This window comes from Microcoleus sp. MON2_D5 (genome assembly GCF_036701905.1).
Classification (GTDB): Bacteria; Cyanobacteriota; Cyanobacteriia; order Cyanobacteriales; family Microcoleaceae; genus Microcoleus.
Window position 1 is genome coordinate 1 of sequence record NZ_JAUBRM010000023.1, and the last position, 50,232, is coordinate 50,232.

The 50,232-nt window shown below is 45.7% G+C and carries 32 protein-coding genes; 9 read left to right on the forward strand and 23 right to left on the reverse strand.

Annotated elements, in window-relative coordinates:
* A partial coding sequence (locus tag QUA47_RS10615) for a hypothetical protein (RefSeq protein WP_333430712.1) occupies positions 1-184 on the forward strand: 184 nt, incomplete at its 5' end.
* Between the two features lie 259 nt (positions 185-443).
* Here QUA47_RS10615 and QUA47_RS10620 read toward each other — a convergent pair.
* From QUA47_RS10620 to QUA47_RS10630, 3 genes are all read right to left on the reverse strand, one after another.
* Positions 444-1,649: a glycosyltransferase gene (locus QUA47_RS10620; protein WP_333430713.1), complete on the reverse strand. Its 1,206-nt coding sequence runs from the start codon at positions 1,647-1,649 to the stop codon at positions 444-446.
* 573 nt (positions 1,650-2,222) lie between these two features.
* The gene (locus tag QUA47_RS10625; protein ID WP_333430714.1) at positions 2,223-3,854 is read right to left on the reverse strand and encodes a polysaccharide biosynthesis protein; all 1,632 of its coding nucleotides are present in this window, start codon (positions 3,852-3,854) and stop codon (positions 2,223-2,225) included.
* 567 nt (positions 3,855-4,421) lie between these two features.
* On the reverse strand, positions 4,422-5,705 hold the full coding sequence (locus tag QUA47_RS10630) for a PilT/PilU family type 4a pilus ATPase (RefSeq protein WP_333430715.1): 1,284 nt from the start codon (positions 5,703-5,705) through the stop codon (positions 4,422-4,424).
* A gap of 280 nt (positions 5,706-5,985) precedes the next feature.
* Here QUA47_RS10630 and QUA47_RS10635 point away from each other — a divergent pair, with 280 nt between their 5' ends.
* On the forward strand, positions 5,986-7,155 hold the full coding sequence (locus QUA47_RS10635; RefSeq protein ID WP_333430716.1) for a DUF58 domain-containing protein: 1,170 nt from the start codon (positions 5,986-5,988) through the stop codon (positions 7,153-7,155).
* 218 nt (positions 7,156-7,373) lie between these two features.
* Positions 7,374-7,829 (forward strand): TerB family tellurite resistance protein, encoded by a 456-nt coding sequence (locus QUA47_RS10640; RefSeq protein WP_190657273.1) that lies wholly within the window; start codon positions 7,374-7,376, stop codon positions 7,827-7,829.
* Between the two features lie 27 nt (positions 7,830-7,856).
* Here the strand turns inward: QUA47_RS10640 and QUA47_RS10645 are convergent, their stop codons facing one another.
* From QUA47_RS10645 to minC, 6 genes are all read right to left on the reverse strand, one after another.
* Entirely contained in the window at positions 7,857-8,558 is a 702-nt protein-coding gene (locus QUA47_RS10645) for a matrixin family metalloprotease (protein ID WP_333430717.1), read from the reverse strand.
* Positions 8,559-8,612: 54 nt separating this feature from the next.
* Positions 8,613-9,215 (reverse strand): TerD family protein, encoded by a 603-nt coding sequence (locus QUA47_RS10650; RefSeq protein WP_333041586.1) that lies wholly within the window; start codon positions 9,213-9,215, stop codon positions 8,613-8,615.
* A 12-nt stretch (positions 9,216-9,227) separates the two neighbouring features.
* Positions 9,228-9,803, reverse strand: a complete 576-nt coding sequence (locus QUA47_RS10655; RefSeq protein ID WP_333083448.1) for a TerD family protein — start codon at positions 9,801-9,803, stop codon at positions 9,228-9,230.
* Positions 9,804-10,419: 616 nt separating this feature from the next.
* The gene (gene minE / locus QUA47_RS10660; RefSeq protein WP_333187378.1) at positions 10,420-10,791 is read right to left on the reverse strand and encodes a cell division topological specificity factor MinE; all 372 of its coding nucleotides are present in this window, start codon (positions 10,789-10,791) and stop codon (positions 10,420-10,422) included.
* Positions 10,792-11,007: 216 nt separating this feature from the next.
* A complete protein-coding gene (gene minD / locus QUA47_RS10665) occupies positions 11,008-11,814 on the reverse strand; it encodes a septum site-determining protein MinD (protein ID WP_006635273.1) in 807 nt (268 codons plus the stop codon).
* Positions 11,815-12,225: 411 nt separating this feature from the next.
* Positions 12,226-13,026, reverse strand: a complete 801-nt coding sequence (minC, locus tag QUA47_RS10670) for a septum site-determining protein MinC (protein WP_333430718.1) — start codon at positions 13,024-13,026, stop codon at positions 12,226-12,228.
* Between the two features lie 423 nt (positions 13,027-13,449).
* Between minC and QUA47_RS10675 the strand changes: the two genes are divergently transcribed.
* The 3 genes from QUA47_RS10675 (at position 13,450) to QUA47_RS10685 (ending at position 17,262) form a co-directional block, all read left to right on the forward strand.
* The gene (locus tag QUA47_RS10675) at positions 13,450-14,379 is read left to right on the forward strand and encodes an ADP-ribosylglycohydrolase family protein (protein ID WP_333430719.1); all 930 of its coding nucleotides are present in this window, start codon (positions 13,450-13,452) and stop codon (positions 14,377-14,379) included.
* Between the two features lie 102 nt (positions 14,380-14,481).
* A complete protein-coding gene (locus QUA47_RS10680) occupies positions 14,482-15,240 on the forward strand; it encodes a Uma2 family endonuclease (protein ID WP_333430720.1) in 759 nt (252 codons plus the stop codon).
* 291 nt (positions 15,241-15,531) lie between these two features.
* Positions 15,532-17,262: an NAD(P)H-quinone oxidoreductase subunit 4 gene (locus QUA47_RS10685; RefSeq protein WP_333430721.1), complete on the forward strand. Its 1,731-nt coding sequence runs from the start codon at positions 15,532-15,534 to the stop codon at positions 17,260-17,262.
* 67 nt (positions 17,263-17,329) lie between these two features.
* On the opposite strand, the gene QUA47_RS10690 is transcribed toward QUA47_RS10685, so the two are convergent.
* From QUA47_RS10690 to QUA47_RS10705, 4 genes are all read right to left on the reverse strand, one after another.
* Positions 17,330-18,973, reverse strand: a complete 1,644-nt coding sequence (locus QUA47_RS10690; RefSeq protein WP_333430722.1) for an NB-ARC domain-containing protein — start codon at positions 18,971-18,973, stop codon at positions 17,330-17,332.
* Positions 18,974-19,405: 432 nt separating this feature from the next.
* The gene (locus tag QUA47_RS10695) at positions 19,406-21,370 is read right to left on the reverse strand and encodes an ABC transporter ATP-binding protein/permease (protein ID WP_333430723.1); all 1,965 of its coding nucleotides are present in this window, start codon (positions 21,368-21,370) and stop codon (positions 19,406-19,408) included.
* Between the two features lie 209 nt (positions 21,371-21,579).
* Positions 21,580-22,437, reverse strand: coding sequence for a DUF1361 domain-containing protein (locus QUA47_RS10700; RefSeq protein WP_333430724.1), 858 nt, complete (start codon positions 22,435-22,437; stop codon positions 21,580-21,582).
* A 231-nt stretch (positions 22,438-22,668) separates the two neighbouring features.
* The gene (locus QUA47_RS10705; RefSeq protein WP_333430725.1) at positions 22,669-27,315 is read right to left on the reverse strand and encodes a PAS domain S-box protein; all 4,647 of its coding nucleotides are present in this window, start codon (positions 27,313-27,315) and stop codon (positions 22,669-22,671) included.
* 551 nt (positions 27,316-27,866) lie between these two features.
* Here QUA47_RS10705 and QUA47_RS10710 point away from each other — a divergent pair.
* Positions 27,867-29,234, forward strand: coding sequence for a TldD/PmbA family protein (locus QUA47_RS10710; protein ID WP_333106075.1), 1,368 nt, complete (start codon positions 27,867-27,869; stop codon positions 29,232-29,234).
* 256 nt (positions 29,235-29,490) lie between these two features.
* Here the strand turns inward: QUA47_RS10710 and QUA47_RS10715 are convergent, their stop codons facing one another.
* From QUA47_RS10715 to bioF, 7 genes are all read right to left on the reverse strand, one after another.
* A complete protein-coding gene (locus QUA47_RS10715; protein ID WP_333430726.1) occupies positions 29,491-30,882 on the reverse strand; it encodes an ATP-binding protein in 1,392 nt (463 codons plus the stop codon).
* 157 nt (positions 30,883-31,039) lie between these two features.
* The gene (locus QUA47_RS10720) at positions 31,040-32,374 is read right to left on the reverse strand and encodes an ATP-binding protein (protein WP_333430727.1); all 1,335 of its coding nucleotides are present in this window, start codon (positions 32,372-32,374) and stop codon (positions 31,040-31,042) included.
* 155 nt (positions 32,375-32,529) lie between these two features.
* On the reverse strand, positions 32,530-32,901 hold the full coding sequence (locus tag QUA47_RS10725) for a response regulator (protein ID WP_333430728.1): 372 nt from the start codon (positions 32,899-32,901) through the stop codon (positions 32,530-32,532).
* Positions 32,898-35,837: an ATP-binding protein gene (locus QUA47_RS10730; RefSeq protein ID WP_333430729.1), complete on the reverse strand. Its 2,940-nt coding sequence runs from the start codon at positions 35,835-35,837 to the stop codon at positions 32,898-32,900. Before QUA47_RS10730 ends, QUA47_RS10725 begins: the two co-directional genes overlap by 4 nt.
* A gap of 317 nt (positions 35,838-36,154) precedes the next feature.
* Entirely contained in the window at positions 36,155-39,088 is a 2,934-nt protein-coding gene (locus QUA47_RS10735) for an ATP-binding protein (protein WP_333430730.1), read from the reverse strand.
* 983 nt (positions 39,089-40,071) lie between these two features.
* Positions 40,072-40,221, reverse strand: a complete 150-nt coding sequence (gene pirA, locus QUA47_RS10740) for an arginine synthesis PII-interacting regulator PirA (protein WP_006635290.1) — start codon at positions 40,219-40,221, stop codon at positions 40,072-40,074.
* A gap of 311 nt (positions 40,222-40,532) precedes the next feature.
* A complete protein-coding gene (gene bioF, locus QUA47_RS10745) occupies positions 40,533-41,705 on the reverse strand; it encodes an 8-amino-7-oxononanoate synthase (protein WP_333430731.1) in 1,173 nt (390 codons plus the stop codon).
* 66 nt (positions 41,706-41,771) lie between these two features.
* Between bioF and QUA47_RS10750 the strand changes: the two genes are divergently transcribed.
* Entirely contained in the window at positions 41,772-42,707 is a 936-nt protein-coding gene (locus tag QUA47_RS10750; protein WP_190662554.1) for an exopolyphosphatase, read from the forward strand.
* 119 nt (positions 42,708-42,826) lie between these two features.
* On the opposite strand, the gene QUA47_RS10755 is transcribed toward QUA47_RS10750, so the two are convergent.
* The 3 genes from QUA47_RS10755 to QUA47_RS10765 all read right to left on the reverse strand — a co-directional run bounded on the left by QUA47_RS10755 (position 42,827) and on the right by QUA47_RS10765 (position 47,142).
* Complete coding sequence (locus QUA47_RS10755) at positions 42,827-43,060, reverse strand: hypothetical protein (protein WP_190662553.1); 234 nt, start codon at positions 43,058-43,060, stop codon at positions 42,827-42,829.
* Positions 43,061-43,071: 11 nt separating this feature from the next.
* Positions 43,072-44,193: a glycosyltransferase family 4 protein gene (locus QUA47_RS10760; protein WP_333430732.1), complete on the reverse strand. Its 1,122-nt coding sequence runs from the start codon at positions 44,191-44,193 to the stop codon at positions 43,072-43,074.
* 138 nt (positions 44,194-44,331) lie between these two features.
* Positions 44,332-47,142 carry a chloride channel protein gene (locus QUA47_RS10765; protein WP_333430733.1) on the reverse strand — a complete coding sequence of 937 codons (2,811 nt, stop codon included), beginning with the start codon at positions 47,140-47,142 and terminating at the stop codon, positions 44,332-44,334.
* A gap of 642 nt (positions 47,143-47,784) precedes the next feature.
* Between QUA47_RS10765 and QUA47_RS10770 the strand changes: the two genes are divergently transcribed.
* Positions 47,785-50,232 (forward strand): S8 family serine peptidase (locus QUA47_RS10770; protein ID WP_333430734.1); only part of this gene is annotated, 2,448 nt, incomplete at its 3' end.

Below are 50,232 nucleotides of genomic sequence, written 5' to 3' on the forward strand. Positions count from 1 at the left end.
CTCATCTTTTTTCACAGTTTTACTAGCTTTTTCATTTTGGCGCTTTTTTCATATATTTGCAAAAGTGAGATGCACCCTGACCGATTCTCACGGAACTCTGGAAAAAAACGCAGAACGGGAACTTGGAGGCGATCGCACCGTAGCCAAAAACTCAGGCTCTCCACTACCCCAACTGTTAAGCTAAACAGACTCGAACACTCAACAGTGGACAAAACTGCCACCACCTAAGAACGGCTATCTAACTATCTAGCTAAACCGCAGCCGCTACGTTGCACGGTTAACTCTTCTCGCTGCTTTTGCTGTCAGTTGCAGCGAACTGTTATTTAGCTACGCTGTGTAATTGTAGCATATCATGTCAATTACCGATTTATTCATCGTAGGGTGCGTCAGAAACGAGATTTTTGAGTTTGATCGAGAATCTGGCTGACGCACCCTACCGAATACTAAACATCGCGTTCTGTCCGTACCCATTTAGTTTGCCGCTTCAGGATAAAACCTAGATACAAAGGGATTTTCCAAAGGATGTAAAAAGGTACGGATAAAAGGGTTGAACCGGAAATGTCGGCCCGCCCGAATTTTGCCCAAGCGCTGACAATTGAAACTAAAATTAGCAGTCCTTGTACAGCTAACAATATCGCAGGAATCGGCGATGTTCCGATGGTTGCTGCTAGTAATGAGGCGGCAAAAGTGGCTAGCCAAATAGCGACTAAAAGCGATAGGGGAGGGACGGATAAGTCGAGGGCGATCGCCAATAAGTCAAAACGTTTTTGCTGGACTGAAGCTGCTGTCAGCCGGGGAGTTTGAGTTAACAAGGTCTGTATGTGACCGTGTTCCCATCTGGTTCTTTGACTTTTAGCTGCTTGCTGCTGCTGTGGCAAACACCCGGTGACGTTTGCTTCGGGGCAGAATACTGTTGGGTGTCCGGCGATCGCAAAATCCAAACTCATCTGCATATCTTCAACAATATTGCTGCTAGCTAAGGAAACCGATCGAATTATCGACCAGGGAAAAGCCATGCCAGTACCCGTTAGTAATGATGGGAATCCTAACTTTTTTAATCCGCTGGGACGAACTAAGTTTTTCACAAGAAATGCTAAAGCAGAAATGGAATCTTTAGGAGTAGGATTTGGTGGCTGTTCCATGAGATAAGTTGCTTGCACCGGTCTTTGTTCGGCAACTGCAACCCGGGCTAATTTTTCTATAGAGTCGGGCTGACAGATGCAGTCTGCGTCAACCATGATGACTACTTCGGGGGGGTCGGATTCGATCGACTGCAAGCCAAAATCCAGTGCGTATCCTTTGCCCTTGCGTTGTGTGTCTTGGCGCTCGATCGCACTTGCACCGCAGTTACGGGCGATTTCTGCCGTGGCGTCCGTGCAGTTGTCAGCAATCACTAACAGGCGGTCTTGAGGTGTTAGCTGCGGCAATATGGTGGAGATGGTGGCGGCAATTCCTGCTGCTTCGTTGTAAGCGGGAATTAAAACTACTACTTTGGGGCGGGGTGCTTTAGTTTCGGCTGTCTCGCCCTGGCCGGACAAGAAAGCTGCACTGCATTCTAGAAATAGAACTGCAACGGGAATTAGAAGGCTCAGGGCGATCGCCAATAGCACAACATCAATCAATAGGAACAGTAGCTGATTAATTTCCACAATTCTAGTACCTTAATTTTATTTTATTGGTTGCGTTCATTGAGTTTATTTAATCTAATTGCACCTTTGTTAACTCACAGCGCCACTCTATCTAAAGTATCATCATCCTATCATGCCTGCAAAAAATCACCGTTATCGCCTTTGTTGTGAGGACTTAAGTCCTCCTAAAACTACTAGGACTAGCGTCCTCACTACCAATTAATTTGATTGCGGTTGTGCGGTCGCAAATAATATCATATCATGTCTATTCTGAAAATGTTAAGTCACTCCCTTTAATTAAACCTCAAACAAGCCCAGACTGAAGAAACCCGGCTTCTAAAAGAAACCAGGTTTCTGAGTGTTCTATTTTTAATCAACTAAACACTTAGTCGATGTTTAACATCAAATCCGGTTGCCTCGGAATAATAAAATCGAGTCAACAGTTAACACTCAATCATTCAGTTTTTCGACCCGCCCGTCAACAGTCAACAGTCAACAATCATTTCGCTCGTGCAACCGGAATTGATATAACTCATTTATCCCCTGTGGGTGGGCACTCAGGAAGCAATCTTCCAACTAAAAACTATTTTTAAGCTACGCTGCATCGCGGACAGCAAAAGGTTCAGATTTTTGGGTGCTCAACTGTGCTGGGGGCGCAAATTCTCTGAGATATCGCGACACCGATCGCAAATATCCCACTTCTGCTTGAATAGAATCCAGCGTACAAAGACTCTCAACTAAGTCATCAAACTCATCTGCAGTAACTCCAGCACTGTGCAAGACTTCTTGGTTAAGCCGCCCGCAGATTCCTTGCAGGAGGAGTTCGATAATCTCGCTATAGTCAGCGATTTCCGTTCCGTAACCTTGCAATTTCTTGGGATTGATTCCCCACTGCAAAATCTTCAACAATTCTTCGGGGGTACTCCACGCAAAAGAGGAAGCAATCACTTCTTTTTCCGCTGCGACAAGAGCGTGCTTGATTTGCACTTCCGGGAAATCTGGATCAATGATTAAGCTTTCCAGCTTCGACACTTGTTTATCTAATACGGGCAAAGAAAAAGGAGCTAATTCTACACTCACCATGTCGCCTGTATCGTTAACACTTCTAAAAGGATCTTCCAAAACATTAATTAAGAGGTGAATATCTGTAGGCTTTTTCCAGTCAAATTGTCCAAGGAAAAAGGGTTCTTCATATCCCGGCAAAAGTCCTTGAAAATAAATCGGCAGATTTTTGCCTGATTCAAGAATTTTATAAAGAGCTACTTCCAAAGTTTCTGTCGGCCACCCGAGATTACTTACGGCAACAAATTTCAGTTTTCCGGGAACGGACACAACCAGAGAATTCAGCAATAAATGTACGGCTTCAAAAAGATTTTGAGCAGTTACGTAGCGGTGGGGAGCGTGAACGTTGACAGTTTTACCTTGCTCTACTTTTTTGGACATTTGCTCGCAGAACAAGCTATTTTCCAACATATGAGTAAAGCGAACCATCCCGTAAGTGACATCTCCTTCTTGAGCTGCTTTGGCAAATTGCCATTCGGCAAACTTCTTCGAGGCGGCGTAAACTTCGGTTGTAAAATATCGAGATGTTTTGCCTGTGGAAGAGAAGATGCAGTGTTCTACGCCGTATTCTTCGCAGAGTTGGATGACGTGTTTACATCCTAACAGGCTGGTTGTAACTGTTTCTCGGATTTTGATTTCAGCGAGTCCGGGTTGGCGCTGGGCTGCTAGGTGAAAAACAATTTCTGGTTTTTCTACCTCAAATATGTGTTTGAGCGCGTCGAGGTTGCGAATGTCGGCGGCATAGAAAGTTACTGCACCTTCTCTGTTAAAAAGCGGGAGATTTTCTTCGGGGTTTTGACATCGGGCATTGTCTGCGGAAATGATTTTAGTTGCGCCTAATTCGAGGAGTTTTTCGATTAAGAAACGACCGACACATCCTTCTCCACCGGTGATGAGGATGGTTTTTCCTTTGATTTGGCTGCTGACTGCGGATGCGTATAGGTGAATAGTGCGATCGCGCACGTCGCTAAAAGGTTCGCTTTCTAATTGTCCGTCGGCTTGATAGGCTGCGATTAGCTGTGCGGTGAGAGTTTTTAAGGTCGCGAGGATTTCAGGATCTTGCGGTTCCGGGGAACCCGGGGGAACTAGCTGCTGGATGCGCTCAATTATTTCCGCTTTGCTGGCACCTTCAAAAACTTCTCTTTGGTTAAATGCACTCTTCACTTTTTTGGCTCCTTTAATTTCTAGAAATACTGTTGCCGATAAGCGACTTGTTAAACAAATTTTCGAGGGACAGAATCTTTAAAAGTCTGCTTGGTTTTAGAAGTTTTTAGACTGAAAGCTACTTAATCGGAAAGAGACGCGAGCTGCTCTGCTTGTAGTTTTATTAAGCGCTTTTTTAACCTGCTTACTTCTGCCATCGGCAAATATCGGCAAAGTCCAAATGTTCTCTGTCCAAAATTTGTCACTACAACTATATACTTAAATTGCTGATTGTTGGCAATACTCGGAACATATCTTTACTATTTCTTTGCAATCACCTGCGAGTTTTCACGCAATTTTAAAGTTTATGTAAACTCGGGTCTACGTTTAAAAAACTTAACAATACACTCGATATTGATTATAGCATTTTACTCTTTAATTAGAATGTATTTTTTGTTACTAAACACAGTTGAGTTTTAAGTAAAAATACGCACACAAGCCTCGATCAAATATTTCCGTCTGCTAAAAATCTTGTTACTTGAGGGGTGGGGTAGTCCTGCTGTGCCTACCCCTGTATGTGTGCTGCTACTAGGCGCGAACAATGCGTTCTTTTTTGCTGCCTTCAAAGCCACGAGCGTCCCCAACATCGTAGCCTCCTGTTCGCAAGCGACGGTCTAAATCGCTGGCTTCGGGAGAAGTTTTGGCCGCTTCTTCGATCGTCACTCTGCCTTCAAGCACCAGTTTGTAAAGACCCTGGTTGATAATCTGCATTCCTTCGTAAGTATCATGTTCCATTAATCGGAAAGCTTCATCATCAGCACCTTTCATCAAGTAATCGTGCATGGCAGGTGTATTCACCAAAATATCGTGAACTGCTACCCGACGGTTGTCAACTGTTGGCAGCAAAAGTTGGGCAATTACCGCTACTAAAGAATCGCAAATTTGAATCCGCATCGCCTGTTGTTCCTCGGGCGGGTAGAGGTTCAACAATCGGTTAATAGCGTTAATGGCACTGCGAGTGTGGAGAGTTCCCAATACTAAGTGACCTGTTTGAGCTGCTTGCAACGCTGTATTGATCGTAACGCGATCGCGCATTTCCCCGATGAGAATTACATCGGGATCTTCACGCAATACGGCCCGCAAAGCCTGCTGAAACTCATGGGTATGCAAGCCGACTTCCCGCTGGCTGACCAAGCATTTTTTAGAGGGATGAATGAATTCGATCGGGTCTTCAATTGTAACTACGTGCTTTTGCTCCATCTGATTGAGGTGGTCGATCATCGCAGCTACGGTTGTCGATTTCCCCGAACCTGTAGGCCCCGTAACTAATATTAATCCCTGGGATCGCAAAATGATACTTTTGAATACTTCTGGCAACCTCAAGGAATCGATAGTAGGTATTTCCAAACTAATCAACCGCAATACCATCGCACCGCCGCTGAGGGAATCAAAACAGTTTAGCCGACACCGCACGAAGCCAGGGTAAAAAATTGCTGAATCTAATTCCTTGGTAGTTGCAAACTGTTTTCGCTGTTCGGGGGTGAGAATTTCGGCTAGGTACTGTTCAAAAATTTCTGGCGTTACTTTGGGGTGGGCGGTTGCTACTTGCATCGCGCCACGAATCCGAAATCGAGGTACTTGGCCGACTCGAATGTGAATGTCGGAAGCCGAGACGCTATGGGCATCTCTGACCATTTGTTCGATCGTACTGACGGGTGTCTCAACAGAAGACCGCTGCTGGGCCGGGGGGGGCCCACTCGGCGCTGGTGCAGGAGGCGGCGCGGGAGTTGCAGCCAAGGGCGGGGGCGGGGGCGGTGTGCGGCGGGCTTGAGCCTCTGGTCGAAGGGGTGTACGATTGTTTAATGGGTTCATTTTTTGTCTCCAGTCAGTCTATTTTAGATTTTAGATTTGAGATTTTAGATTTTCTCCACAGATTAATCTGGGAGCAGGAACTAGAGTCTAAAATTTGGGACTCGACCCTGACGGAGTGTCGGGGGCTTGTATCCATTTTTTGGGTGGGTCTATGTGATTTATTGCGAAAAAATGCCCGATTTCTAATCTTATCGCTCGCAGCTAATTCGGTGTTAAATGCTGAGAATATTTTACAATTAGGCTTGATAGGACGATCGAGTAATTAACAATTTAAACTCCTATGAACATCGGTCACAAAATCGCCGACTGGCTCGAAAATCGTGCTGTTACCCCTGCCTACGCGGGTTGGCTGCTGTCGGGGATGACGGTTTTCTTTTTTGGGTCGGCGACTAATACAATGTCTGGGTGGCTGTACGTGCTCAGCGGTGGGGGTTTGGCGCTGTTGGGAGTAGCGGCGGTTCTGCCTGGAAAATCGCTCCGTTCCTTGGAAGTCCGTCGTCGCCCGATCGAACCGGTGAGTGCGGGCGATCAAATCACCGTCGAACTAGAAATCGAAAATCGCGCCCGCCAACCTAAGACTCTGTTGCAAGTGGTAGACATCTTGCCGTTTGTATTAGGAGAACCCGTCGTCCGCCCGATCGAAGTCATAGAGCCTAACAGTATATACAAGGATACATACTATTTAGAAGTGCGGCAGCGCGGGGTCTATCGGTGGCAAGAGGTAAACTTGAGGACGGCGGCACCTTTAGGGTTGTTTTGGTGCCGACGCAGCCGCCCAGTCAAAGCGGTGGCGGTTGTGTATCCACAAGTTTTGCCGTTGAGCACTTGCCCTTTGATCGATCGCATCGGTCAAGAAGACAGCCCACAATTTTACAATCGCAGTCGATCGCAAACTGCTACCGAAGGCCTCACCCGCAACCTGAGACCTTACCGCCACGGAGACCCCACCCGCCTGATTCACTGGCGCACCAGCGCCCGCTACGGAGAACTGCGGGTGAGAGAGTTAGAAGTTGCAGCCGGCGGTCAAGAAATTATTATTGCTCTCGACAGCGCTGCGGCGTGGCAGCCAGAAGAATTTGAACGAGCCGTGACTGTAGCTGCGTCTCTTTACTTCTATGCTAGCAAGCGCCTGTTAAACGTCAAACTTTGGACGGCCGGGACTGGACTCGTTTCGGGGAACCGGGTAGTTTTGGAAACTTTAGCGGCGGTTAATGCTGGGGAAGATGCGGTTGAGAATCGGCCGAAACTGCCGATAATTTGGCTGACTCAAAACTCTGCAACTTTAAGCACTCTTTCCCTAGGCAGCCGCTGGGTACTCTGGCCGTTGGCAACTGCTGAAACAGGCGAAAAAATGTTAGTCAAACAGGAGTTACCTGGTTTAGAAATTCGCTCCGACCGACCCTTAGAACTTCAGTTACAAGATCCTCTGGAAAGAGCGATTAGTTATTAAGTAAGATAGGCCACGAAAAAACCTGTGAAAGAGCGATTAGTTATGAATATTGACTTGATTAATCTAAAACCTCAAGAACCATGATACACTACAGGAGTGTAATTGATAAAGTTAAGGATCTTACGGGGTCTGGCAATTGCTTGGCAAGTTAAGAGCAGCTTAGATTACTGTGGCTCCGGTCATAAACATCATATCTCATTCACCAAACAGGATAAAAAATGACTTTCTGGGAGAAATTAAAGCAGAACGTATCACAAATCAATGATTCTCTGCAAACCAATATTTCCAAGTTTAAAAATAATGATTTTGCTGATGCCTCAATGGCAATATGTGCATTGATTGCGGCTGCTGATGGCACTATCAATACCGAGGAAAGACAAAAAACGGCGGCTCTAATAATTTCCAATAAAACACTCCAAATTTTTCCGGCGTCGGAGTTGAAGCAAAAATTTGATTTTTATTGTGAGAAGCTATCACAAGACTTCGATTTTGGTAAAATTGAGGCTATCCAAGCGATAGGGAAACTTAATAAAAAACTAGACCAAGGTCGTGCCGTCATCCAAATTGGCATTATTATCGGTGGTGCCGATGGTAATTTTGACAAAGATGAAAAGAAGGTTGTCAAAGAAGCTTGCCATGCTGTGGGCATTAATCCTGGGGAATTCGATCTCTAAATTCAGCTATTTTATGGTTCTAGCCAATCAATTATTCAAGGCTTTATATCTGCGAATAGCATTGTTCATTGAGTTTATTTGCTCTGCATGAAATGAGGGAGGCATTAAACTATGAACAGTATGAACGAGTCCATTGTGCATGACATCGGTCGGAAGTGCAGAATGATCGAGTCCTAGTGTATGCCCTATTTCATGGGCAATGGTATTTGCAATTAAGTTAGATAGTTGATTGAGACTCAGGCTGGCATTGTAGGAAGCATAGAATACTTGGTCAATCCGAATAATCGCCCGATCTGTAACCATTCCCGACTTGAAGCTAGCCACGCCGAGATAGTCAACCGGCTGGCTGTCAGCGAATATACAAACACGAGTAAAGTCTTCCCCCCACTCTTTGGGATCGGGGGAATCAGAGGTCAAAAATACTTTGATGCTTCTAAATGCGCCGTAGAGTTTGGAGAAGGCGTCCATCAGTAGGGAAAAGATCGCTTCTTTATTTTCGGGTGCGACATCCATTCCTGATACATCTACCCAAATACAACGGCGAAAATCGCTATCATTATCAATTAGAACTTTTCCACAGGAAGGGCAAAACTCCCACTGAGGCTGGATACGGGAACGACAGCCGTGACAGCGGAGTTTGGGGGTTTTAGTCAGGTTTAGGCGTTGAGAGAGGGGGAGTTTTAGCTTGCGATTGTGTTTGGTTAAGTCGAGGCGATCGTACAGAGACATTGATTCTGTGTCTGATTCCAAGAAGTAAGGAGCATCTATGTACCGAAGGAGTTGTTAAGCATAGGTTTTCACAAGTTCCTGTAACCCATTAACCTTAACACCGTTACCGATCGCCGCCATTTTCCACTCATCATTATGCTTGTAGATTTCTGCCATGAGCATCCCCGTCATGCCTTTGTATTCAGAACCTGATAGGTTATATTTTGCGAGTTCTTGATTATTAGACGTATTAACCAAACGCACAAACGCATTTTGAACTTGTCCGAAGTCTTGCTTGCGTGCAATGCAATCATAAATGTTAACTGTAAAAACCAGTTTAACAATTTGCGAGGGAATTCGAGATAAATCGACGAGAATTTGCTCGTCATCTCCCTCTCCCGCTCCAGTCAGATTATCACCTAGATGCGTAATAGCTCCTGAACGGTGGGAGAGATTGCCAAAATAAACGATATTGGTCATATCATTCACTTTGTCATTTCGATCTAAACAAATCACTGAGGCATCCAAGTCATAATCTGGAGCACTGCTAAAAGCCCCAAACAAACCTCCACCGGAGCGTTTCGCCACATCCCAGCCTAATCCGCAGATCAGTTTTGTTAGCCCTGGCGCTTCTTTGGAAAGCGAGATGCGCTGTCCTTTTTGTAGGTTAATTCCCATGTGTTTTACCTTTTAGCTATAGCGATCGAGTAATGCTTGTAAACCACCTTGATAGCCGGCTCCCACTGCATTGAGACGCCACTCACCGTCTTTCCGGTAAAGTTCAGCCATGATCAGTGCTGTCTCTATGGAATAATCTTCTACAAGGTCATAGCGAACAGCTTCCTGTTGTGTTTGGGCATTAACGATCCGCACGAAGGCATTTTGCACCTGACCAAAATTTTGACGGCGTTGCTGTGCTTCATGGATGGTTACAGTTACAAGAATTTTTTGGACATCATTAGGCACTTTTTTGAGGTTGATTTTGATAACTTCATCATCCCCCTCGCCGGCCCCCGTGAGATTATCTCCCATGTGCTGCACGGATTTGTCTGGATCTGGACTTGTGAGATTGTTATAAAAAATGAAGTGATTGTCAGAAATTAATTTTTCATTAGCACCTAATAGGAACAATGATGAGTCTAGGTCAAAGTCAGAACCCGTGTCTGTAGCTTTAACGTCCCATCCCAGTCCTATGAATACTTCTGAGAGACCGGGTGAAACTTTCTCAAGCGATACCCGTTGTCCTTTGGTCAGAGATACGGCCATGATTCAATCTTCCTCTTTATTAGAAGTGGTTATGGAGGGAGGCGCGGACTGGAAAACTTTATTAAGTTTTTGCTGGAAATAGTTATAGAATTTTTAATCTTAAATAAAAGAATATTAGCTAACTGTGCCGATGTCAATAGGGATTACAACTCTTAATTATTTTGTGGGTGTGAGTACAAAGCAATCATGCCCTGCCTCCCACAGTTGTGTAATCTCAGCTTGGGTTATTGTGCTTGTGTATTTTGACAAACTCTCGGAACTTGACCGTGTTTTGTGATGCAAGTGACCCTTACCAGGGCGTTTCCACAAGGCCCTCCGCTTGGAAGTCTCCTGTGTTGCAATACCATCGACTTGTGGCGTCGATGGTGTTGCGACGGATTCCCAACACTTGAGCAACTTCGATTTTCTTCATGCCATTTAACTCGATCGCTGGGATGACCTGATGAAGGAGGTATAAATGTACAGTTTGGAGCCAAAAGTCGGCGCGATCGATCGGCAAAACTGGCGACTAATTGTAGTCTATTTTCTAACCGAGGAAAGCGGTTGCTATAGTTTAATTTAAATGGCGATCGGCTCGAATCGAACTCTTTCCCTGACAATAAAATCTCAATCCCTATCACTCTATAGTGTCGGGGAGAATTTCGACTACATACTCCGGTACATATTCGGGTCGATTTTCGGATCGATTCGGGGGCACATTCTGGGACACCTTCTCCGGTGGATGTTCGTGCCTGACTCGCCGGATCGGGAGATTTGCAATTAGTGCTGTGGCCCGCTGGTCGCTCTCCAGCGAGAACTCAGACCCGGTGGTATCGATTTCCACGTAGCGAGATACCACCTCTAGAATTTCTCGGCGCATCGACTCAACCATTTCTGGGCTGAGTTCTGAGCGGTCGTGGGCTAGAACCAGTTTGAGGCGCCGTTTTACCTCGTCGCGGCTGTTGTCAGGGGTGCGCGGGAAAAGTCGTTCGAGAAGTGTATATATCATGGGTCGGGCGGGTTTGTCAAGGGTTAGGCATAGAAAAGGTCATACCATTTTCGATTTTCGATTTTCGATTTTCGATAGGGGAATCACTGATTCCCGTCTGGTTTGGAGCTGGTCTACAGTTTCATTCTTTTTGGGAACTGCTGTCACTGGGGGAAAATTTGGGGTAGTTTTTGTGATGCGGTCGCTGCTGTTAAAGATCGATCGCCAATGAGCACATCACATAATTTTAGTATTTAAGAACTTGCGGAGGCGAGTAAAGAAGTTTTCCCGACGGGGATTGAGATCTAGAAAATCAACTTTTTCGCCTTCTAAGCGGCGGGCAATATTGTCGAAGGCAGTTCCAGCTAAAGAGGCCGTTTCCGACAATACTAATGGTTCGCCTCGGTTGGTGGAAACAATGACGCGCTCGTCGTCGGGAACGACGCCTAACAGCGGAATGGCGAGGATTTCCCGCACGTCTTGTACCGACATCATATCATTTGCCAGCACCATTGCGGGTCTGATCCGGTTGACGATCAGGTTGATTTTCTTGACGTTGTTGGCTTCCAGCAGGCCGATGACTCGATCGGCATCGCGGACAGCAGCGATTTCGGGAGTAGTGACAATTATCCCTTCTTGAGCCGGCGCGATCGCATTTTGAAAACCTTGTTCAATTCCAGCAGGAGAGTCGATCAAAATATAGTCGTATTTGGCTCCCAACATCCCCACAAGCTGCTTCATTTGCTCGGCGCTGATGGCATCTTTCATCCGAGTTTGGGCAGCCGGCAACAGCACCAAGCGCGGCTGCCGCTTGTCTTTCACCAAAGCTTGCTCTAACCGACACTCTCCAGCGAGAACTTCTAATGCCGTGTAAACAATCCGATTTTCTAAGCCCAGCAGCAAGTCTAAATTTCTGAGACCGAAATCGGCATCAATTACGGCAACGTTCCGCCCCCGTTTAGCTAAAGCCATGCCGAGATTGGCTGTGGAGGTAGTTTTTCCTACCCCGCCTTTCCCTGAAGTAACAACAATAATGCGAGCCATAAGCGATTTTTGATTTATTGGGAATTGGTGATTGGGAATTAGTAATTGGTAATTAGGAATTGGTAATGGGTAATTGGTAATGGGTAATTGATATTATTCTTGGTTGATAATTAGCAATTATTCTTTGGTAATTTGGCAGCAATCTGTAATTCACTGAATAACAGCAGATTCCACGTTTATGAAGGACACCCGCTTATCGCTCCCCCGCCGTAGTGGCACGGCGAAAGCCTTTGCCCCTACTTCATAAACTCACAACTCTCCTTGTTTTACTAATTCTCTATGAATTTGCACTTAAATTTTAAATCGTCTTTTAGTGACTGATTTAGCCTAGGCAAAAATTATCAAGTGCAGGCTGAAAGAGAAAGAGTATTACCAATTACTCATTACTAATTCCTAATTACCCATTATCGATTACTCATTACCCCCGACTAACTGCGATTTGTCAAAATCAGAGGCTCTACCGATCCGAATCCCTTGAGGCGTCACATAGGCGACTTCCGGGAAAAACTGAGCGGGTGAGGTTTCTGGGCCTCTGGCAACATACTTAGCAATCCTAATCACCATCGGTTCCATCTGCAAGGTCATAATCACGCTTTTGGTATTGCCACCGGCACCGGCGTGCACGACTCCCCGCAAACGGCCCCAAACTAGGATATCGCCTCCGGCGATGACTGATCCGCCTGGATTTACGTCTCCCAAAAGTACGACGGTACCCGGATGGCGAATTTCTACGCCCGATCGCACTGTCATCTGCAAATATAAAGGTTCCGCCAGCGATTGAGGTTTTTCAGCGGCGGCTTTATTCAGGGAAGAAACCGGAGGCTGCTGTTCTACACAATAGCCTGCCGTAGCAGCAGCAACGGCAGTTTGGCGGCGACTGGTGTGGACTCGTTTGAGTTGCAGTTCCACTTCGGAGAGGGCATCAGCGATTTCTTGCAGTTGGCGGATATCTAAAAGTCGATCGCTCCCCATCAATTGTACTTCTGCGTTTGGCTGCCAAAAGCGTTCTCCTGCATTCAGCCTGACTTTTAGCTGCTGCCAAAGTTCAGTCCAAGTCGAGGCGGAGGCTGTTGCGGGTTCGCTATTGGTTTCGGGGGGGAGTAGCAACAGTAGCTGTCCATCTTCGGTTTTGAGTCGGACTTGCAGCTCCAAGCTGACTTCGGGTGTTGATTGAGGGGCGGCAGCAGCGGCTGCGGAGGCATCGGGTGTCATGGGACAGTTTGATATCGGGTAGGGACAGGTTAACATCAATATTAGCCTGACTCGTCTTTTGCCTCAGCATTTGGGAGGAAAAGTCTTGTTTTTTTATTTTTAACGACAGCTAGGGCAATTCTCTTTCGTTTGTGAACAAGATTTTGTTTTAATGAACCGCAGAGGGCGCAGAGGGTGCAGAGAAAGAGAATTAAGAGTTCAGAAGAGAGAATGAGAGAAGTTCACAAATTTGGTATCGATTGTGAACGATATTTTGTTTTAATGAACCGCAGAGGGCGCTATTGACACAGAGAAAGAAAATTAAGAGAAGAGATAAAGAGAGTTGACAAGTTGGGCATCGATTGTTATACACGCAGATAAGATGCAGATAGAAATGATTTTGAACTCAATAGAGCTTACTAATTATTAATTTTCAATTACGTTATGCAACAAATAGAACGTTATCGCGGCAGTCTTCTCGGTTTAGCAGTTGGCGATGCTCTCGGAACAACTTTAGAGTTCTGTCGCCCTGGAACGTTTGCGCCTATTAACGATATGGTTGGCGGCGGCCCGTTTCGATTGCAACCGGGCGAGTGGACGGACGATACTTCGATGGCGCTTTGTTTGGCTGAAAGTTTGATTGAGAAACAAGGTTTCGATCCAGTCCATCAGTTAGAAACATACTTGCGGTGGAAGCGAGAGGGACATTTGAGCAGCACTGGTGAATGTTTTGATATTGGCAATACAGTTCAACAAGCACTTTGGAAGTTTGAAGATACAAGAAAACCTTACTGCGGTTCTACCGATGCTGGGACTGCTGGAAATGGTTCGATTATGCGCTTGGCTCCCGTGCCTTTGTTTTATGCTACAAATCCTTTGGAAGTCATAGAAAAATCTGGACAAAGTTCGAGAACTACTCACGCTGCTGCTACTTGTGTGGATGCTTGCCGTTATTTGGGTGCTTTAATTGCGGGGGCTGTGAATGGAGTTGCTAAAGATGTGTTGCTTTCGGAAAGATATTGTCCGATTTCGGGATATTGGGCAGAAAATCCCCTGGTAGCAGAGATTGATGAGATTGCGGCGGGTTCTTTTAAACGGCGACAACCGCCTGAAATCAAAGGTACTGGTTATGTTGTCAAGTCTTTGGAGGCGGCACTTTGGGCGTTTTACAACAGTTCTTCTTTTGCTGAAGGCTGTTTGTTGGCTGTGAATTTGGGCGACGACGCGGATACAACTGGTGCGGTTTACGGACAGTTGGCGGGGGCTTTTTACGGAGAATCTGGTATACCGGAAAAATGGATCTCGCAATTAGTCGATCGTACTTTAATTGCATCTTTTGGCGATCGGCTTTTGACTTTATCTAGATCGCTCTGAATACTTATATCAGTTTTCAACCTTCTTTGTTTTTACAATGACTCGCAACTTGAGTTAATATAGATAAATTTACACAAAAATTGCTGGTTGAGGGTTAATACAATGGTACTCGAAGCCCCGTCTATCAAAGCCAAACCAACCGTCACCTGGGAACCCCTACCAGCTAACTTCGTATTACCCGACGATCCGGTGGAAAATATTCAACAACCTTCTCTCGCGGCTGCTCTCACCGATGCACTGGGAGCTGCAGGACTTATTCAGTCAGAAATGCTGATTAGCTCTAATTTGGGGCTAGTCGCAACTATCAATAAAAACATTGTCGTCAAAGCTCCAGACTGGTTTTATGTGCCGCAAGTGCATCCTCTAGCAGAGGGGGTAATTCGCCGTAGTTATACTCCTCATACTGATGGTGCTAATGTGGCGATCGTGATGGAGTTTCTCTCAGAAGCAGAGGGAGGAGAACTATCGGTCAGAGCAACTCCGCCCTATGGAAAACTCCACTTTTACGAACAGATTCTTCAAGTACCTACTTATGTCACTTATGACCCCTACGAAGGTATTTTAGAAGTGCGCTATTTGCAAGATGGGCGGTATGTTTTACATTCAGCCAATGAGCAGGGGCGGGTGTGGATTCCCCAACTGGAACTATATCTCGGGATTTGGTCGGGGGAAAGGTTGGGACAAACCATGAACTGGCTGCGTTGGTGGGATGATCGAGGTAATTTGTTGCTGTGGAGTTCAGAACAAGCTGAGCAAGAAAGGCAAAGGGCTGAGCAAGAAAGTCAAAGGGCTGACCAGGAAAGGCAAAGGGCTGAACGATTGGCGGCTAAGTTGCGCGAATTGGGAGTTGATCCAGATTGAACGCTGATTGAAAGCTAATTTACGATCGCCCTTAATAGACAGGGCTTACGCAACCATCTACCAGAATACGCTCAATCCCAGCCAGATGGCACCTACAAAACGCTATATTTTGTTGTGCGTAAGTCCTGAATCGAAAATCAAAAATCGAAAATCAATTGACGTATGTAGCAATTCGTGATATTTTTCTCCGCATTTGTCTGGATATAAAAAATATTTATGAATAAATCTTAAGTTTTAATAAAATTTAGTATTATAATTTTGGTAACTTCCAACTAAGTATTTATTCTCACTATGGTAGCGGATCAATTTCCTTGGCTGACCGCAATTGTCATCCTACCCCTCCTAGCTTCCCTCGCCATCCCTTTTGTGCCCGATACAGACGGCAAAACCATTCGCTGGTATGCCCTAGGCGTAGGCATTGCAGATTTTGTATTAATGTGCTGGGTGTTTTGGACTCATTACGATCCAAGCATCTCTAGTTTCCAAATCGTAGAACAATATCCCTGGATACCTTCTTTAGGCCTCAACTGGTCTGTTTCCGTTGACGGACTGTCAGTTCCGTTGGTATTGTTGGCGGGATTGGTGACGACACTATCAATCTTTGCAGCCTGGGAAGTTGATCGCAAGCCACGACTCTTTTACTTCCTGATGCTGGTGATGTACTCCGCACAAATAGGAGTTTTCGTCGCCCAAGACATCATGCTGCTGTTCATTGTGTGGGAACTAGAACTAATTCCGGTGTACCTGCTAATCTCGATTTGGGGCGGACAAAACCGCCGCTACGCAGCTACCAAATTCTTGATTTACACCGCAGGCGCTTCCATCTTTATTTTGATAGCTGCCTTAGCAATGGCATTCTACGGCGGAGGCACCCCCACCTTCGACATGGTAGAACTAGGCTTGAAGGACTACCCACTGGGTTTAGAATTACTGCTTTATGCGGGATTGTTAATTGCCTTCGGCGTGAAACTGGCGATTTTCCCCTTCCACACTTGGCTACCTGATGCCCACGGTGAAGCATCTTCTCCCGTGTCGATGATTCTGGCCGGCGTATTGCTGAAAATGGGCGGATACGGACTGATTCGGCTGAATTTGGAACTTCTTCCCCAAGCACACGTTTACTTTGCACCGATTATGGCGGTGCTCGGCGTGGTCAATATTATCTACGGCGCGCTGAATTCCTTCGGCCAGTCGAACATGAAGCGCCGCTTAGCGAATTCGTCGATTTCTCACATGGGATTCGTGTTGTTGGGTATTGCTTCCTTCACGGATTTGGGAATCAACGGGGCGCTGTTGCAAATGATTTCCCACGGTTTAATCGCCTCAGTATTGTTTTTCCTGGCTGGCGTTACTTACGATCGCACCCATACAATGATCATGGACGAGATGGGCGAGATTGGGAAAGTCATGCCGAAAGTGTTTGCCTTGTTTACCGCAGGCGCCATGGCATCCTTGGCCCTCCCCGGAATGAGCGGTTTTGCTAGCGAATTGTCAGTTTTTGTGGGCGTCGCAACTAGCGATATGTACAGCAGTTCTTTCCGGGCGGTGACAGTGTTCCTGGCTGCTGTGGGACTGATTTTGACGCCGATTTATTTGCTCTCGATGCTGCGACAGTTATTTTACAACTGTGGAACACTAGCGGCTTGCGACCTTGAGGATCTAAATTTGCAGAATCAGAGAAACAATCTGGATGAAGCGGTTTGTTTTGGTAATAGTTGCGTTTTGCCTGGTGATGCACCGTTTATTGATGCTAAACCTCGGGAAGTGGCGATCGCATTTTGCTTTTTGATACCGATTGTCGGCATTGGTTTTTATCCCAACATGGCCATGCAAGTCTACGACGCGAAGACTGTGGCGGTGAACGCAGAAGTCCGCCAATCTTACATCCAAATCGCTCAAGACAATCCTGAGATTTATGCGAAGGGATTTTTGGTTCCCAAAATTGCCCAAGCTCCAAAAGTGCCGACTTTGGGCAAAATTACCGGGTCTGAATCTGCATCGGTTTTTGGCATTGTCAAATAATTTTATCGAATTCTGTTTTTGTTGAAAATTGGGCGATCGCTTTTGTCAAAGGGCGATCGCTTTTTTCTTATCGCTGAATTTCTGAAATAATTTGCGCCAGATTCTCCCTAGCATATCCCACCTCAAGAATCGATTTATCCTCCAGTTCAGAGGCAACTTTATTCAAGATATTTAGCGGTTCTTCAGAGCCTGTCGTCTTCAAAAACAACAGTTGCAACCGATTTTTTAATAATGCTAAAATAGAGCTACTTGGTTCGCCTTTATCCCCTTTCCGTTTAGGAATGTTGATGCTCAATTTGTGAGTTTTCAACAGCCGCATTCTTTCTATTCCTTGGGTCTTAACCGTCTCCAAAACCTCCGCTCGAATCCGATCGACTAATCTGTCGGTCACATATTGCACGATCAAAGGCTGAAGCATAAAAACAGTTTCCCCGCCCTCACTAATTTTTTCAATCAGCGATCGACGACCCAGAGAATCGAGATTTTTTAGCAAATCTGACAGCGATGAATTGGCCAACATCTGCTCTCGTAAACTTGCCAGGGAAATCTGGCTTTGAGCAATAGCAATCCAGTAGGCAATATCTTGTTCGGAACTCGACATTCGATCGAACTGCTGCGCCAGCAAATTGCTGATATGTTCTTCAATAAATAACGCCGTTGCTTCCAAAAGCTTTAAAACATTTCCCTCGAAAAACTCGTTAATTGTTGTCGCTACAATCTTTAATGCTAACAGATTGCCCCCGTACCGGGACAACAAGATTTCCAACTCTCGATGTTGAGCCGACAAACCTTTTTCTTGGAAAATTTTCCGCGCTATTTCTTCGGAAATAGCAGGTTTTAAAGACCGCACTTTTTCTCCCGCCAGCAAAGCCAGTTCCGTAGGTTCTTCCGAACTAACTAGCAGTAAACAGCTATTGTGATTGACCTCACACAGCCGGACAATTAAATCTCGATATCCTTCGTAGCCTTCCCGGTAGTGTCCCGCTAATTCTTCGGGTCTGAGAACCGCTTCAAAATCGTCTAAAATTACCAGACAGCGGTGTTTCCGCAGATACTCGACCAAGCGCGAAATTTTGCTGTTGAGGTCGATGGGTACATCGGGTTTTTGTTGGTTAGAAAAAAGTTGAATTAAGCTCCCTAGGAAGTCGGATGGTGCGGGTGCCGATCGCAGCGATCGCCAAATCACAAAATCAAACTCATTTTGTACCTGTTTTGCCAACTGCACCGACAGAGTTGTTTTGCCGCTACCAGCCAAACCCAGCAGCGCTACCAGGCGACAATTATCTGATACAATCCACTGCTTTAAAGTAGTTAATTCTTCAGTCCGTCCGTAAAAAACCGAAACATCCGGTGCTTGGCCCCAATCTTCCTGTCGGTGTCCGTTAGCGAAGCCCTCGGAGAGGCTCGCCATCTTCAATAGAGAGCCTTTACCTCGACTAAAATCGCTTGTTCCCTGATCGGTGTGGTATGAAAACAGCAACTGATGCCTCAATTCCGAAAGCTTTCCAGGGCCGTTCCCCCCGATCTGAAACTTTTTGTAAACTTCGCCGAGTCTTTTGCGAACGGCGATGTCGCTAATGCCAAGCTTTGTGGCGATCGTCGCCGTAGATTGACCGTCGAGAGCCATAAACACAGTTTCTAACTCGGCATCTGTGACGCCGCGCTGTTTGGCGATCGTTTGCACAAAGTTTTGAGGAATCGGAGTAGTCAAGGTAGGAATCTCGCCTATACTAAAAAAATCTATCTTCTATTATATTGTGTGAGTTCTCGCGGGCGAGCAATTGAATCGAATCTACCAACGTTCAGCTTGCTTTTTGTTGTTTGGGCAGTTTTAGATATTTATACCCAATTATCAATTGTGAGACCAGTTAAAAAAAATGCAACTGTAGGCAAGCTCCAAACCAATACACAATCAGTCATTCCCAATTCTTCTATTCTTTAATTCTTTAATCTAAGATGGTATGAGGAACGGGGAGTTGAGCGACATTAAGTGTTGCTATTTCCCTACCCGTAAAACCTATTGTAGAGTGGAGGCGCGGCGCTTAATTTATAGCACCCAACCATAAATCTCCAACCGCACCACAACCCACCGCCAACCAAAGACCGGGTGGGTAAATTTACAATTTTTGAAAGCAACGCTGTATCAGCCAAAAATTGTCGCACTAGCGCGGTATTCTTGGGCAGAAAGCAGCCGCCAACTCCCATCACCCACAAGTTCCAAAACCTGCTGGTGATATTTCACTAAACTCACTCGGTGGCCGACACTCACAAACGTAGTTTTAGTGGCTTGCAATTGCTCGTATAAATGTTGCTCGTTCTTCAAATCCAAAGCACTTGTCGCCTCATCCAAAATAGCGTATCTAGGTTCCGTCAATAACAACCTAGCAAAAGCTAAACGTTGCTGTTCTCCCAGCGACAAAATCTCACTCCAATCTAAATCCGCATCAAAACCGCCCAATCTGTCTGGCAAATCTGCTAAATTTACTGATGCCAAAACGCGGCGCAATTTTTCCTCATCAACCTCGCTGCTGGTATTGGGATACAAAAGTTGCGATCGCAAACTACCCAAAATCATATAAGGACGCTGTGGCAAAAACAGCATTTCCCCCAATTCCGGTCGTGCCAAACGGCCCGTTCCCGAGTCCCACAAACCCGCAATTGCCCGCAGCAAAGAACTCTTCCCAGCACCGCTTTGACCGACAATTAACAGTCCTTCCCCTGGCGACACCGCTACCGACAAATCCCTAATCAAAGTCTTTTGCTGCTTCGGAGTATCTAAAGTAACGTGTTCCAGTGTCAATTGCGAACTTATAACTGTATCGATTGTTCTGAAGTCTAGTTTTACAGCACTTTTTTCATCTCTTAGAGCCTCATCAAACGTGGCTAAACGATTAATGCCCGCTGCAAAAAAACTCAAGCTTTCAATCCTATATACCACCAAAGAAAATGCTTCGGAAACCTGACGAAAAGCAAATTCAGCTTGAGTAATATCGCCGTATCTTATCTCACCTGCAAAGTAGATAGAAGCCAGGAATAAAGACGGGATAATATAAGTTGCATATCTATAGCTAACTCTAAAATATCCCAGATTCCGCTGCCAACCAATTAAGAAATTAAAGTTCCGAACTGCTGCTAAAAATCGGTGTTTTACCTGAACCGATTCCTGTGCTTCTCCCCGGTAAAAAGCAATTGATTCTGCATTGTCCCGAATGTGAACCAATCCATAGCGAAAGTCAGCCTCTGTGGAGAGCTGATTGAAGTTCAAAAAGATTAACTTTTTGCCAAAAAATATCATAACTGTCGTGCCAAAGACAGCGTAAATAATTAGTCCGATCGAAAGACCTTTGGAAATCGACCACAGAATGCCTGTAAAAGAAATAATATCGATAACTGATCCCAATATCAGCAGCAAAAACTCTAAACTTGTGCTAGTGAAAGATTTGATATCTTCAGCAATCCGCTGGTCGGGATTGTCGATTTTCTTCTGAGAATTGATTTCGTAATAAGCGCGGTTTTGAAAATAACTACCCAGGAAACTATCAGTCATCCACTCTCGCCAGTATAATCCCAGTTTATCTTGCGTATACCCGTAAACAACAACTATCGGGGTAGCGATAATAAAAACTCCAGCATAAACCCACATAAACCGCCAAAAAGTAATCTGATCTTTTTCAGCCAGCGCTGTCGTGAAAAAATTACTAATATAGCTAATGATTACGTTAATTCCGCTAACAGACAGCGACAAAAATAGCAGCAGAGCTAACATGATCCACTGTTTCCAGCGCGGTATCAACTTGCTTCTAAAAAAGACAAAAGCAGCTAGCGGGAGGATTAGCATTAAAGCAACGATCGCAATTTTCGGTGAGTAGATAATTCCTTTGATTAAAGTAGCTAAACCAGCCGCAACTCCATTAAAAGCCTCTGGAAATAAGACTTGAGTACCCAAACATACAGCGCTGACGAACACAAACATCGCAGCGAAGAGAAATATCAACAACAGCGCTACTAATCCTAAAAAGATTCTGCCTCCCCCAGGCTCTAAAGGATAAAAGTAAGGTTGAGCGATCGCAATAAATCTCTGCCACAACTGACGGTCAAATCGATTCATCTTTGCTGTTTACAAAACTACTTTGACTGTTCTAACATATCAAGTCTTGTGACAAACTGCAGCACTAATTTATTTCGGAGTTTAGCGAAAAAATGTCTCTCACCCACCCACGGAAACTTGTTTTCCCAGTTAACTGGTGGAGAGAAAAAATTGGGAGCTTAGTTCAAGCTCTTAGATTCATCTGTGGAGTCAATCCTTTAATCTCAAATCTAAAATCTCAAATCGATTGGATCAGAAGCAGTGGCGCTTTCGCCGGACAACTCCGACTGCAATTTGCTGCTGTAAAATCGCTGGCTAATTCCTAAAATTACTTGTTTCATTACCCAATACAAAACAGTAATTACTACAAAAGTTACAACCATTACTAAAACCGGACGCTTGCCTATCAAATCGTTCATTACTGTGTTAACTAGCGCATCTGGGTTAGTAAGAATGTCCCAAGTGTTGAAGCGGATAAATCGCCCTAAATAAATGCCGATCGCCGAAAGTGCGTGTATAGTTATCTCCGTTGCCAGGATAAATTTACTCCAACCCTGTTGCTTCAAATAGTAACCCAAATTCATCACCGACAGCACGTAAGCCCCAAACCCAACCAGCATAAACGCCAGATACTGCGGGATCAAAGCTAGAGTCACAGTCCACACCGAGTTACCCTCTTTAATCTGCTCAATCAGGTGAATGATATCAGTTAAAACGTAGGGCGCATTAGGCAAAAATGCGATAAACCAGAAAAAACCGCCCCACCAGCGGAAAGAGCGAACTCCGCGCTGCCGCAGTACCCAGATGTCTAAAGCCATCAGTGCCAGCGTAATCGCGATCGCGCCCAAAACGTAAGTTTTGCCCACATCTTGCACAATGTGCTTCAGATAGTTCAAAACATGGCGCGTACTGGGCAAAAAAGTAAGGCCCAGGAGAAAGGCCGTACCCCACAGCAGCCAGCGCGATCGAGGTTTGCGAAACAGCCAAAAACTCAGGCCCAGCGGTACTAAAGCCAAAAACAAATTCCAAGACATCCAGCGGACATTGTGTCCCATTGCTTGCAACGCTTCCAGGATTAATCCCATCATGTCAATTTTTATACAATTAAAGGTTTGATGCAGCACCGCTTCATTCGCAGCTTCCGTCTATTTTAGTCTTTAAGTTGTAGGGTGAGTCAGCTTATCGCTGCGCGCCTGAAAATCAACAACTGCTGACGCATACTACCACTGTGGACTCACTCTCAAATCTCAAATCGACTGACGCATCCTACCACTGTGGAGTCAATCTCAAATCTCAAATCTCAAATCAACTGGTGCACCCTACTGTTTATACACTTTGTCGATCGGAATCTCAATCTTAAAAGTCGTTCCGCATCCTATGGAAGAAATGCACTCAATCTTACCCTTGTGCTTTTCCACCACAATCGAGTGCGCGATAGACATTCCCAACCCCGTACCTTTCCCCACAGCTTTGGTAGTAAAAAACGGGTTAAAAATTCGATCGACTATCCCCTCGGGAATGCCCGTACCGTTGTCCGAAATTTCTACCCTAACAGTGTTCTGGGGGGTTACACCCGTGGAAATAGCAATCCGTCCAGTCTTTGTCTCTGATTGTGGAACCGATAACTGGTGATATCGTTCTTCAATAGCATCAATTCCATTAGCAATAATATTCATAAACACCTGATTAAGTTGGCTCGCATAGCACTCCACCAGTGGCAGTTTTCCAAACTCCTTAATTACTTCAATTTCCGGGCGGCTGTCCCGACTCTTCAAGCGGTGCTGCAAAATTAACAAAGTGCTTTCAATTCCCACGTGAATATCGACCGGCTTCATTGCAGATTCATCCAGCCGGGAGAAATTTCTGAGGGACAACACAATTTGCCGGATGCGCTCTGTTCCTACCTGCATTGAACCCACAAGTTTTCTTAAATCCTCAGCCATGAAGTCCAAATCTATCTCTTGAATGCGATCGACAATTTTTGAATTTGGTTCGGGATACTCCTGTTCGTAAAGAGTCACCAGATCCAGCAACTCTTTTGTATACTGGTTGAGATAATCAATGTTAGCGTGAATGAAATTAACTGGATTATTAATTTCGTGAGCGATGCCTGCAACTAATTGCCCTAAAGAAGACATTTTTTCAGTTTGAATGAGCTGAGTTTGAGTAGAGCGCAATTCCAGGATCGCTGACTCTAAATCTCGAGCTTTTTCTCTTTCTCGCGCCTCGCTTTGTCGCAGTGCTTCCTCTGCTTGCTTGCGAGTCGTAATATCCTGGGAAACTCCAATTATTACCTTAGCCTGACCATCCGAATTCCTACTAAAAATAGTATCCCGACTTTGCAGCCACAAAAATTGACCGTCTGCTGCCCGTATCCGGTACTCAATTTCCCTAGTTTCGCCATCTTCAATTCCTCCAAAGCTCGCGAAATGTTTCATTATTTTATGCAAATCTTCGGGGTTTATTAACTGAGGAATGAGTGACGAATCCATCGCTGTAATTTCGTCGCTGGTATAGCCCAAAAGCGCGAACATAGAAGTATTAGTGTAGATATTACGCTGTTCTTCCAAGTCGTAGAGATACAAAATACCGGGAGTAGCCGATGCTACTTTTTGAATGAACTGCTGGCTTTCTTGCAAAGCTAACTCCGCTTGTTTGCGATCCGTAACATCAACGGCGATGCCGTCCCAAAGAATATCGCCATTTTCTTTAGCTTCAGGACGCGACATTATCTGCAACCACCGAATCTTGCCTGAAGGTAGCACTATCCGTCCTTGCCACTGCCAAGGTTGCAAAGTCTGGGCAGAAATAGCACCCGATTCCTCATAATTTTGGCGGTCTTCGGGATGAATCAAATCTGTTACCAAAGCCGCATTTTGCAGAACATCTTCTGGTTCTAACTCAAAAAGTTCTCGGCAAGCAGCACTTATGTAAGGAAAACAGAAAGAGCCATCTGGACACAACAAAAATTGATAAATGATTCCCGGCAAATTAGCAGACAGCTTTTGGTATCTTGCCTCGCTTTCCCGCAGTGCTTCCTCTGCTTGTTTGCGCTCCGTAATGTCAGTAATTGAACCAACCATGCGGACTGCTTTTCCAGATGCGTCCCACAAAGCTTGTCCCCGACTCAATATCCATTTGTAGGCGCTATTGTAGCACCAGCAGCGATATTCGATGATGTAATGCGGCGTTTTCTTGTTTAAATGGTCTTGGAGAGCTTGCATTACTAAGGCTAAATCGTCGGGATGCGTGCCCTTGTTCAATTCGTCAAAGTAATCGAGAATGGGGCTGTGTTCGTCGTATCCGGTGATTTCCTTAAATCTATCGGACAGGAATAGTTCCCCTGTTTGCAAGTTCCAGTCCCAAATGCCGTCGTTGTTGCCTTTGAGTGCTAACTGCCAGCGTTCTTCAGTTTGCATCAATTGAGCAGTTCTCTGTTTGACTCTATTTTCTAGTTCTTGATTGAGCTGTTTGAGACTTTCTTCTGCCTGGTTGCGTTCGATCGCAATTCCTGCTAAATTAATAATCGCTTCTATCAATTGCAGCTCAAAAAAATGGGGGCTGCGCGGTTGGGAATAATACATCCCGAAAGTTCCCAAAACTTGACCCTGAGATGAGAAAATAGGAGTAGACAAGCAAGCTCTCAGTCCAAAACTCAAGGCTAAATCTCGAAAATTTTCCCACAAAGGATCGCTGGCAATATCTGTAACTAGCACCTGTTGGCGACTAAAGGCAGCAGTGCCGCAGGAACCGACATCCGGGCCGATGGCTATGCCATGAATAGCAGCATTGTAACTGTCGGGCAAACTGGGCGCGGCTCCGTGCAGCAAATGTTTGCCGTCTGGAGCTAGAAGCAATATCGAACAGATGACATCTCTAGATTGCTGCTCGATAATTTTAACTAAAGTGTTTAAAGTATCGCCCAGAGAAGCACCCTTAGCAATCATTTCTAAAATTTGTTTTTGACCCGTTAACCAATTTTCAGCTTGCTTGCGCTCTGTAATGTTGCGGGCCACCCACAAAACCGTGTTTTCTTTCATGGGCGAGATGGTAGCGGCAAACCACGTTTTTAGGCTGCCAATTTCCAAGTTATATTCAAAAGTACAGATTTGATTTGTAGCGAGGGCGGTGCGAATTTGCTCCAGAAAAGATTCTGCCATTTCTGTAGAGAATAAGTTGCTAATTTTTTGACCGACAAGTTCTGGAGACGGTTTATATAAAAGTCCGGGATTGGTCGGGGCAATTTTCAGGTAGCGTCCTTCAATATCAATCACCAAAATTACGTCGTTCATTGCCGCAAACAAAGTCCGCAGTTCTGCTTCTGAAGCTTGCAGAGCGATTTCAGCTTGTTTGCGATCGCTAATGTCGCGCCCTACTCCTTGACACTCAATCAAGCTGCCCGTACTGTCAAAAATCCCCCGATTCGTCCACTGCTGCCAGCGAGTTTCCCCTGTTTCGAGAACGACGCGGTGTTCACAGGTAACGACGGGGTTTTCTAGGCTTAGAGAGCTGAAACTGCGGCTGATAATTTCTTGGTCTTCTGCCGGCATCAAGGGCATAAAAGTATGGCCCTCCAAATCCGATCGCGATTTATTGAAATAGCGGCAGTAGGCATCGTTGACAAAAGTCAAAACTCCGCTCGGCAAGAAACGGCAAATCAGTTCGGTTTGGTCTTCAATAATTGCCCGATAGCGAGATTCGCTCTCAAGCAGCGCGGCTTCTGCTAAGACGCGATCGCTAATATCCGTCCCGATACAAAGCAGCCCTGCCAAATTTCCCTCCGCATCTAGCAAAGGTTTATTTGTCCACGCTACCCACACCCTTTCTCCATTGCTGCGGATGTTTTCGTTTTCATTTTGGAAGTATTTTTCCGGCAGTGGCAAAGAGTCTCGAATCATTGCCGCCAGGTCACTTTCTGATAAATCTGTTTTCGGTATAATTGTCCCGATCGCACTTTTGCCGATGATTTCTGCTTCTGAATACCCGAAAAAAGTTTCAGCAAACTCATTAAAAAAAGTAATTTTGCCTTCACTGTCTAACTGCACAATAATGCTGTTAGCATTCTCAACCAATTGTCGGTACTTAGCTTCGCTTGCCTGCAGCTTCACAGGGCCATATACCCAGCTAAACGCCACTACCCCGCTGAAAACAGCCAGCAAGCCGCCTCCAAAGATCAGCCACCCCCGAAACGGCGAATGTGCAGGCCATCCTCCCGCCGGAATTGCTGCCAACTGCCAGGAACCGTGCGGCAAAGTCACTTCCAGCAGCACGGGATTGTGCTGAAAAATTGACCCGTCACCAAAAAACACAGGGCCGGATGCTCCCTTCCCGTCTTTGCCCCGCAGAGCGTATTGCAGCTTCGCTGAGGAGTCATTGAGTCCTGCTTCCTCAATCAGGGAATTTTTGTCGATGATCAAACCTGTCAAGCCCCAGTAAACTCCTGTTTCAGGCTCGGCGCCGGAGGGTGTGAGAAAAATCGGCGATCGGCTGATGAACGTCTCGTCCCCCTCCAATAATTTCACGGGCCCGGCGAGCAAAGTTTTTCTGGTGTTGATGACCTCTTTGACCATTTGCCGCTGTGCGGGTAGCGCCGTCAAGTCAACCCCGATCAGCGCTTCATTTCCCTCCCGTGGGTAAATGTAAGCGATCGTCGTGCCTTTAACTAAAGTTATGGCGCGGATGCCCGGTTGCTGTGCCACCAGAATTCTCGCCGTCGCTGTAAACTCGGCTTCAGTGATGTTTGGGTTGTTGGAAAGGTAAGCCCCCAAACCCCGCGTCAAAAACACGCGGGAATTCAAAGCGCCTTCCAGCTTAGAACGGACTGTGCTGAGGCGTTCGAGGGTGCTAGCGCGGTTGTAGTGAAAAAACCGCCGCTGTTCTGAGCGATCTAAAATGCCAACTCCGACCAAAATTGCTATTGATGCCGAAATTGCTGCTAAATACGGTGAAATTTGGAATTTTTTCACCTTAAAGTATTCCATCTGCCGGCGGTTAAGGTATATTTTTTAGATCTTTAGATAGATTTAGTTTAGTTTGATTTCTCTAGGCCAATGCCAGATTTTCGGCATACCGGGCTTTTCGCAAGCGGGCGGGAGTTTGTTGTGTTCTAGGACGCCCGCCCAACGTCGGCGATCGGCAAGCCTCTCATGATTAATTCTATGGAAAAAGTTTTAAATCTACAATCGACTGAGCGAAAGTAATGTGGTCATAAGCCCCTGTATTCATTCCTTCGCAGACTCAGGACGGAGACTTTAAAAAGCTTTGCATCCTTCCTAAAAAGCCCCCGGATTCATTCCTTCGCAGGCTCAGGACGATATCAATCTAAAATCTAAAATCTAAAATCTAAAATCTAAAATCTAAAATTGGTTGACTCGCCCTTGCTCGGGTAGGGCGCGCCACGATACCGTACCACACCCGGGGGGGGAGCGCGCACCCGAAAGACGCGAGTTATTAGCTAAAATAGGTTTAGGAATAATTTTTTTCAGCGCTACGGCCAATCATTCATAGGGGCAATTTGATGCAAGAACAGTTGATGGAAGCGATCGCACCTTACCGCGATCGCGTAGATTATCTAGAAGTTCGCCTCGAACAAAGCGAGTCAACTGCGATTAGTTTTCGCGGCCCTCAGTTAGATGCTGTCAACCGCAGTTTTAGTCTCGCCGGCGGCATCCGCGCCTGTCACAAAGGTGGCTGGAGTTTTGTAACTTTTAACGGTTTAGATGAGTTAAAAGACCGTATTGAAGAAGCTGTAGTGCAGTCTCGTTTGGTTGGCAGCGAAAAAACTCTACTCGCAGATGTCACCCCGATTCAAGATTATGTAGCGGTGGAATTGGGTCGCGACCCGCGCTCTATTACTCTAGCCGAAAAGCGGAAATTGCTCGAATCTTACAATCAGTTGCTGTTAGATTATGACCCGCGAATTCAGACGACAATGGCAGGTTACAGCGACAGATTTGGGATTACTTATTTTGTGAATTCTCAAGGTACTTGCATCGCTCAAGAGCGCTTGGATGTGACCGGGCGTTTCGGAGCGATCGCCCGCGGCGAGGGCGGTGTCGTCCGCCAAGGGTTTGAGTCGATTCACTCGCGATCGGATTACGATGTGTTGACAAATATTGAAGATCGTGTTAAAAGTGCGGCCGTTCGAGCTGTGGGTCAACTAGAGGCAAAATCGGTGAAAGGCGGCCAGTATCCGGTGATTTTAGACCCTTATTTGTCGGGGGTTTTTATTCACGAAGCTTTCGGGCATTTGTCGGAAGCAGACGGCATTTACGAAAACCCAAAAATGCAGGAATTGTTGACTTTGGGCAAGCCTGTGGCGATCGAACAATTGAATGTAATTGACGACGCAACTGTGCCGGGATTGCCGGGAACTTTGAAATACGACGACGAAGGCGTGCCGGCTCAGTGCAAGCATTTAATTAAAAATGGAGTTTTAGCGGCTCGGATGCACAATCGCGAGACTGCGGGCAAAATGGGCGAAAGTCCGACGGGAAATGCCCGGGCTCTGAGCGCTACTTTTATGCCTTTGGTGCGGATGACTAATACTGCGATCGAGTCTGGCGAACATTCTTTTGACGAAATGGTTGCCGACATTGACGAAGGAGTTTATGCAGTGCGGATGTTGGGAGGACAAACCAACGGCGAAATGTTTACGTTTGCGGCGGCTCAAGGGTTCATGATTCGCGACGGCAAATTGGCCGAACCGGTCAGCGATGTCACTTTAAGCGGCAATGTATTTCAGACGTTAAAGGATATTGAGTCTATAGGAAACGACTCGGTTTATGCCTACGGCGGTTGCGGTAAAGGCGGTCAGAGCGGTTTGCCCGTAAGCGTCGGCGGCCCCCATTTGCGGATTAAAAATGTTGTCGTCGGAGGAAGATAATCCTTAGTCATTAGTCATTAATTATTAGTTCAAAACTTACGCAACTGGCACATGGTGAAGGCGTGTTCGCGCCCTCACGCCTCACCTTAACCAGTCCGGGACACTGACAACTTGACCAACCACTCAAAATCTACTATTGAGGGCTTCAGCTAGGTCGTTCGGTGTTTGGGAGGCTTCATAAATTACATAGAAATTGGGGAAGTGCGATCGCGATTATAGACTTTACCAGACTTTGTGGATTTTTTTTTAATTCCCCTTAATTTGTCTTCATCTCTATCCGATTATTCTGCCTAATCGGAATCTCAATCACAAATTCTGCACCTCGATCTGGCTGCGAAAAACACTTCAAATCTCCGCCGTGCTTCTCCACCACAATCTGATAGCTGATCGATAATCCCAAGCCCGTGCCATCACCCAAAGGTTTAGTTGTAAAAAAAGGATTAAACAGCCGATTTATTACATCGCTTGTCATTCCCGGGCCATTATCTTTAAAACTGATTCTTACCCACTCGCGATTCAGCATAGAAGTAGCAATCGTAATCGTCCTAGGCTCGTTTTTAATTGGCTCAGGGCTGAGTTTTTTATCATAGTGATTCAAGGCATAAATGCCATTGCTTAACAAATTCATAAATACCTGATTCAACTGACAGGCATAACATTCTATTTGTGGCAAATCTCCGTATTCTTTAATAACTTCAATAGACGAAGAATTCGGCTTAGCCTTTAGCTGACTATGCAAAATTACTAGAGAGCTGTCGATTCCCTCGTGAATATTAACGGGTTTCATCTCAGCTTCGTCTAGGCGCGAGAAGTTCCGCAACGTCAGCACAATCTGACGGATACGTTCTGCCCCCAATTTCATCGAAGACAGCATTTTAGGCATATCCTCTTTGATAAATTCCAGCTCTATTTGCTCAATTAAAGCTTCGATTTCCGGGTAGTTATGGGGATCGTGCTGCTGGTAAAGCGTGATTAAACTCAATAGCTGATGAGTGTAATCCGTGACATAAGTTAAGTTGCCATAGATGAAGTTAACAGGATTATTAATTTCGTGGGCAATACCGGAAATTAGTTGTCCTAAGCTAGACATTTTCTCAGTCTGAATAAGCTGAGACTGGGTGCGCTGTAAATTTTGCAGGGCCAGTTCTAGTTGGATGGCTTTTTCTCGCTCTCGCGCTTCCGATTGCCGTAATTTCTCCTCTCTTTCTTGGCGGGCGCGCTCGTTTTCCTTTAGCTGCTGCACATGGCATAAAGTTTTGTTAATGGTAATTTCTAAATCCTGAAAATTTAAAGGCTTAATCAAAAAGTCAAATGCCCCGCCATTCATTGCCTTTCTGATATTTCCCAAATCGCCATAAGCAGATATAACTACTGTTTTGACCATAGTAACTAGCTCGTTAAGTTTCGCTAGCAAAGCCATACCATCCATGACTGGCATATTAATGTCTGTCAGGATAATATCTATATCCGGCTGCTCTCGCAACGTTGAAAGCGCTTCTACGCCATTGTGTGCAAAAAAAACTTGGTATTCTCCGGTGCGGATCTTTTGTCTAAATTTCTGGCAAATTAAAGATTCTAAATCAGGCTCGTCATCCACAAATAATATTTTAGCTGGCATATTGCGAGCCAGTGCGGTCGTAGGTGACATTTTTTGAACTCCTGGGATTCATTAACTTATCCGCCGAGTAATTTTTATCTACTTTACGTCCTATTATAGATTATTTCAGGAGTAATGAAAAGGCTGATTTCTACCATGGCCAACCAGATGGCTGGAATAGGCTCTGAGTTTGGTAAAAGTCGATGGATTAGCTAAGGTTGAGTGCCGCCCTAGTTTGTCTGATTGGAATTTCAATCCAGAACTCTGTTCCCTGCCCCACGTCTGAAAAACAGTTCAAGGCGCCCCCATGCTTCTCATGTACAATTTGGTAGCTTATATAGAGACCCAAACCAGTACCCTCACCTACAGGCTTAGTAGTAAAAAATGGTTCAAAAATACGGTCTTTCACCTCTGCCGTTATCCCCGGCCCATTGTCCCGAATTTGAATGACGACACGGGATTTTTCCTCTAGCAGAAAAGTGCGAATAGTAATGGCGAGGGGGCAAGCGGGGGGGTTATCTAGTGACCGTTGTTTGTTGTACTCATTCAAAGCATCAATCGCATTAGAAAGGATGTTGATAAACACCTGGTTGAGTTCTCCGGCATAGCATTCCACTAAAGGCAGATTGCTGTACTCCTCCATCACTTGAATCTCTGGACGCGCTGCCCTTGCTTGAAATCGATTATGCAAAATCAGCAGGCTGCTTTTTATCCCCTCGTGAATGTCAACCGACTTTATGTTAGCTTCATCCAGTCTTGAGAAGTTACGCAAAGACAAAATAATCTTCTGAATGCGGTCAACACCCCCTTTCATCGACACCATAATTTGAGGTAAATCTACTATCATAAATTCCAAATCTATGGCTTCGATTTCAGCTTGAATCTCAGAATTGGGAGGGGTGTACTGCTGATAGAGATGCAGCAGGTGCAGTAAGTCTTCAATATAATCACTGACGTGGCTGATATTGCCGTAGATAAAGTTGACGGGGTTGTTGATTTCATGGGCAATCCCCGCAACCACTTGACCCAAAGAAGACATTTTTGCGGTCTGAATCAGTTGAGCTTGGGTCTTTTTTAGGTCTTGCATACAGTTCTGTAAATGCTGAGCTTCTTCTCTAGCGCGAGCTTCTGACTCCCGCAAGCGCTGATTTTCTTTTACCTGTTGCACCTCGCGCAGCGTTTTGTTGAGGGTAATTTCTAAATCCTGAAAATCTATCGGCTTGGTTAGAAAGTCAAAAGCACCGAAGTTCATCGCATTTCTTATATTTTTTAGGTCGCCATAGGCTGATATAACTATTGTTTTGAAAGGGAGGTTTATCTGATTAAGTTTAGAGAGTAAAGTCAGACCATCCATTTCAGGCATATTAAGGTCGGTCACTACTATATCTACATCCGGGTATTCTTTCAATTTTTCCAGCGCTTGTACGCCATTGTGGGCAAAAAAAAGCTGCCATTTTTCGGCGCGGATTTTTTTCCTAAATCTCTGGGAAAGTAGAGATTCTAAATCGGGTTCATCATCCACAAACATTATTTTTGTTGACATATTCATTTTTCAGTAACTCTTAAAACTCATCATAAAGATTTAGCGTTCCAGAAGAACAGAAGGAAAATGCAATCGAGCAATTTTAACTCGACTGAAATACTGCTTTCAATTACCAATTACTCATTACCAATTACTAAATAGGTTTCCTTTTAAGTTTACTCCAAGTTGAGTATTTTATTTTTGAGTTTATCAAAATTAACAGGCTTAGTAATATAGTCATCAGCTCCATAAGCCATTGCGGTTTGGTAATTTCTCTCATCTCCATAAGCCGTAATCATAAAAACTTTTAAATCGGGAAACTTTTCTTTGAGAATCCTGAGCAGTTCGATCCCATTCATTCCTGGCATATTAATATCCGATAAAATCAAGACAATAGACGCTTCATCCTGGTTTTCTAAGTAGTTCAAAGCTGCCTCTGCGGACAGGGAAAAATGAAATTGAATTTGCCCTGCTTTGATTTCTTTCCTAAATTTCTGCTTGAACAGTGACTGAATATCTTCCTCGTCGTCTACCACCATTACTTTCATTTTTTTAACTCCTTAATTTCGGCTATTTTTTTGGGCAATGTGATTATAAACTCTGTGTATTTTCCTACTTCTGTTTCGACTTTTAGTTCTCCGCGATGTTGCTGAACGATAACATCCTGACTGATAGACAGACCTAGACCAGTACCTTCGGCTGGTGGTTTTGTAGTAAAAAAGGGATTGAAAATTTTATCGACTACCTCGGGTTTTATACCTGAGCCATTATCGCGAATGCGGATTTCAATCGCGTCACCAAGATTTCGAGTTCTCACGTCAAGCAGCGGTGAAAATTCGGCTCCCATTTCTTGTTTCTTTTTATAGGCTGCATAACAAGCATTGCTAATAATGTTAAGAAAAACCCTGCCGATGTCTTGTGGCACGACATTTACTTCACCAATATCATTGTCGTAGTCGGTTTCTATGGTAATGTTAAAAGCAGGTTCCTTGGCTCGCATCCCGTGATAGGCTAGATTGATATATTCAGCCAATAAACTATTTATATCTGTAGCTTCCCAGTGACCGCTTTGTCCGCGAGAATGCAAAAGCATATTACCAACGATTTTGTCGGCTCTTTGACCGTGTTGATTGATTTTTTTAAGATTGGCTTTGAGATCGGTTAATAGCTCGGCAATATCGTCACTGGTTTCGGGATCTAAACGTTGTGCTTGATTTTCAATTTTTTCAAACAGTTCTTCGGTTAATTCAGCAGAAAGTTCTGAGAAATTGTTGACAAAGTTTAAGGGGTTTCTGATTTCGTGGGCAATGCCTGCTGTTAAACTGCCCAGAGAAGCTAGTTTTTCTTGGACAACAATTTGATTTTGCATAGCTCTGAGATTTGTTTCTATCCGCTGGCGCTCTTCAATCTCATTCTGCAATTGCTGCACAGTATGGGTGAGTTCAGATGTACGATTCTCAACTTTGATTTCTAGTTCCTCATTGGCCTTTTGTAGGGATTCTTGGGCTTGCTTGCGATCGGTGATGTCGCGCAGAATCACCACATATTCTTGTAGCTCCTGATTGGAAAGCGAAGCCTCTTGGGAGAATCGGTTTGAGATGGCAACTTCCAGGATGCGCGAGTCTTCAGTGGGCAGGTTCAGGGTTTGTTCGCTCCGGCCCGGCCACAGTTCTGGCTGATTTGCCAATCCGGGGAGTAGTTTGTTCAAGTGACGCCCGATTAATTGACCACTGCTTAACTCAAATAGACGTTCAGATGCTGGGTTAGCCTGACGAATCATCCCCTTTTCATCCAGCACTACAATGGCGTCTATGGCAATTACAAACAGTTGTTCCGCCGCCTCTCGTGCCTCGTCCATTGAGACGACTTGGGGTAAGCTCGTCCAGCAGGCAACAGCCACCCCGATAAAAGTGACTGTCAAGATCAGCACTGCCAAAAGATTAGAGCCAACACTAGAGTTACCATCTAATTGGGATCTAAAAACCCAGCCAATACTGACGGCGCTACAGACTAGCAAAATCAGAACAATAACCTGAAACGCCACAAAATCTACGATCTGGCTCTTGCGCCCCGCCCTGTAATGCCGAAGCCACCACGCCCGATGGAATGGCGCAAAGGAAATGCGACGGATAACCGCATCCACTGCCAAAATAGCCACAGGCAACAGCAAGCCAATGATCACGTCTTGCCAACTCCAGTTCAAGCCTGCGACAACCAGAACAACTGCAAGTAAAAAGAAGAAGCCTGCCCCCCACCAAGGCCATCGCACTTCTGGCGATCCTCGCCGCAGCCACAGTCCTAGATAAAATGCCATCAGCATTATCAGGTAACTAGCACCACCGACCACCGAGATCCTGGTTACATCTCCCCAAAGCAGACCGAGCAAACTGAGTAAAAGGCAAAATACCAGGGCCGGTTCCAGAACGCCCCGTCGGGAGATGAAAGCGAAGACTGGTGAAACGCGCCCATCTAGAGCGAGTTGGTACAAAATGCGGGGAGCGTTGGAAACGCCAGTGGCGGAAGCGAGAAGAGCGCTTGAGACCAGCAGGAGTGTGACGATTAATGAAGCTGACTGACCCCAAAATGGTGATGCCGCAGCTAAGAGGTTCTTAAACGAGTCCTCGCCCAGTTCTGGGGAGGTTGCTAAGCGCGTCAGTACCCAGGAACTCCCAAGCAACACGGGTGGCATCAGCCAAGCGGCTAAGTTCAGAACCCGCAAAGTTTCTGTAGGGCGGCGGCTGTCGGCGACAAACGAGGAAGCGGTTTCACAGGCGCAAGTAATGTAGATTCCTAAGAATGACCATTTAGCCCAGTCAACAAAGGTTAAAGTTGGCCAACTGGTGGGGAAAAATCCGGGGCTATCTGGGGAGAAGGCTAACCATCCCACGCCTTGAATGCTAAACACCAGTAGGAATCCCACTGCCGGGAAAATGAAAAATGAGTGCAGTATTCCCAAGGCGCGGGTGCCGCTAAACGCCACTATATAAGCGATTATTGTGAATCCAATTCTTAGCACCGTTTCTGGACAGGCAATGCCCAAGGGTTCTAGGTTAGCTTTGATTAGCGCCGTAATTACGATCGCGTTTAGTGACGGATATACTGCCCAGCCGAAGAAGTAGCCGATCGCCGCATAGCTGCCCAGAAGCGGATAGTTGCTCAGTAGCCTGGTGATATAGTTGGGCGTTCCCCCTGACATTTCTGGCCACTGTTCCCCTAAACGTTTCACTTGCAGGTTCAGCATCACCCCCACCAATACGGCGGGCAGCCAGACGAAAATGGCATTTGGGCCGAGCGCCACGTGTATTGCCGGTGCAACGGGAACGCCTGCGATAAGACCAGTCATCCCGAAGCCCAGCGTTTCAAGGGGACTCAGGATTTTCGGTAGGCGCATGAGCGATCGCTCATTGAGATTTTCTTGTAGGAAAGGCTGAGTTGGTTCTGAGTGATAGCCGTTTTCCTGCGGGTGTTGGATGTCTGTCGCCATCAATTTTACCTATATATTTTTTGGATCTTGTAGTCGCTACCCGATGTTCAGCTTCATAGATTTCAACTTTTTTATGTTAAGTGTTTTTGCTGGTCTTATAGTTTTGGCAAAGCTGCCTTCCCCAGTCAACCATGAAAATTTATCTCAATCCCTCTTCAATTTTACCTAATTACATTTTATTTCTGACTTCTCACTTAAGCTAATTTCGCCTTTTTTAGCCCTATTCAATTTTCCCTGCTTTGATTTCTTGCCTAAATTTCTGCTTGAACAGTGACTGAATATCTTCCTCGTCGTCTATCACCATTACTTTCATTTTTTTAACTCCTTATTTCGGCTACTTTTTTGGGCAAGGTGATGATAAACTCTGTGTAATCTCCTACTTCTGTTTCGACTTTTAGTTCTCCTCGATGTTGTTGGACGATAACATCTTGACTGATAGAAAGACCTAGACCAGTACCTTCGGCTGGTGGCTTTGTAGTAAAAAACGGATTGAAAATTTTATCGAGTACCTCTGGTTTTATACCTGAGCCATTATCGCGAATGCGGATTTCAATCGCGTCACCAAGATTTCGAGTTCTCACGTCAAGCAGCGGTGAAAATTCGGCTCCCATTTCTTGTTTCTTTTTATAGGCTGCATAACAAGCATTGCTAATAATGTTAAGAAAAACCCTGCCGATGTCTTGTGGCACGACATTTACTTCACCAATATCATTGTCGTAGTCGGTTTCTATGGTAATGTTAAAAGCAGGTTCCTTGGCTCGCATCCCGTGATAGGCTAGATTGATATATTCAGCCAATAAACTATTTATATCTGTAGCTTCCCAGTGACCGCTTTGTCCGCGAGAATGCAAAAGCATATTACCAACGATTTTGTCGGCTCTTTGACCGTGTTGATTGATTTTTTTAAGATTGGCTTTGAGATCGGTTAATAGCTCGGCAATATCGTCACTGGTTTCGGGATCTAAACGTTGTGCTTGATTTTCAATTTTTTCAAACAGTTCTTCGGTTAATTCAGCAGAAAGTTCTGAGAAATTGTTGACAAAGTTTAAGGGGTTTCTGATTTCGTGGGCAATGCCTGCTGTTAAACTGCCCAGAGAAGCTAGTTTTTCTTGGACAACAATTTGATTTTGCATAGCTCTGAGATTTTCTTCAATCCGCTGGCGCTCTTCAATCTCATTCTGCAATTGCTGCACAGTATGGGTGAGTTCAGATGTACGATTTTCAACTTTGATTTCTAGTTCCTCATTCGCTTTTTGTAGAGATTCTTGGGCTTGCTTGCGATCGCTGATATCGCGCAGAATCACCACATATTCTTGCATACCTTGATTTGAAAGCGAAGCATTTTGAGAAAATCGGTCCGAGATGGCAACTTCAAGGATACGCGAGTCGCGATCGGGTAGGTTAAGAGTTTGTTCGCTGCGGCTGGGCCACCGATCGGGCTCAAAAGCTAATCCGGGCAGTAGTTTGTTCAGGGGATGCCCTAGGAGTCCAGTGGTGCCGATTCCGAAAACGCTTTCAGCAGCGGGATTAGTCTGACGAATCACTCCGGTTTCATCCAGCACCACGATCGCATCTAGGGCAATGGTAAAGAGTTGTTCTGCTCCCTCTCGTGCTTCATTCATGGAGACGACCTGGGGTAAGCTCGTCCAGCAGGCAACGGCCACTCCGACAAAGCCTACGGTTATTACCAGAACAATCAAAAGATTATTGGCAGCATCGGCTGGAAGTCCGTCTAACGTGGCTCTAATCACCCAGGCGATCGCGGCAGTGCTACAGATCAGAAAGATCAGGATGCCTACCTGAAGCGCTACAAAATCCTTGGTTATCCTGTAGGACTGCCCCCGATAAAGCTTAATCCACCACGCAGGATGGAAGGGGGGAAATGCACTGTGACGGATCGCAGCATCCACTGCCAAAATAGCGATCGGCAAGAGCAGTCCGATCAGCAGGTCTTGCCAGTTCCAAGCCAAGCCTCCAACAATCAGGACAACTGTTTCCACCAGGAAAAAGCCTCCAGACCACCAAGGCCATAGCACTTCTGGCCTATCCCGACGTACCCATAGCCCCAAATGGGCTATTGTAAAGGCGCTCAGCCCACCACTTGTGCCCACCATTACTAAACGCCCTATATCTCCCCAAGCTAGACAGATGAGACTGAGCAAGAACGTCAGCAACAGGGCTGGGCCGAGCACGCCCCGTGGGGAGACAACACCGAATACTGGCGATATGTGCCCGTCCAAGGCAAGTTGGTACAAAACGCGGGGAGTGTTGGAAACCGCTGTGGCGGAACTTAGGAGGCAGCCCGCGACGATCAAAAGCGTCACCATAAATGAGGCCCACGGCCCCCAGAAGAGTTTAGCTGCGGATAATAGGTTTAAGAAGGTGTCGTCTTGTAATCCCGGTTCTGTTGCCAAGCGCATCAGTACCCAGGAACCGGCTAGATAGGGAATAGGAATCAGCCAAGCCACAAAGCTCAGAAACCGCAAAGTCTCCCCCGGTCGTTGGCTATCAGCGACAAAGGAGGCAGCAGTTTCACAGGCGTAAGTAGCGTAGGCGCCAAAAAAGTACCATTTTGCCCATTCAACAAAGGAAAAGCTAGGCCAACTGTCGGGAAAAAAGCCGGGGCTAGCTGGGGATAGTAATAACCAGCCGATGCCTTGAGTGCAAAAAACTAAGAGGAATCCCACAGCGGGTAGAACGAAACATAAATGCAGGATACTCAAGGCGCGGGTGCCGCTAAACGCCACAATAAAGGCGAGTACCGTAAAGCCAATTTGGAGGAGTATCTCAGGACATGAAATCCCTAATGGTTTCAGGTTGGCTTGGATCAGGGCTGTGATGATCAGGGCGTTGATCGTTGGCACCGATAACCAACTAAAAAAGTATCCGATCGCTCCATACCTACCCAACCAGGGATAATTGTTCAGCAGCCGCGCCGTATAGTTGGGCGTTCCCCCTGCCATCTCTGGCCACTTCCTGCCCAAGCTTTGCATCTGAAAGTTCAGCAGCATCCCCACAATTGTTGCTGGCAACCAGACGAAGATAGCTTGAGGCCCAAGAGCGGCGTGTATGGCCGGTGCACCGCTAATCCATAGCAGAGGACCCGTAAGGCCAAACCCCCAAGTTTCGAGGGTCGTTAGGGTGGGCTGAAGGCGCATGGGCGATCGCCTATTAAGATTTTCTCTTAGAGAAGGCTGAGTTGGTTCTGAGTGGTAGCCGTTTTCCGGCTGGTGTCGGATGTCTGTCGCCATCAGTTTTACCTATTATTTTGGGGATTTTGCTGTCGCGACCCTGATTTTCAGCTTGAGAGATTTTAACTTCTTTCCGTTAAGCATTTTTGCTAGTCTTAACTTGTGGCAAAGCTGCCTTTCCCAGTAAACCAGGGCAATCTATCTCAATCCATCTTTAATATAACCAGGACTTAGGCAACTGCCACATATCCGTGTACCAGCACCCTAAAATTACCCAATAAACATCAGAACATCGGGAATTTTTAGTGGCTCACTTCAATGATTTGATAGAAGAAGCCAGTGTTTAATTTGATATATTATTTGACGAGTTTTATTGGCTCAACTTTTGAGCGCCTAAGCCACACAAGTTCATGGCAAGCAATAGGATTTTTTTGAATTCTAGCTTGACGGGACTGGCAAGATTCTCTCCCGGTTAATTGCTTGAGTTCCCTAGGAAATTGCTCAATTTTCCAACCAATAGCACATACATGAGTGTACGTTATTCGTGCGCTTATTATTGAGTTTGGTCGTTAGTCGCGACTGTCAACTTGTCAGTGATCCGGACTGGTTAAGGTGATGGGTGAGGGCGTGAACACGCCCTCACCATGTGCCAGTTTCGTTAGTTATTAGTAGGGTGCGCCGAGGCGCACTTTACTACTACAGATAGTTTAAAAATAACAGGAATGCAGCGTAAGTCCTGTTCTTCCTTCTTCCCTCTTCCTTCTGACTTCATAACTTACTCAAAAAATGGTTTAATCTGCTATTGGTAGAGTCTCTGTGCGCCGAGGCGCACCCTACAGATAGACTTTGTGCGTTTAGGACTGTTCCCTCTTCCTTCTTTCTTCTTCCTTCTCAATAAAAAACCCCGGTTTCTTGAAGAAACCGGGGTTTTTTCTACCAACTAAGAGAGGAGTCAAAAGTTAACAGGTAGCGGTTGGCGGAATTCTGCATTTCTCGCACAACCCTCTAAACCAAACTACGGGCAAATTCTAGTTGCAGCTTCTTTAAAGCTGTCTCATTTCCTCTTCAAGCACCCGAACCAAATCTTGGTTCCCACTGGATCTCGCTACTTCTATGCGGTGTATCAGTTGCTTGTGAATGTTAGCGCGGTGGGTTTCTGCTACTTTTTTTACGTTTTGACGATTTGTGTTCATGGTGGACGTTCCTTATATAAAATTTGGTGTACCTGCTACTTCTCTAATATAGCGCTAAATTTCAAAAAGTATCTAAATTTACAAAAAATTTACAGTTATTGACCGATCGCCCAAACTAATGTATAAGATTGGCCATAAGTCAATAGCGATATCTTGACAATCAAAAAAAAGGCAGAAGCCTAGAGCAGCAGAAAGCAGAAAGCTAGAGCAGCAGAAGGCTAGAGCAGCAAAAGGCAGAAGGCAGAAGTAGAAATTCTCCCCGTCTCACAACATTTACTCAAAGGGTAAGGTACTTATGGCGTACCCAACATTTACTCAAAACTCAAAACTTGCTTCAGCGCCTCTACCAACTGCTGAATGTGTGCGAGCTCGTGAGTTGCCATCAGCGAAATCCGAATTCGACTCACGCTTACAGTCGGAGGCCGAATCGCCGGAGCAAAAATACCCATGTCCTTGAGTTTGCTGCCCACTGTTAAAGCGGAGGCTGCATCTTTTAACGGAAGACTGAAAATTGGGGAGAGGGAATTGCTAATTGGTAATTGGTGATTGGTAATCGCGCAATATTTGAAAGTTTCGATATTTTGTTGCAACCGAACTCGGCGTTCTGGTTCTTGCTGTACAATCCTCACAGCTACCAAAGCAGCCGCCGCGTCAGCAGGCGTCAATGCCGTAGTATAAATCCAAGTCGCAGCTCGATTACGCAGAAAATCAATTAAAGCAGCAGAGCCCGCAACGTAACCACCTAAACTTCCCAAAGCTTTGCTGAGTGTCCCCACTTGAATCAGTGGTGTTCCCGTACACCCGAAATGTTCTGCACAACCGGCACCGCTAGCACCGAAAACTCCTGTAGCGTGAGCTTCATCTACTAATACCATGCAGTTAAAGGTTTCGGCCACAGCTAACAACTGCGGTAGCGGACACAAGTCCCCATCCATGCTAAAGACGCTATCGGTAATAATTAAACACTTGCGGTATCTTGCGCGATTTTGCTCTAGCTTGGCCTTTAAATCCTCAAGATTGCAGTGATTGTACTCTAGGGCAGTTGCACCACTGAGTGTGGCTCCGTTTTTCAGGCTCGAATGGTTGTACTTGTCAGATAATATCAAATCGCGCTTGCCGACAACGGATGCGATCGCCCCTAGATTCGCCAAATATCCCGAACTGAAGACTAAAGCATCTTCAGTTTGTTTTAAATTAGCAATAGCTTGTTCTAGCTGTCGGTGCAAATCGCGGTGTCCGCTGACCAACCTCGAACCCGTCGCACCCGTACCAAATTCCTTAGTTGCAGCCATAGCAGCTTGAATTAACCTGTCATCGCCGGCAAGTCCCAGATAATCGTTGCTGGCAAAGTTAATCAGCCTGTGACTTGCTAACTTTACCACAGGCCCGGGGCAACTATCGATCGATTGTGGCGATCGATACCAATGGGCGCGGCGAATAGTGTCGAGGGACTTGTCTATCCAAGCGTAAGGGTCAGCGTTCATATTGGAAAGCGATCGGGTAATACGTTATATTAGCTGGTGATCAGTTCCTCCGCATCACATAAGCATATGCCACTCACTAAAAAATACAGATTAGTCACCCGCAGCGATTTTGACGGTCTTGTCTGTGCCGTTTTGCTCAAAGAACTCGATATGATCGACGAGATTAAATTCGTGCATCCTAAAGATATGCAGGATGGAAAAATCGCAATAACAAATAACGATATTAGCACCAATTTACCCTATGTTGAGGGAGTTCATCTAGCTTTCGATCACCATTTCAGCGAAACTCTCAGACACGAGAAAATCAAAATTAACCACATCATCGATCCCTATGCAGCTTCTGCCGCTAGGGTACTGTACCAATATTATGGAGGCAAAGCAAAGTTTCCTGATATTTCTGAGGCGATGATGGCGGCCGTTGACAAATCAGATTCCGCTCAATTTGCCCAAGAAGAGGTTCTGCATCCGCAAGAATGGGTGCTGTTAAACTTCATAATGGACGCCAGAACGGGGTTGGGAAGGTTTAAAGACTTTACAGTTTCCAATTATCAGTTAATGATGCAGTTAATCGATTACTGCAAAAATCATACCATCGATGAAATATTGCAGCTTCCTGATGTGAAAGAAAGAGTAGACCTCTACTTCGATCAAGAAGAAAAATTTAAAGAGCAAATACAGCGCTGCGCCCAAGTATATAATAAGTTAGTTGTTTTGGATTTGCGTAACGAAGAGGTGATTTATGCGGGCAATCGTTTTGTAATTTATGCTTTGTTCCCCGAATGCAATATATCGATTCACGTACTTTGGGGACTGAAACAACAAAATACTGTTTTCGCAGTTGGCAAGTCAATCTTTAACAAAACTTCTAAAACTAATATTGGGGAGTTAATGTTAAGATATGGTGGCGGCGGACACCAGAATGCCGGAACTTGTCAGATTGAGAATGATAAAGCTAGCAAAGTTTTGACAGAGTTAATTGCCCAGATAGAGCAAAATGGTTAAATTGGCTTTATCTTTTTTGCAGTCAGGACTTGAGTCTTTGATTATTTTATTTTTCAGGACTGAAGTCCTTACTACAAACGGGGATTTTCAGGACTGAAGTCCTTACTGCAAATGGGAGTTTAGTCCTCAAGGTTTTGAGCTGGCGGGTTCTGGGTATTGAGATTTTCTGAACTGTTGCCTTTGACTGGTGGCAAGTGGTCTACCAAACCCATATCAAAAGCGATATCCGGCAACTCATCAGCGTTATATTTTCCTGGCTCAAACAATCGCCCGGGAGTAAAACAAGGCTGTTTCAATCGTACCATTTCCCCCGGCGAAAACATTCCCCTAAACATTTTGCGTTCGAGTCCCATAATTTCTGCTCCTAAAACAACTTTCGCATTAATCTTAGCAATTTTTGAGCGGCAGCTTCCCAATTAAACAAATCCGCCGTCTCTCTAGCTTTTTGAGCTACCTGAAAACGCATCGGGTCTTCAACAATTTTTCGTAACTGTTGGCGAACAGACTGAACATTTGGCTCGGCCCAATGAGGAGCATTTGTAATTTTTAGATACTGAGTATCGTAACACTTTCCGACGGGAATGAGATCGTAAGCAATGGGATAGCAGTTATCAGCATTGGCGTACTCAGTCGGGCCGCCATACATAGTCATAGCGACAGGTAAACCCGCAGCAAAGGCATCCAAAATTTTAATCGCAAAACCCTCGCCGCGAAAGGGAGCTAAAAAAGCATCGGCTGACAAGTACAAATCAGCTAGTTCTGCTTTATTACAAAATTTAGGCATTATCCGAATTCTTGACTTGAACTTGCCGAATTGTTTTTCAATATTTACGAGATGTTCCACTATAACATCTGAATGTTTGCCGCCATCTTTGATTATTAACTCTACCTTAGAATCATCTCTAAACTCTTCCCAAAAAGCTTGAATGGCGATATCCGTGCCAAATCTATACAAATCAAAAGAATTGGTCATGTGCAGAATATACTTTACATCTTTTTGGTTTTTTTGCGGTCTGGGAAAATAGAGTTGCGAGATTAAAGGATTGAAACCTAGAGGCATGACTGATACTTTGTCAGGCGGACATCCAGCTTTTATTAAAACGTTTTTAGAATATTGGCTGACGGCTAGTTTGTGAGATAAATTATTGACAGCATCGTAAATCCAGTAATCATAATCATCAGTATGTTTGGCGAATTCGTAATTGATAGCAAAAAGTTCAAAATTGAGATGTCCCTTGAGTTCTTTTAAAAAATAAGGTTTCCAGTAATGAGACCATTTTATCTGAAATAAGTCTGATGGTGCGGTGTTCATCCACTTTTCTAGCAGGTGGTTTTCTTCGGTTGTGGAATTATCGCAGATCTGAGAGGCAATTGTTGAAGGTTCGACAGAAATGGGAATTCCCATTTTGTCTAAAGTTTGTGCCAGGGATAGCGTAATATCAGCGAAGGAGTTAAAGTGTTGAAAACCAACGTTAAAGTGAACCATATTTATTGGTTATTACTTATTAGTTATTGGAGACAAAGCCTCCGGGTATGTATTCCCAAACCGAGCCTGGGGACAAGACTAGAACACTAAAATACCACCATAAAAATTAATAAATAAAAAATCACAACTAACTAATGACTAATTGGCCGATCGCACTAAAATGACTGTACAGTCGCACCCGCGCGCCACAGCTTCCGGGATGTTCCCGTGAATCACCTGCTTCAGCAGCCCTTCGCGGCTAGCTCCCAGGACGATCGCATCGCACTGATCGTTCTGAGCCAAATCAATTAAAGCATCAGAAACCGATTTAGCGCAAACCGAAGTCGCTATTATCGAACAGCTAACCCGGCGCTTGATAAACTCCGCCGCTTGCTTTAATTCACCGCGATCGGGTTCTGCACCAGAAGGCTGGTGAACCTGACACAATTTAATCTCCGGTACAGCACTCGCAGCAACTAAAGCAGGTAGCAGCCGCAAAGCCGCAGCTTGCTTGTAACCGCCGCGAATAGGCACCAACCAGCGGTGCAAACCCATCAGCGTGTGCAGTCCCAATTCTGCCCCTGGAATGTCTGAATTCGGCGGGGAAAGTTCAGTCTCAGGAGTCGCTGATGAATCTGAGGATCTCGCCGTGGGATGATCTGCGCCGTCAACTCCTTCGGCATTTAAGTCCCATTCTATAGACGCATATTTCCGCCCGCTAAGAGCGGCGGAAAGCTCATTTTTATTGCGGGTTGCTAATATCTTTTCGCTCCATTTAACCAAAATAACCTCGCAGCCGGCTTGCCGAATAACGGTATCGACCACATCACCAAAAATGCGTCCAGTGGTGGATGTTTCGCCTTGCCACCCCATCAAAATTAAATCGATATGTCGATCCTTAATAGTCTCTAAAATCGCGTGAGGCACGTCATGAGCTACCCGTATTTGGGTGTGTACAGGCAAGTTCAAATTGCGAATAATTCGCTCGGCTTGTTGCAGCAGGCGGCGGCTTTTTGTTGTCCGGACTGCGGTTTCTGAGGGGGAACTGTTGCGCGGTACTAAGATGATTTGCAGGCATTCTAATTCGTAATTACGATCGCGCGCGATCGCGGCCGCCAGCCGCAGCAAAGCGGGTGCTGTTTGGGGGTTGGAAAGCGGCACTAATAAGCGGCCGTTTCCGACTTGCGGAGCTCTGGTTTGATAGACAACATAGGAAGGTTCTGGATGCGGGCCCTGGGTTGTTTCTCCGCTGAGGCGATCGGATTCAACTCGGATAATGTCGCTGCGGGTAATAATTCCCACCAAACGCCGACCTTCTACGACTGGCAAGCGGCTGATATTGTAGTTGTTGAGCCTGTACAATACCTCGCTTAAAGTATCCTTTGCTTTGACTGCGATCGGCTGTACAGTCATAAATTCTTTGAGCAGCGAGTTTCCAGAAAAATTGCGTTCGCTGGCATTTGCCAAATCGGTTTGACTGACAATTCCGACTAATTTGCCATCTTCAACGACGGGAAATCCTCGGTGGTGCGATCGCGAAAATGCCTGGATCACTTCATCGAAAGTCAGCAAACTCGAAAGAGTTTCAACTCGGCGCTGCATCACGTCCTCTGCGTACAAGTCGCTCAAAGTATTGCTCGCAGCTTTTGTTTTTGTCAGTTGAATGCCGTTAAACTCCAAAAGGTGAGTGTACAGCGAGCCACTCTCTACCTTTTCTGCCATTAAATAAGCAACTACACAACAGATCATCAAAGGCAGCACTAATTTGAAATCCGCCGTAATTTCAAACACAATTACTACCGCAGTAATCGGCGCTCTAGTAACCGCGCAAAAAAATGCTCCCATTCCCGCCAAAGCGTAAGTTACCGGCAAACCGACGCCCAGGGAATCTGCCTGCACAATGCCCACCATGTGACCTAGTGCAGAACCCATAACTAGCGAAGGGGAAAACAATCCTCCCGGAGCCCCAGAAGCCGAGGAAATAATTGTTAGAAAAAAGTGAGCTATAAAAGCAATTAAACTCGTTATCCCGCTTGCTTCGCCGGTCAGCATAAACTCCCGTAAACCCGTATTATCGCGGAAAGTTTCTGGGAGAAAACCTATTACTAAACCGCAGATTACGCCAGCTATAGCAATTCGCACTGGTAAGGCTAATTTGAGCGTTCGCCTGTTAAATTGCAAGCTAGCAATAATCCCTTTGGTGAACAAAGCTCCCAGCAATCCCGCTAAAACTCCTAATAGTATGTAGAACGGGATTTCCTGAGCATCAAAACTGGTTTGGTACTCGCGAAGGTTCAAACTCAAACTATCGCCGCCCAAAAGCTGCGAGACAACTGCACCGATAAATGAAGCGATAATGGCAGTTCCTAAAGTCAATCCCGAAACGTCATACAGCAGTTCTTCAACTACAAAAAGAACTCCGGCAATGGGAGCATTGAAACCAGCAGCCAATCCCGCAGCAGCACCGCAAGCAATCAATTGTCGGCGGTAGTCTGGGGAAGTAGGCATCAAGTGACCTATCCAGCCGGCCAAAGATGCTCCTATTTGGACAGTTGGGCCTTGCCTGCCTAAAGTTAAACCGGAACCAACGGCTAAAATAGTGGTCAGAAGTTTGGCGACAGCTACTCGCAAATCTAAGGCAAGATTGACTCCACCGAGAGCAGCTTTGACGTGAGGAATGCCACTGCCTGCAGTTTCGGGAGCAAAACGCTCAACCAAGAAACCTGTCAGCAACCCGCCGCATAAACCGACGCTGGGCAGTAATATCCAAGCTGGGATTAATGTCGAGGTAGCAACTCGCCAACTGCCTAGCCATCCGACTCCTGACTTTAGCAAAACACCGGCCAGTCCTGCCACTAAGCCGATCAGACAAGCTTCAAAAATGGCGAGGCGTTTCGGCCGTAAAAAAAGTTGAGATTTGATGACCCTGGAAGGTTCCCTAAGTTGTTTAGGGATAGTTATATACGGCATAAATAGCGTAGATGGCCTGATAATTGTCTGCTCGATCGCACTTTAGCGAAAAATCATTCGACTTGGCAAAATATAACTAATTTTTAACCGGAGGTTCACGCAGATTAACGCTGATTAATTCTATATGTTTATAGAACCCATTTGAGATATTGCGATCGCTCGCAAGCAGTCGAAGAGCTCACAGCAGTCGATTTACCATAACAAGTACGGAAGAACTACTTCCCTGATTTGTTGAGACTCACTTTGCTGAAGATTCTTTCGCCCATTTGGCAAATTCAATTGCAATAACACAATAACCCTCAAAAGTCAATCCTCAACCGCCCTCATCGCCAAAGATCCGACTTTTCCGACTTATCCGACTGGAAGATCCGACTTTTCCGACTTATACAAACAGCCGCCGCAAGAAATAATAGAGATAGCCAAAGTCAACCCGCGATCGCTTGGGTTCTATATGCAGTTGGATATTTGTGAACTGTAACAGGTAATTTTTATTTCCGTTAAATTACTGGAGCGATCGCCACCGATCTGTGACAAAGTATATCTCAGGAGGGATGCGGATAGTCAGCTAGCAGATGAGCTCGCCCTCTGCTCAGACCCGATCGCTTTCAGAAGCAGTTAAGAAAATTATTAGGGAGCCTTGTTATGACTACTCCATCCAAATTGCCCGACGACTTAAAAGATATCCTAACTAAGGATCAGTGGTGGCTGCTCAACAGCGGGCAGACAAACATCGGGGGGAAGACAATTACGTCAAATCCCGGCATTGACTTAAATGTATTGCCCCTGTGGCCGCAGTATACCGGTAAAGGTATCAAAGTCGGAGTCATCGATAATGGTGTCGATGGCGCGCAGCATAAAGACTTGAAAGATAATTTCGATCAGGAGAATTCGATCGACCCGGTTCCAACAGAGAAAGCTTCTCACGGTACGAATGTAGCTGGGGTTATTGCGGCTCAGAGAAACACGTCGGGTACGGTGGGTATTGCTTACGAAGCAAAGATATCCGGTTACAAAAATAATCAAAAGGCGGTTATCATTGCAAGTTTAAACAAGCAAGTTGACTTAGATGTTTCCAACAATAGCTGGGGGGACGACAAACCCTTCCCGCTACTTAAAGACCAAGTTACAGCCATCGAAACTGCTGTTAAAAACGGCCGCGGTAAATTAGGCACCGTATTTGTCTGGGCCGGAGGAAACGAGCGCGAGGTCGTTAACGAGTTTGACCCAAAACTGCCAAGAAAAGACCAGCGGGGACATAATGTCAACTCAAGCAATTACGAAAATAGTCGCTATGTCATTGCCGTAGCAGCGATCGACAATGAGGGAAAATTTGCCCCTTACAACAACCCAGGTGCGCCACTTCTCGTTTCAGCCTTCGGTGACAATGGAAGGATCGCTACGCTCGATAATATCGGCAACGCAGGTGCTAACAGAAACGAAACTGCTGACAATTTTTCCGACCGCGACTACCACAACGGCTTTAACGGCACATCCTCAGCAGCGCCAATGGTGTCAGGGGTTGTCGCTTTAATCCTGCAAGCCAATCCCAAACTCGGCTACCGTGACGTTCAAGAAATCCTGGCTTATTCAGCCCGCAAAAATGATCCCGATCGGTCTTGGCAAGGTTTTAATTTTACAAGTATCGGCGTTAACGCAGCCGTTAAGCTCAACGCCGATACTTGGACATTCAACGGCGCTAAAAACTGGAACGGCGGCGGACTCCACGTTAATCACGACTACGGCTTCGGATTAGTGGATGCTACCGCAGCAGTGCGGTTGGCTGAAACGTGGCAGTTGCAATCGGGAACTGCCAAGGACGAAGCAGCAACTACGGCAAATGAGAAATTTCAACTTGCCAATTTGACCCTGCCAACATCGGTGGATATCCCCGACAATGACCCCGCAGGGATCAATCAAACCTTCAAAATTACTCAAGGCATCAACATTGACAAGCTCGAACTAGACTTGAATATCGAGCACGGTCAATTTCAAGACTTAGTAGTTAAGCTGACATCTCCCGACAAAACCGAGAGTATCATTCTCGATCGTCTTCCTTATTACAATGAAGCCAAAGGCGACGCAAAGATTGACTTTGGTTTCAAAGACACAACTGTCAGCTACACCTTCAGCAGCGCCCGCCACTGGGGAGAAACTGGCCTTGGCGATTGGACGCTGAACATTGCAGATAATAGCGCTACCAACGACCCTAAAAATACCGGCCAACCGTTTATCTATCAAGGGGATACAACTCCCACCAGTGGCAACAATATCGGCAAACTCAAAGGCGCAACTTTACGGCTGTATGGTGACGACTTAATTACCGATAACACCTACATCTACACCAACGAGTTCGCAAGTTTCACCGATACTACTCGCAAAACTCTCAGCGACACCAACGGCGGTAACGACATCATCAACGTTGCTGCCATCACTGACGACGTTATCGTCAACCTGACTCCCGGTTCAACCAGTACCGTGCCCGGCCGCGATGTTACAGGGCTTACAAAACTCGATCCTCAAACTCTCACCATCGCCCCCGGCAGCATCATCGAAAATGCCTTTGCTGGCGAAGGAAATGACTCAATAGTCGGCAACGAAGCACCCAACACCCTCTCCGGCGGCCGCGGCAACGACACCCTCGTCGCCTCCCGTGGCAACGAGGGTGTCGTCGCCTCCCCTGACACCCTCATCGGCGGCGGCGGTAGCGACTCCCTAGTGGGATTCATTGGAGATACTACTTACATCCTAGATGCCACGACAGCCGCAGGCAGCAAAATTAAAAATGTTGGTGGCGCCGCCAATAATTTAATCCTCAACAACGCCACCCTGACAACAACCCTCGCAGTAGGGCAGAACGGGATTGCCAGAAAAGGTAACGATTTGCGGATCGACTTGAATGCTGACGGCAAGATAGAACCAAGACTTGATTTGACCATTGAAGACTTTTACTTGCCTGGTAGCGGCCGCTTCCTAAACGTCGGCAACCTGCTTGGTAGTGACATTCTCTCTATTCCAACTCCAACTCCGGTAACACGGACTCCAACTCCGCCAACACTGACTCCGACAAGTCCGACTCCGACAAGTCCGACT

Coding starts and splice junctions, on each gene's coding strand:
- QUA47_RS10710 (WP_333106075.1), top strand. CDS start 27,867: ATGCAAGAACAGTTGATGGAAGCGATCGCACCTTACCGCGATCGCGTA.
- pirA (WP_006635290.1), bottom strand. CDS start 40,221: ATGAACACAAATCGTCAAAACGTAAAAAAAGTAGCAGAAACCCACCGC.
- QUA47_RS10760 (WP_333430732.1), bottom strand. CDS start 44,193: ATGGTTCACTTTAACGTTGGTTTTCAACACTTTAACTCCTTCGCTGAT.
- QUA47_RS10650 (WP_333041586.1), bottom strand. CDS start 9,215: ATGGGAATTAACCTACAAAAAGGACAGCGCATCTCGCTTTCCAAAGAA.
- QUA47_RS10630 (WP_333430715.1), bottom strand. CDS start 5,705: ATGAACCCATTAAACAATCGTACACCCCTTCGACCAGAGGCTCAAGCC.
- QUA47_RS10765 (WP_333430733.1), bottom strand. CDS start 47,142: ATGCCGTATATAACTATCCCTAAACAACTTAGGGAACCTTCCAGGGTC.
- QUA47_RS10680 (WP_333430720.1), top strand. CDS start 14,482: ATGGTACTCGAAGCCCCGTCTATCAAAGCCAAACCAACCGTCACCTGG.
- QUA47_RS10700 (WP_333430724.1), bottom strand. CDS start 22,437: ATGATGGGATTAATCCTGGAAGCGTTGCAAGCAATGGGACACAATGTC.
- QUA47_RS10715 (WP_333430726.1), bottom strand. CDS start 30,882: ATGTCACCTACGACCGCACTGGCTCGCAATATGCCAGCTAAAATATTA.
- minC (WP_333430718.1), bottom strand. CDS start 13,026: ATGACACCCGATGCCTCCGCAGCCGCTGCTGCCGCCCCTCAATCAACA.
- QUA47_RS10720 (WP_333430727.1), bottom strand. CDS start 32,374: ATGTCAACAAAAATAATGTTTGTGGATGATGAACCCGATTTAGAATCT.
- QUA47_RS10685 (WP_333430721.1), top strand. CDS start 15,532: ATGGTAGCGGATCAATTTCCTTGGCTGACCGCAATTGTCATCCTACCC.
- bioF (WP_333430731.1), bottom strand. CDS start 41,705: ATGAACGCTGACCCTTACGCTTGGATAGACAAGTCCCTCGACACTATT.
- QUA47_RS10695 (WP_333430723.1), bottom strand. CDS start 21,370: ATGAATCGATTTGACCGTCAGTTGTGGCAGAGATTTATTGCGATCGCT.
- QUA47_RS10655 (WP_333083448.1), bottom strand. CDS start 9,803: ATGGCCGTATCTCTGACCAAAGGACAACGGGTATCGCTTGAGAAAGTT.
- minD (WP_006635273.1), bottom strand. CDS start 11,814: ATGGCTCGCATTATTGTTGTTACTTCAGGGAAAGGCGGGGTAGGAAAA.
- QUA47_RS10735 (WP_333430730.1), bottom strand. CDS start 39,088: ATGGCGACAGACATCCGACACCAGCCGGAAAACGGCTACCACTCAGAA.
- QUA47_RS10640 (WP_190657273.1), top strand. CDS start 7,374: ATGACTTTCTGGGAGAAATTAAAGCAGAACGTATCACAAATCAATGAT.
- minE (WP_333187378.1), bottom strand. CDS start 10,791: ATGATATATACACTTCTCGAACGACTTTTCCCGCGCACCCCTGACAAC.
- QUA47_RS10750 (WP_190662554.1), top strand. CDS start 41,772: ATGCCACTCACTAAAAAATACAGATTAGTCACCCGCAGCGATTTTGAC.
- QUA47_RS10755 (WP_190662553.1), bottom strand. CDS start 43,060: ATGGGACTCGAACGCAAAATGTTTAGGGGAATGTTTTCGCCGGGGGAA.
- QUA47_RS10725 (WP_333430728.1), bottom strand. CDS start 32,901: ATGAAAGTAATGGTGGTAGACGACGAGGAAGATATTCAGTCACTGTTC.
- QUA47_RS10635 (WP_333430716.1), top strand. CDS start 5,986: ATGAACATCGGTCACAAAATCGCCGACTGGCTCGAAAATCGTGCTGTT.
- QUA47_RS10730 (WP_333430729.1), bottom strand. CDS start 35,837: ATGGCGACAGACATCCAACACCCGCAGGAAAACGGCTATCACTCAGAA.
- QUA47_RS10645 (WP_333430717.1), bottom strand. CDS start 8,558: ATGTCTCTGTACGATCGCCTCGACTTAACCAAACACAATCGCAAGCTA.
- QUA47_RS10675 (WP_333430719.1), top strand. CDS start 13,450: ATGCAACAAATAGAACGTTATCGCGGCAGTCTTCTCGGTTTAGCAGTT.